The organism is Flavobacterium sp. (assembly GCF_043722275.1).
Lineage (GTDB): Bacteria > Bacteroidota > Bacteroidia > Flavobacteriales > Flavobacteriaceae > Flavobacterium.
The window spans coordinates 1-57,671 of record NZ_JAYSPC010000007.1 but is presented as its reverse complement, the minus strand read 5'-3'; the positions used below and the strand labels follow the sequence as shown (position 1 = coordinate 57,671).

General features: G+C 33.0%; 52 protein-coding genes and 1 tRNA gene. 28 read left to right on the top strand and 25 right to left on the bottom strand.

Annotation, left to right across the window (positions count from 1 at the left end; all coding sequences use genetic code 11):
- Positions 1–6 precede the first annotated feature (6 nt).
- From ACHZDT_RS00945 to ACHZDT_RS00935, 3 genes are all read right to left on the bottom strand, one after another.
- Positions 7–3,864 (bottom strand): glycine-rich protein, encoded by a 3,858-nt coding sequence (locus ACHZDT_RS00945; RefSeq protein ID WP_394772788.1) that lies wholly within the window; start codon positions 3,862–3,864, stop codon positions 7–9.
- A 520-nt stretch (positions 3,865–4,384) separates the two neighbouring features.
- Positions 4,385–5,446, bottom strand: a complete 1,062-nt coding sequence (locus tag ACHZDT_RS00940; protein ID WP_394772787.1) for a helix-turn-helix domain-containing protein — start codon at positions 5,444–5,446, stop codon at positions 4,385–4,387.
- A gap of 17 nt (positions 5,447–5,463) precedes the next feature.
- Positions 5,464–6,522 (bottom strand): helix-turn-helix domain-containing protein, encoded by a 1,059-nt coding sequence (locus ACHZDT_RS00935; protein ID WP_394772786.1) that lies wholly within the window; start codon positions 6,520–6,522, stop codon positions 5,464–5,466.
- A gap of 211 nt (positions 6,523–6,733) precedes the next feature.
- Between ACHZDT_RS00935 and ACHZDT_RS00930 the strand changes: the two genes are divergently transcribed.
- Together ACHZDT_RS00930 and purE are read left to right on the top strand one after the other, a co-directional pair.
- Positions 6,734–7,888, top strand: a complete 1,155-nt coding sequence (locus ACHZDT_RS00930; protein WP_394772785.1) for a 5-(carboxyamino)imidazole ribonucleotide synthase — start codon at positions 6,734–6,736, stop codon at positions 7,886–7,888.
- Between the two features lie 82 nt (positions 7,889–7,970).
- A complete protein-coding gene (gene purE, locus ACHZDT_RS00925; protein WP_132036326.1) occupies positions 7,971–8,453 on the top strand; it encodes a 5-(carboxyamino)imidazole ribonucleotide mutase in 483 nt (160 codons plus the stop codon).
- A gap of 59 nt (positions 8,454–8,512) precedes the next feature.
- Here purE and ACHZDT_RS00920 read toward each other — a convergent pair whose 3' ends face one another.
- Positions 8,513–9,181 (bottom strand): hypothetical protein, encoded by a 669-nt coding sequence (locus ACHZDT_RS00920; protein ID WP_394772784.1) that lies wholly within the window; start codon positions 9,179–9,181, stop codon positions 8,513–8,515.
- 228 nt (positions 9,182–9,409) lie between these two features.
- On the opposite strand from ACHZDT_RS00920, the gene ACHZDT_RS00915 reads away from it, so the two are divergent.
- Entirely contained in the window at positions 9,410–11,437 is a 2,028-nt protein-coding gene (locus ACHZDT_RS00915) for a M3 family metallopeptidase (protein WP_394772783.1), read from the top strand.
- A gap of 160 nt (positions 11,438–11,597) precedes the next feature.
- Entirely contained in the window at positions 11,598–12,257 is a 660-nt protein-coding gene (locus ACHZDT_RS00910; RefSeq protein WP_394772782.1) for a vancomycin high temperature exclusion protein, read from the top strand.
- A 43-nt stretch (positions 12,258–12,300) separates the two neighbouring features.
- On the opposite strand, the gene ACHZDT_RS00905 is transcribed toward ACHZDT_RS00910, so the two are convergent.
- The 5 genes from ACHZDT_RS00905 to ACHZDT_RS00885 all read right to left on the bottom strand — a co-directional run bounded on the left by ACHZDT_RS00905 (position 12,301) and on the right by ACHZDT_RS00885 (position 17,655).
- Positions 12,301–12,660 carry a putative quinol monooxygenase gene (locus tag ACHZDT_RS00905; protein WP_394772781.1) on the bottom strand — a complete coding sequence of 120 codons (360 nt, stop codon included), beginning with the start codon at positions 12,658–12,660 and terminating at the stop codon, positions 12,301–12,303.
- A 92-nt stretch (positions 12,661–12,752) separates the two neighbouring features.
- On the bottom strand, positions 12,753–13,673 hold the full coding sequence (locus ACHZDT_RS00900; RefSeq protein ID WP_394772780.1) for a cupin domain-containing protein: 921 nt from the start codon (positions 13,671–13,673) through the stop codon (positions 12,753–12,755).
- A 6-nt stretch (positions 13,674–13,679) separates the two neighbouring features.
- Positions 13,680–15,455, bottom strand: a complete 1,776-nt coding sequence (locus ACHZDT_RS00895; protein WP_394772779.1) for a GMC oxidoreductase — start codon at positions 15,453–15,455, stop codon at positions 13,680–13,682.
- A gap of 160 nt (positions 15,456–15,615) precedes the next feature.
- On the bottom strand, positions 15,616–17,097 hold the full coding sequence (locus tag ACHZDT_RS00890; RefSeq protein ID WP_394772778.1) for a hypothetical protein: 1,482 nt from the start codon (positions 17,095–17,097) through the stop codon (positions 15,616–15,618).
- Positions 17,098–17,241: 144 nt separating this feature from the next.
- The gene (locus tag ACHZDT_RS00885; protein WP_394772777.1) at positions 17,242–17,655 is read right to left on the bottom strand and encodes a DUF1842 domain-containing protein; all 414 of its coding nucleotides are present in this window, start codon (positions 17,653–17,655) and stop codon (positions 17,242–17,244) included.
- A gap of 359 nt (positions 17,656–18,014) precedes the next feature.
- On the opposite strand from ACHZDT_RS00885, the gene ACHZDT_RS00880 reads away from it, so the two are divergent.
- The 10 genes from ACHZDT_RS00880 to leuB all read left to right on the top strand — a co-directional run bounded on the left by ACHZDT_RS00880 (position 18,015) and on the right by leuB (position 28,216).
- Positions 18,015–18,518: a GbsR/MarR family transcriptional regulator gene (locus ACHZDT_RS00880; RefSeq protein WP_394772776.1), complete on the top strand. Its 504-nt coding sequence runs from the start codon at positions 18,015–18,017 to the stop codon at positions 18,516–18,518.
- 60 nt (positions 18,519–18,578) lie between these two features.
- On the top strand, positions 18,579–19,028 hold the full coding sequence (locus ACHZDT_RS00875) for a DUF2071 domain-containing protein (RefSeq protein WP_394772775.1): 450 nt from the start codon (positions 18,579–18,581) through the stop codon (positions 19,026–19,028).
- The gene (locus tag ACHZDT_RS00870) at positions 18,994–19,812 is read left to right on the top strand and encodes a hypothetical protein (protein WP_394772774.1); all 819 of its coding nucleotides are present in this window, start codon (positions 18,994–18,996) and stop codon (positions 19,810–19,812) included. The genes ACHZDT_RS00875 and ACHZDT_RS00870 overlap by 35 nt, the downstream gene beginning before the upstream one ends.
- Positions 19,813–19,997: 185 nt before the next feature.
- Positions 19,998–20,204: a DUF1731 domain-containing protein gene (locus ACHZDT_RS00865; protein WP_394772773.1), complete on the top strand. Its 207-nt coding sequence runs from the start codon at positions 19,998–20,000 to the stop codon at positions 20,202–20,204.
- Positions 20,205–20,799: 595 nt separating this feature from the next.
- Positions 20,800–21,603 (top strand): SDR family oxidoreductase, encoded by an 804-nt coding sequence (locus ACHZDT_RS00860; RefSeq protein WP_394772772.1) that lies wholly within the window; start codon positions 20,800–20,802, stop codon positions 21,601–21,603.
- Positions 21,604–21,679: 76 nt separating this feature from the next.
- The gene (locus tag ACHZDT_RS00855) at positions 21,680–22,600 is read left to right on the top strand and encodes a helix-turn-helix domain-containing protein (RefSeq protein ID WP_394772771.1); all 921 of its coding nucleotides are present in this window, start codon (positions 21,680–21,682) and stop codon (positions 22,598–22,600) included.
- Between the two features lie 521 nt (positions 22,601–23,121).
- Positions 23,122–24,516, top strand: a complete 1,395-nt coding sequence (leuC, locus tag ACHZDT_RS00850) for a 3-isopropylmalate dehydratase large subunit (RefSeq protein ID WP_394772770.1) — start codon at positions 23,122–23,124, stop codon at positions 24,514–24,516.
- A gap of 115 nt (positions 24,517–24,631) precedes the next feature.
- Positions 24,632–25,228, top strand: coding sequence for a 3-isopropylmalate dehydratase small subunit (gene leuD / locus ACHZDT_RS00845; RefSeq protein WP_394772769.1), 597 nt, complete (start codon positions 24,632–24,634; stop codon positions 25,226–25,228).
- Positions 25,229–25,450: 222 nt separating this feature from the next.
- Positions 25,451–26,974 carry an alpha-isopropylmalate synthase regulatory domain-containing protein gene (locus ACHZDT_RS00840; protein ID WP_394772768.1) on the top strand — a complete coding sequence of 508 codons (1,524 nt, stop codon included), beginning with the start codon at positions 25,451–25,453 and terminating at the stop codon, positions 26,972–26,974.
- A 180-nt stretch (positions 26,975–27,154) separates the two neighbouring features.
- Positions 27,155–28,216 carry a 3-isopropylmalate dehydrogenase gene (gene leuB, locus ACHZDT_RS00835; protein ID WP_394772767.1) on the top strand — a complete coding sequence of 354 codons (1,062 nt, stop codon included), beginning with the start codon at positions 27,155–27,157 and terminating at the stop codon, positions 28,214–28,216.
- A gap of 131 nt (positions 28,217–28,347) precedes the next feature.
- On the opposite strand, the gene ACHZDT_RS00830 is transcribed toward leuB, so the two are convergent.
- A complete protein-coding gene (locus tag ACHZDT_RS00830) occupies positions 28,348–28,707 on the bottom strand; it encodes an RNA-binding protein (protein ID WP_026982652.1) in 360 nt (119 codons plus the stop codon).
- A gap of 150 nt (positions 28,708–28,857) precedes the next feature.
- Positions 28,858–29,331 (bottom strand): DUF6252 family protein, encoded by a 474-nt coding sequence (locus ACHZDT_RS00825; RefSeq protein WP_394772766.1) that lies wholly within the window; start codon positions 29,329–29,331, stop codon positions 28,858–28,860.
- A 188-nt stretch (positions 29,332–29,519) separates the two neighbouring features.
- On the opposite strand from ACHZDT_RS00825, the gene ACHZDT_RS00820 reads away from it, so the two are divergent.
- From ACHZDT_RS00820 to ACHZDT_RS00805, 4 genes are all read left to right on the top strand, one after another.
- On the top strand, positions 29,520–30,086 hold the full coding sequence (locus tag ACHZDT_RS00820; protein ID WP_394772765.1) for a 30S ribosomal protein S16: 567 nt from the start codon (positions 29,520–29,522) through the stop codon (positions 30,084–30,086).
- 15 nt (positions 30,087–30,101) lie between these two features.
- A complete protein-coding gene (gene rimM, locus ACHZDT_RS00815; RefSeq protein ID WP_155076699.1) occupies positions 30,102–30,626 on the top strand; it encodes a ribosome maturation factor RimM in 525 nt (174 codons plus the stop codon).
- A 234-nt stretch (positions 30,627–30,860) separates the two neighbouring features.
- Positions 30,861–31,211, top strand: coding sequence for a four helix bundle protein (locus ACHZDT_RS00810; protein ID WP_394772764.1), 351 nt, complete (start codon positions 30,861–30,863; stop codon positions 31,209–31,211).
- A 132-nt stretch (positions 31,212–31,343) separates the two neighbouring features.
- Entirely contained in the window at positions 31,344–32,051 is a 708-nt protein-coding gene (locus ACHZDT_RS00805) for a tRNA1(Val) (adenine(37)-N6)-methyltransferase (RefSeq protein WP_394772763.1), read from the top strand.
- 42 nt (positions 32,052–32,093) lie between these two features.
- Here the strand turns inward: ACHZDT_RS00805 and ACHZDT_RS00800 are convergent, their stop codons facing one another.
- The 7 genes from ACHZDT_RS00800 to ACHZDT_RS00770 form a co-directional block, all read right to left on the bottom strand.
- Positions 32,094–33,746, bottom strand: coding sequence for a S41 family peptidase (locus ACHZDT_RS00800; protein ID WP_394772762.1), 1,653 nt, complete (start codon positions 33,744–33,746; stop codon positions 32,094–32,096).
- 46 nt (positions 33,747–33,792) lie between these two features.
- Positions 33,793–35,085: an HlyD family secretion protein gene (locus ACHZDT_RS00795; protein ID WP_394772761.1), complete on the bottom strand. Its 1,293-nt coding sequence runs from the start codon at positions 35,083–35,085 to the stop codon at positions 33,793–33,795.
- A 3-nt stretch (positions 35,086–35,088) separates the two neighbouring features.
- Positions 35,089–37,281, bottom strand: a complete 2,193-nt coding sequence (locus ACHZDT_RS00790; RefSeq protein WP_394772760.1) for a peptidase domain-containing ABC transporter — start codon at positions 37,279–37,281, stop codon at positions 35,089–35,091.
- Positions 37,282–37,595: 314 nt separating this feature from the next.
- Positions 37,596–37,787, bottom strand: a complete 192-nt coding sequence (locus ACHZDT_RS00785) for a hypothetical protein (RefSeq protein WP_394772759.1) — start codon at positions 37,785–37,787, stop codon at positions 37,596–37,598.
- A gap of 51 nt (positions 37,788–37,838) precedes the next feature.
- On the bottom strand, positions 37,839–38,051 hold the full coding sequence (locus ACHZDT_RS00780) for a hypothetical protein (protein ID WP_394772758.1): 213 nt from the start codon (positions 38,049–38,051) through the stop codon (positions 37,839–37,841).
- Between the two features lie 37 nt (positions 38,052–38,088).
- Positions 38,089–38,310, bottom strand: a complete 222-nt coding sequence (locus tag ACHZDT_RS00775) for a hypothetical protein (RefSeq protein ID WP_394772757.1) — start codon at positions 38,308–38,310, stop codon at positions 38,089–38,091.
- Between the two features lie 86 nt (positions 38,311–38,396).
- Positions 38,397–39,959, bottom strand: coding sequence for a vitamin K epoxide reductase family protein (locus ACHZDT_RS00770; RefSeq protein WP_394772756.1), 1,563 nt, complete (start codon positions 39,957–39,959; stop codon positions 38,397–38,399).
- A 259-nt stretch (positions 39,960–40,218) separates the two neighbouring features.
- On the opposite strand from ACHZDT_RS00770, the gene ACHZDT_RS00765 reads away from it, so the two are divergent.
- Positions 40,219–40,353 carry an rSAM-modified peptide gene (locus tag ACHZDT_RS00765; RefSeq protein WP_394772755.1) on the top strand — a complete coding sequence of 45 codons (135 nt, stop codon included), beginning with the start codon at positions 40,219–40,221 and terminating at the stop codon, positions 40,351–40,353.
- 255 nt (positions 40,354–40,608) lie between these two features.
- A complete protein-coding gene (locus ACHZDT_RS00760) occupies positions 40,609–40,752 on the top strand; it encodes an rSAM-modified peptide (protein WP_394772754.1) in 144 nt (47 codons plus the stop codon).
- Positions 40,753–40,777: 25 nt separating this feature from the next.
- On the opposite strand, the gene ACHZDT_RS00755 is transcribed toward ACHZDT_RS00760, so the two are convergent.
- The gene (locus ACHZDT_RS00755; protein WP_394772752.1) at positions 40,778–42,529 is read right to left on the bottom strand and encodes a helix-turn-helix domain-containing protein; all 1,752 of its coding nucleotides are present in this window, start codon (positions 42,527–42,529) and stop codon (positions 40,778–40,780) included.
- Positions 42,530–42,694: 165 nt separating this feature from the next.
- Between ACHZDT_RS00755 and ACHZDT_RS00750 the strand changes: the two genes are divergently transcribed.
- The 7 genes from ACHZDT_RS00750 to ACHZDT_RS00720 all read left to right on the top strand — a co-directional run bounded on the left by ACHZDT_RS00750 (position 42,695) and on the right by ACHZDT_RS00720 (position 50,183).
- Positions 42,695–43,873: an acyl-CoA dehydrogenase family protein gene (locus tag ACHZDT_RS00750; protein ID WP_394772751.1), complete on the top strand. Its 1,179-nt coding sequence runs from the start codon at positions 42,695–42,697 to the stop codon at positions 43,871–43,873.
- Between the two features lie 87 nt (positions 43,874–43,960).
- Positions 43,961–44,743 (top strand): DUF3050 domain-containing protein, encoded by a 783-nt coding sequence (locus ACHZDT_RS00745; RefSeq protein WP_394772750.1) that lies wholly within the window; start codon positions 43,961–43,963, stop codon positions 44,741–44,743.
- A 67-nt stretch (positions 44,744–44,810) separates the two neighbouring features.
- The gene (locus tag ACHZDT_RS00740; RefSeq protein WP_394772749.1) at positions 44,811–45,575 is read left to right on the top strand and encodes an SGNH/GDSL hydrolase family protein; all 765 of its coding nucleotides are present in this window, start codon (positions 44,811–44,813) and stop codon (positions 45,573–45,575) included.
- A gap of 27 nt (positions 45,576–45,602) precedes the next feature.
- Entirely contained in the window at positions 45,603–46,424 is an 822-nt protein-coding gene (locus tag ACHZDT_RS00735) for a helix-turn-helix domain-containing protein (protein WP_394772748.1), read from the top strand.
- A gap of 69 nt (positions 46,425–46,493) precedes the next feature.
- On the top strand, positions 46,494–47,453 hold the full coding sequence (locus ACHZDT_RS00730) for a nitrilase family protein (RefSeq protein ID WP_394772747.1): 960 nt from the start codon (positions 46,494–46,496) through the stop codon (positions 47,451–47,453).
- A gap of 79 nt (positions 47,454–47,532) precedes the next feature.
- A complete protein-coding gene (locus ACHZDT_RS00725) occupies positions 47,533–48,039 on the top strand; it encodes a GNAT family N-acetyltransferase (protein WP_394772746.1) in 507 nt (168 codons plus the stop codon).
- Between the two features lie 221 nt (positions 48,040–48,260).
- Positions 48,261–50,183 carry an ATP-binding protein gene (locus ACHZDT_RS00720; RefSeq protein WP_394772745.1) on the top strand — a complete coding sequence of 641 codons (1,923 nt, stop codon included), beginning with the start codon at positions 48,261–48,263 and terminating at the stop codon, positions 50,181–50,183.
- Between the two features lie 41 nt (positions 50,184–50,224).
- Here ACHZDT_RS00720 and ACHZDT_RS00715 read toward each other — a convergent pair whose 3' ends face one another.
- The 3 genes from ACHZDT_RS00715 to ACHZDT_RS00705 form a co-directional block, all read right to left on the bottom strand.
- A complete protein-coding gene (locus tag ACHZDT_RS00715) occupies positions 50,225–50,815 on the bottom strand; it encodes a hypothetical protein (protein ID WP_394772744.1) in 591 nt (196 codons plus the stop codon).
- Positions 50,816–50,890: 75 nt separating this feature from the next.
- Positions 50,891–50,977: transfer RNA gene (locus tag ACHZDT_RS00710), tRNA-Ser, on the bottom strand.
- Positions 50,978–51,171: 194 nt separating this feature from the next.
- Complete coding sequence (locus tag ACHZDT_RS00705; RefSeq protein WP_394772743.1) at positions 51,172–52,044, bottom strand: LysR substrate-binding domain-containing protein; 873 nt, start codon at positions 52,042–52,044, stop codon at positions 51,172–51,174.
- Between the two features lie 90 nt (positions 52,045–52,134).
- On the opposite strand from ACHZDT_RS00705, the gene ACHZDT_RS00700 reads away from it, so the two are divergent.
- Positions 52,135–53,379, top strand: a complete 1,245-nt coding sequence (locus ACHZDT_RS00700) for an MFS transporter (protein WP_394772742.1) — start codon at positions 52,135–52,137, stop codon at positions 53,377–53,379.
- Between the two features lie 697 nt (positions 53,380–54,076).
- On the opposite strand, the gene ACHZDT_RS00695 is transcribed toward ACHZDT_RS00700, so the two are convergent.
- The 3 genes from ACHZDT_RS00695 to ACHZDT_RS00685 all read right to left on the bottom strand — a co-directional run bounded on the left by ACHZDT_RS00695 (position 54,077) and on the right by ACHZDT_RS00685 (position 57,078).
- Positions 54,077–55,108 carry an asparaginase gene (locus ACHZDT_RS00695; protein WP_394772741.1) on the bottom strand — a complete coding sequence of 344 codons (1,032 nt, stop codon included), beginning with the start codon at positions 55,106–55,108 and terminating at the stop codon, positions 54,077–54,079.
- Positions 55,098–56,237, bottom strand: coding sequence for a 1-acyl-sn-glycerol-3-phosphate acyltransferase (locus ACHZDT_RS00690; protein ID WP_394772739.1), 1,140 nt, complete (start codon positions 56,235–56,237; stop codon positions 55,098–55,100). The genes ACHZDT_RS00695 and ACHZDT_RS00690 overlap by 11 nt, the downstream gene beginning before the upstream one ends.
- A gap of 61 nt (positions 56,238–56,298) precedes the next feature.
- The gene (locus ACHZDT_RS00685; protein WP_394772738.1) at positions 56,299–57,078 is read right to left on the bottom strand and encodes a TatD family hydrolase; all 780 of its coding nucleotides are present in this window, start codon (positions 57,076–57,078) and stop codon (positions 56,299–56,301) included.
- Positions 57,079–57,671: the final 593 nt, after the last annotated feature.

Below are 57,671 nucleotides of genomic sequence, written 5' to 3'. Positions count from 1 at the left end.
TTACAATTACCTGTTAATGTAGATCCAACCTTCTTTATCAATAGAACCATCACCATCTAAATCAATTTGATAGTAATATGAACTTGAATCCGGTAAAGAGCTGGAATTTCCTTTGTAATGTCCATCCCAATCATTTTGGTAATTTCTTGAAGTAAATACTTCTGCTCCCCAACGATTGAAAACACGTACAACTGAGTTAGGATGATTTTCGATATTCGAAATTACCCATGTGTCATTTATACCATCTCCGTTTGGAGTAAAAGCCTGAGAAATGTTCAATTGTTTAGAAGTGCATCCATCACCAGTATTATTATTACCTTTAACAGTAACTTTTGCATTAGCCGAAGCTTTATTTCCAGCTTTATCCGCTACAGTTAAAAGAACTGTATTGATTCCAATATTGGTACAATCAAAAGAAACTTTATCCAGCGTAACTATGTCAATACCACAATTATCTGAACTTCCATTATTAATTTGATCAGCTGTTATGGATGCATTTCCTGTATCATCAAGAGTAATTGTAATATCCTTAGTTAAGGCTATCGGAACGATATCTTCAAAAACAGTTACTATAGCTGTTTTTGTTGCTACTTCTCCGTTTGAAGATTTAACTGTAAGAGTTACCGTATTCGCCCCCATATTTGCACAAGTAAATGCAGTCTGAGAAATTGTCAGAACAGGTACTCCACCACAAACATTTATGGACCCATTATCAACATCTGAAGCCAAAATTTTAGCACTTCCTGACAAATCAAGTTTGACATTGATGTTTTTTGTTAAAACAATCGGCTTATTTTTATCTTCTATTGTTACTGTTGCTGTTTCCGAAGAAACGTTTCCATTTATATCTGTGGCCGTTAATGTTACTACATTAGCCCCAATACTTAAACAAGAGAATGTATTTGGCAAAACAGTTAAAGTTGAAATTCCACATGAATCTGTAGTTCCGTTATTAACATCAGAAGCTAAAATTGTAGCATTTCCTGTAACATCAAGTTGAATAGTTATATTTTTTGTAACCACTGTTGGTTTAACATTGTCTGTAACTATTATGGTTTGAATCACTGGGACAGCATCATTCCCATTTGCATCACTTACATTCCATGTGATTGTTGTAGTTCCTACCGGATAAACATCTGAAAGTTGTTTAGCATCACTTCTTACTCCTATTGGAGTTGCAATTGTGCAATTATCCGTAGCAGATGCCGAAACTGTAACACTTGCACCGCAAACATTTGCATCAACATTTACATTTTTATCACCGTTAGAAGTGACTACCGGAATTTGATTATCGGTTACTATAATTTTTTGTGTACATGTCGATGAATTCCCAGAACCATCAGTAGCTGTCCAAATCACTTCGGTAGTTCCTATAGGATATATTCCAGAGGCATCGTCTGTTCCGGTAATATTATTGGTTGTTCTAATGGAGCACTTATCTAAGGTAGATGTTCCGGCAACCCACAGAAGGGCATTCTTCATTAGTAAATTTCCGTCCGTAGTATTATCCCAAAAATCAGATCGTGAATCTGTAGAAGGAGGGAAAAAATTTAAATCTGCTCTGCGAACTTTTAATAAACCAACATTTTCTTTAATTATTACTAATGGCGATCCATCTGTCCAGTCAGCTATTCTAACGGCTCCGGTTGCTAATGTATTAGAATTGCTTCTAAAACTAGCGTCTCCTCCATTAAAACTTAGCACATTTTTCATAATTGGATGCGTTGCGTCATAAATCGTTCCTAATGACTCCATAGAACCATCTATTTGATTATCAGGCATTAGACAACGATACGCATCTGTATTAAAGGCTCCTAAGATTGGAGCACTTGCAATATCAAATGTCATTGATACAACACCTCCTCCATTATTAATATATTGTGCTAAATTATCTCCCATAAGTGTTGGGTCATTTACAGTATTATCTGTCCAAACTAACAAGGCTTGATAATTTGCTAAAAGCGCCATATCCGGTGTCCCATTATTCGCATCAAAAATATCAACTGAAGTAAAAGCTCCCGTTGCAATTAATTTATTTTGCACTTCTGTAGTCCAAGATTGCTCGTCAGCTGCAACCAGTAATACTTTAGGAGGATTAGTTCCGGTACCTTGTTTAGGAATTACAATATTTGCTGTACAAATTCCGGGATCATTATTAACTGTAATGTCTACCGGACAAACAATAATAGGGGCTGTAACATCTTGAACTGTTATTGTTGCATTTACTGTTGAAATATTTCCGTTATTATCAGTTACAAATAATACAACGTCATTAATCCCAATATCAGCACAAGTATAGTTTATCGAAGTCGCCTCAGAACCCACTACCGGACTATAGCTCGCTTCTACAGCTAATGTTTTACCCGTTCCGTTGCAAGGATCTCCAAAAAGAACATTGCTTGCTAAAATATTTACAGAGCTTTTTCCTATTATATAAGGAGAAACGATATTTACGCTATTAGCTTCATGACAAGACCCTATTGCAAAATTACCACAAGCTCCTGTTGGATTTCCATAGCTGGCAAATAAAACGTTATTAAAAATACTTTTAGCAGGTGCTTTAAGCTGTAAATTACCACCTTCTCCGATAGTCATACAAGCATTACCAACACTTCCGGATGCTAGTTTATAGCTGCTAATTCCGCAATTATCTGTACTGTTATCATTTAAGTCGGCAGCATTTACCGTTACATTACCATTAACATCTAATTGAACTGTAATATTTTTAGCTATGGCAGTTGGTTTTATATTATCAGTAGCTGCGATAGTAAATGAAGTTGTAGTCTCAAGATTATTTACATCAGTTACAGTTACACTATATGTGCCAACGCCAAGACCTGAAGCGGTATCGGTTGTACTAACGTTTGGAGACCAGGCATAAGTATAAGGAGCTGCTCCTCCATTTACCCCTACCGTAATTTCCCCTGTTGTATCAGTACTGCATACAACATCTATAGCTTGAGAAATAGTTGCTGAATATATTTGCGTTATAACAACAGCCCCATTGCCTGAACGCCCTGTCATATCTCCACCGGCAGGATCTGGCATTGTAGTATTTCCAGCTATAAGTTGCGTATTATCCATATAATAATCTGATCCGGGTGTATAACCTCCAGGCTTATAAGAAGTAGCTGTAAGTGCATAACCAGAACCACCGGAACCTGCTGGCCAGCTTTGAACGCCACCATACCAGCCACCACCAGCACCACCATGTGCCCAATTGTCACTTCCTCTTTCTCCACCATTCCATCCCCCTACAGAGCATGTATTTGATTCAACTCCAGGATTAGCGTATCCAAATGAACCAGGAACAACCGATGAACCATAAGTTGAAGATCCGCCTGAAGTCTGATCAGCTCCAGTCGCATTACTACCATACACAGTAAATGATGGTGCATTTTCACCACCTCCATCATTACCTAAATAAGTAGCATTTTCATAGTTTTTTCCGTGACGTCCTCCACCTCCACCGGCGACAATAATTCTTGAGTACAATCCAGCATTATCATTCCACGCTCCGCCTACAAGACGAATATCAGAGGATCCTCCTCCCCCAGTTGAATTCCAACTTGAGGCCGTACATCCTATACCCTGACCTCCAATATAAATGTATAATACCGTACCGGCTGTTAAGGTAAGTTCTCCTTTTGAATATCCACCTCTTCCTCCAAATACTGTAGTTGGATTTGCCGGGTCATTTCCACCCTGCGCACCCCATGTTTCTAATCTGTATGTAGAAGTTGCCGGAACCGTAAAAGTCTGTACATTTCCGGTATAGTTTAAACTTGTAACTACTTGTTGGGCAAAACTCGTAACCCATTGCAAGCAGACAATTATAATAATTAATAAAATCTTTTTTTTCATATCTAAATATGGTTTGTTATTGAATTTGGTTTTTGTAATCTCTGTATTTTTCATTTCGCAAACAGCAATAAATATCCTCTCCAAATTGTTGCTAACAATGGAGTTTTACTTGTCCTGAGACAAATTTTTGAAACTAAAAGGGAAATTTAAAAACTATTTGAAATAACAATTTGCATTGTTTTATGCAAATTCGAAATGCAACGTTTTTTGAAAATGGCGAAAACTTATTCGCCCTGCAGAGTATTGTTATATCATATTTGGCTGGTTTAAGATTATCGAACAAAATTATATCGAAATCTAAACGCCGAATAGCCCATTCGGACACATCGATAGCCCGAAACGACCAACAAAATTTACCGTATTAACAAGGCTGTTTAAAACTTAAAAATGATACATTTTAAAATACTGAAAATCAACAAACTAAAAACAAAAACAGGTATAAATACGGTGTTCATAAAGTCATTGAAAAAAATCAGCTTTAGGATTGAAAAAATCAAGAAAAGAAAGAATTTTATAGTGATTACGGCCGTATTTCAGAAGGCATTTTTCCAAAACGTTTTTTGAAATTCGCCGTAAACTTGCTGGAACTTTTATAACCCGTAGCCAAGGCAATACTTTTGATCTGCATATCAGTATTCTGGATCATCTGCATGGCTAGAAGTAATTTCTTATCTTTATGATATTGCATCATCGACACTCCATGAACAGATTTAAAAGTTAATTTGAGTTTAGTTGCAGACATCTCCACTTTTTCAGCAATATATTCTACTCCTAAAAAGGGAATTGCTATGGTATCTAAAATTAGTTTTTCGGCTTTTGCAATTTTTCGATAATCTGGAGTATCAATTGGCAAATAATTCCCTTCCCGCTGATCTAACAATGCATTTTTAAAAAAAGTTGAAACAAGCTGAAATGCCTGCGTTTTTAAAATTGATTTACTAAATAAATCACGTTTATTGTTTTCTAAATTAATCAAAATTTCCTTTGATAATTCTGCTGCATTAGGCACAATATTTTGATAGGTAATAAATCCATTATCTGAATTAAGGAATTTTTTAATATGATTGTCTTCGGGAAGTGTTTCAAAGCCAAAATTACGTTCTGCCCATTCTTTATTAAAAGCATATAAATAAAACTCACATTCAGAACCTTTATAAAAATAAGCACCAACTGGAGTTCCGGGCTTTTTAAATCCCCAATATTTGCTCGAAAAAGGAGTTTTATCTGCAAATGTATTCTGGAGTTTTACTTCACTTTCAAAAACCGAAAATGTAAGTGTATAATAATCGATAGGAAAATCTTCATCATAAATAGCTTTTAGCATCACGTTTTTCTTAAAAGTAATACTTGTCGCAATAATCCAAAAACCTTCTTCGATTTCACGATAACGCATTACTCCGTGAGAGAAAGGATTGTTTCTGTAAACCGCCTGTTCTTCGACATCATGCCTAATAGATGGAGAATTGACAATACTTTGTACAATAACCTGAGGAGAATTTGATAAATAGGGCAATTCAAAAAAACCATCTCTGTAAAAGTTGATATTATCTTTTATAAATTTAACCCACTTTACTACGTTCATATAATAATACTCAAATTTTAATTTTCCCTAAAAGCGGAAGGTAACATTTCAAATCTTTTCTTGAATGCTGACGTAAATTTACTGGCACTTTCATAACCTGTAATCGCAGAAATCATTTGAATTTCGACTTGAGAATTTTGAAGAAGCTGTTTAGCAAGAAGCATATTTTTTTCCTTGTGATATTGAAGCATTGAGAATCCAAATACAATTTTAAAATCGGCTTTTAATTTTGTTGGAGATGTATTCACTTCTGATGCTATTTTATCAATTCCCAAAAAATTAGATTGCAGATTGTGCAAAATAATTTTCTCGGCTTTAGCTACATTATAGTAATCTAAATTGCTCAGTGAAATATTATCTGCAATCCGACTATCTTCAAAAGAATTTTTAAAAAACTCTGTAATCAACTTCATACAAGATTTACGTAATTCCTGCGTATTTAGATTTATTTCATCTTCGGCTTCTAAGATTTTCGATATTTTTTTAGATAAAACATGTGCTTTTGGAGCAATATCTAACCATGTATAAAAACCTTTTTGGGTATTAAAAAAACTTTCCAAAACACCTTTTCCGCAAAATTTACCGGATTTAATATTTTGATCAACCCACTCTTTATTCATGGCAATATTAAAAAATTTGCCTTCGGTTCCTTTATAAAAATAAGTTGCAATTTCGGTTTCCGGTTTATAAAAAGTCCAACAAGTACTCAATAATATTATGTCTTCAGAATCTTTAAAAGGGAATTTATATTCGAAAACAGAAAACGATAAAATATAATAATCTTTTAGATGATCCTTTGTGTAGATGGCTTTCGCAAGTATATTTTCTTTCAAAGCAATATTGGTTTCTAAAATCCAGAAACCGTCTTCCATCTTTTGATAACGCATTTTACCTTTCCAGAAAGCATTATTTGTTGTGATTAATTGCGTTAAGGGATTATGCTTAATTATGGGCAGTTTTATAAGACTGTCTAACATCACCTGAGGAGAATTAGACAAGTACGGTAATTCGAAAAAGTCATCTTTTAAAAGAAAAAGAAATTTATGAATATGCTTTGCCCAATCGTTTGTAGTCATTTACTTTATTAAAATCTAAAGCCGTTAAAATCACGTCAAACCTAATGATTCAGTGATAAAAAACAAAATTTTTACTTCAGATATTCTTAAAATAATCATTGATTTCAACAATCATTTTTTTTAATACTATTAATATGAAAAAACAGCAATTCAACGTACAATAAATTGGCATTTCTATTTTATCAATTATCTTTGCAGAAACACAACTACAATGAATTATTTTTCTTCTGATTTTAAATTAGGAATATTAGGTGGCGGACAATTGGGCAAAATGCTATTGTTTGACACTCGAAAATTTGACATACAAACTTATGTTTTAGATCCAAGTGACGAAGCTCCAAGTAAAATTGCGTGCAATAAATTCTTCAAGGGCGATTTAATGGATTATGAAACGGTTTACAATTTTGGAAAACAGGTTGATGTTCTTACTTTCGAAATTGAACTTGTAAATCTTGAAGCTTTAACCCAACTTGAAAAAGAAGGTGTAAAAGTATATCCGTCTCCAAAAACCTTAAAAGGAATTCAGAATAAAGGAATCCAAAAAGATTTTTACATTAAAAACAATATTCCAACAGCAGCTTATTTAAGATTTGATAATCACCATCATTTGCAAAAATCTATTGGAAATAACGAAATCACAATTCCGTTTGTCTGGAAATGTAGCGAGTTTGGTTATGACGGAAATGGCGTAAAAGTTATTCGTCATATTTCTGACCTGGATGATTTACCAAATGTAGAATGTATTGCAGAAACTATGGTTCCGTTCAAGAATGAATTAGCGGTTATAGTTTGCAGAAATTCGTCAGGCGAAATTAAAACCTATCCTGTTGTTGAAATGGAGTTTCATCCTGAAGCAAATCAGGTAGAATATGTAATTTGCCCCGCCAGAATCGATGAAAAAATCGCCGAAAAAGCCAGAGCAATTGCTTTGAATGTTTCCGAAAAATTCAATCATGTTGGTCTTCTTGCCGTTGAAATGTTTCAAACTAACGAAGATGAAATCCTGGTAAACGAAGTCGCTCCACGCCCGCACAATTCCGGTCATTATTCTATCGAAGCCAGTTATACATCACAATTCGAAAATCATTTACGTGCTATTTTAGATCTTCCGTTAGGAAATACAGATAGTAAAGTTGCCGGAGTAATGGTAAATTTAGTTGGCGCCGAAGGATTTTCCGGAGATGTAATTTACGAAAACATCGAAACCATTTTAGGATGGAATGGCGTTACACCACACATTTACGGTAAAAAACAAACTCGCCCATTCAGAAAAATGGGACACGTAACAATCGTAAACGAAGACATGAGCGAAGCAAGAAAAATTGCTGAACAAGTTAAAAATACGATTAAGGTAATTAGTGAATAGTTTTCGGTTAACAGTTTCCAGTTCACAACTTGAAACCTGAAACTTTAAACAAAAACAAACAGTTTTCAAACAATAAAATCACATGAGCAAAGTAGCCATTATAATGGGAAGCATCTCAGACATGCCAGTCATGCAAGATGCCATCGACATACTAAAACAATTTAATATCGAAACAGAAGTTGATATCGTTTCGGCACACAGAACGCCGGAAAAATTATTTGACTTTAGTAAAAATGCACATACTCGCGGAATTTCGGTAATTATTGCCGGAGCCGGAGGAGCAGCTCATTTACCAGGAATGGTTGCTTCAATGTCGCCGCTTCCTGTAATTGGAGTTCCAGTAAAATCAAGTAATTCTATTGATGGTTGGGATTCGGTTTTATCAATTTTACAAATGCCAGGCGGAGTTCCTGTTGCAACTGTTGCGCTAAATGGAGCAAAAAATGCCGGAATTTTAGCTGCACAAATTATCGGGAGTCACGATAAAAAAGTGCTTGACACAATTATTTCATATAAAGAAGAATTAAAAGCTGCGGTTAATAAAGCCGCCGAAGGCTTGAAATAGTTTTCAGCTTTCAGTCGCAGTTTTCAGTATAAACTGCGACTGAAAACTGAAAACAAAAATTACGCTTCCTCTTCAATATCCTCAAGAACAGCTTCAAATTCAGAATCCGTTATATCATCTTTATTTATCCAATTCTCTGAAGTAACCAGATTATAATTTACATCATCTTTCGTTGTTAATTCCCAAACAATACCTTCGGCTTCTGGAAACGGAATATTTCCGGATATTTGAGTTTCAAACAATCTTTTAATAAGATTTCTATCAGACAAACCGCTGTTCAATAATTTCAACACATTTTCGGCTGTTAACTTTTGTCCTTCTCCATCTGTTGGGGTCATAGAAAAATGAACAACAGAAGCTTTTGCATTTGGAAATTTTCCGTTGTAGGCTTTAAAAAGCAATTGATTAACATGAAATAAAGTACCCTGCATACCAATTACCGGATATTCTTCACAAACTTTATCGATCAGCATATTGTGTGCTATTTGCTCAATTTGTCCGTCGTTTAACTCATCATTAAATTTATATTTCAAAACTATTTCCGCAGCTTCATTAGGCTCATAATCTGAGATTGCCATTTCTAATAATTCCGGCAAACTATTTTTATCCGCTGTTGCACCGTCCGGATAGTTGAATTTTTCTAATAATTGAACAAAATCTTCATCTGACCAATATCCTTCCACTTCATTTACAGTATCGATATTCTTTATTACAATTTGATAGTTCATCACTTTTTATTTTACAATTATTTTCTGATTAGCATTTTATAATTCTAATCTTTTTTTACAATTTAAGTTTTTTAAATCTCCTTCAGCAATAAATAACATATTTATAACATAATTTACTTCGGCTTTTTATGCCAAGAATCAATTTAGTTTAGGTGAATAGATTTTTATAAATTGCTATCTTTGGGATTCATAAATATCGACTTCAATTAATAAAATAATTATATAATAATGAATATTTTACTTTCAAAATTTACTAACAAACATAATACTGCGCCTTTTTCACAAATAAAAATCGAAGATTATTTCCCTGCTTTTCAGGAAGGAATTGCTTTGGCTAAAGCCGAAATTGATGCAATTGTAAACAATCCCGAAGCACCAACTTTTGAGAATACAGTTGTAGCAATGGATTTTTCAGGTGACATTCTAGATCGTCTTTCAAGTGTTTTCTTCAATTTAAATTCAGCAGAAACAAATGACGAAATGCAAAAAATCGCTCAGGAAGTTTCGCCTTTGTTATCTGAATTTGGAAATGACATTACGTTAAACGCTGCTTTATTTGCTAAAATAAAAGCAGTTTATGATCAAAAAGAAAGTCTGAATTTAAATCCGGAACAAACAACGCTTTTAGATAAAAAATATAAAAGCTTTTCCAGAAACGGAGCAAATTTAGCTGAAGATAAAAAAGACAAATTACGCAAAATCGATAAGGAATTATCGAAGGTAAGTTTACAATTTGGAGAAAATGTTTTGGCAGAAACCAATGCGTTCGAATTGCATTTGACTGATAAAAAAGATTTAGCCGGTTTACCCGAAGGAACTATTGAAGCTGCACAATTATTGGCAAAGAGCCAGGAAAAAGAAGGTTGGATTTTTACTTTAGATCATCCAAGTTATATTCCGTTTTTGACTTATGCAGACAATCGCGAATTACGTAAAAAAATGGCAATCGCTTTTGGAGCAAGATCTTTTCAGAATAATGAATTTGACAATCAGGAAAATGTTTTAAAAATTGCAAAATTGCGTTATGAAAGAGCAAATCTATTAGGTTACAAAACGCACGCACATTTTGTTCTGGAAGAAAGAATGGCTCAAAATCCTGAAAAAGTTTTCTCATTTTTGAATGATTTATTGGCAAAAGCAAAACCTGCAGCTCAAAAAGAATTTGCAGAATTAACGGCTTTCGCCAAAGAACTGGACGGAATCGACCAATTAGAAAAATGGGACGGCGCTTATTATTCTGAAAAATTAAAACAACAGCTTTTTAATTTAGATGATGAAAAACTAAAACCTTACTTTCAATTAGAAAAAGTATTGAATGGCGCTTTTACGGTTGCCAAAAAATTATACGGCTTAACGTTTACCGAGGTTTTCGATATCGATAAATACCATGAAGAAGTGACGACTTATGAAGTAACAGACGCTGAAAATAATTTAGTTTCGATTTTCTATGCTGATTTTTTCCCAAGAAAAGGAAAACGAAATGGCGCGTGGATGACTTCATACAAATCACAATATAAAAAAGACGGCGTAAACGAAAGACCGCATATTTCAAACGTTTGTAATTTTACTAAACCCACAGAAACTAAACCTTCGTTATTGACTTTTAACGAAGTAACAACTTTATTCCACGAATTTGGTCACGGTTTACACGGAATGTTGGCGAATACGGTTTACCCAAGTTTATCCGGAACATCTGTATTTTGGGATTTTGTAGAATTACCAAGTCAGATAATGGAAAACTGGTGTTACGAGCCGGAAGCTTTGGCTTTGTTTGCAAATCACTATGAAACCAGAGAAATTATTCCAATTGAATACGTTCAGAAAATCAAGGAAAGTGCCAGTTTTCAGGAAGGTTTAGCAACTTTACGTCAGTTAAGTTTTGGTTTACTTGATATGGCTTGGCACGGACAAGATCCAACTAATATTCACGATTTAAAAACTTTTGAAACTGAACAATTTGCTAATACGCAATTGTATCCGGATGTAAAAGAAAATGCGATGAGTACTGCTTTTTCTCATATTTTTCAAGGTGGATATTCTTCAGGATATTACAGTTATAAATGGGCTGAGGTGCTGGATGCAGATGCTTTTGAATACTTTCAGGAGAAAGGAATTTTTAATCATGAAGTGGCAACAAAATTCAAAGACAATGTACTTTCAAAAGGAGGAACAGAACACCCAATGATTTTGTACAAACGTTTTAGAGGTCAGGAACCAAAACCGGAAGCTTTGTTGAAAAGAGCGGGACTTTTATAGATTTGTAGATTATTTCCCGAAGTTTCGGGATAGTGATGTTAGATATTTTAAAACCGAAGTAGAAATATTTCGGTTTTTTTTGTTCAATTCTAGGTAAAACTCTAAAAAATAAAATTACTTATCTTCACCGCTTTATTTAACTTTTATCTACAATTATAAATTGAAAAAATATTTTAAAATTATCGTTTATCTCTTCATTCTAGGATTAATAGCGATTGTTGCTGTAAATGTATATGTAAAATCTTCAACGAAAAAACACATATCTTATTCACTAAAAACGTTTCCGAAAAATGATATCGGAATTATATTTGGTGCCGGAATTACTGGAAATCAACCAGGTAAATATTTAAAAGACAGACTTGACGCGGGAATCTTATTGTACAAATCAAATCGAATAAATAAAATTTTACTATCGGGTGATAATGGCCGTGAAGGATACGACGAATTAACTGTCATGAAAAATTACTGTTTTAATCATGGAGTTGACACATCAAAAATATTCATAGATTATGCAGGTTTCGATACTTATTCTACCATGTATAGAGCCAAACATATTTTTAAAATCAGGAAGGCGACTTTAATCACTCAGGAATATCATTTGAACCGAGCCATTTATATCGGACAAAAACTTGGAATAAAATCAGTTGGATATTCTGCAAACAATGGAGAATATCCTGGATATACATATGTTACCTGTAGAGAATATCTTTCTATTTTTAAATCCTTTTTTGATGTTTTAAGAAATCGGGAACCTCACTTTTTAGGGAATCCAATTGACACAAATGGTCCTTCAAATTATTCAAAAGAAGACAAACGATAAAGAAAACCGAAGCATTACTGTTTCGGTTTTTTTTATTTAGAATCTATTTTAAAAAATGTTCGGTTCTTATAAAACCTGCCTGATTTGTTAAAATTTCCAGAGTGACATAAGGTTTGCCATAATTATTTAAAAATAAATTTCCGTGTTGCTGAACAAAATCCAGAAAAACGTGACCTTCAACATGAGCTGTAAAAGCCTCTTTATTTTTATATATTTCAAAAAACACAACTTCACCAATAGCTGGAGTTGGCAAATTGATTTCTGAAAAATCAGGAGTATGAACTAAATAAGTCCAGGTATCCGGTTCATTCTCTTTTACTTTTACCGCCAAGTTTTTTAGAAGTTCTATAGCTTCTTTTTCTTTGCCAGACAAAATAGTCCATTTTGAAATTAGTGTATACATGTTGATGTGTTCTTGAAATTATTTTAGAAAGAATATTTTAGAAATATCTTAAAAATGGAGTTGTTCGATATCAAACAACTCCATTTTAATTCCTATTTAAGTTTATTGATGATTTCCAATTGTTCAGGAAACCTCTCTTTTAGCTTATCAATTTGTTTTGTATCAGGAAGAAAACTATCTCTTTTATCCCAGGCAGGAGCTAAACTACAACTCACCAAAGCATAGCCAGGACCTAACAACTCTGCACCAAACCATTGATTGTGAGGTGCAATTCCTTGCAAAAACTGTCCTTGATCGATATCACTTCCAAATGTTACAGTGGAATATACACCATCATCTGAAAAAACATGAAGTTTGATTGCACTTCCTTGATGAAAAAACCATTGTTCATCCTGATTCAACGCATGTATCCTGAGTACTTCTCCTTCTTTTAAAAGAAAATAATTAATTGAGTACGCTTTTCTATCTCCTGCAAAACGTTCCGGTAAAGATTCTTTTAAAAGTATCAAATCACTTTCCGGACCAGCTGCCAAATAACCTCCAATTCCTGTTGGGATCATTTTTAACTTTTGAATCAATTGATCTGCCTGATTGTTGGCATCAGGAAATCGTTTAGAAAAACATACTGTGATTCCAATAATTTCGTTTCCATCCTTTTTGCGCAAAAGTCCTTTTTGTGTCACAATTTCTAAATCAGCTAATGAACCATCAGGTTCTGTAACCTGAATCGTTTCATAAAAATTCAATAAAGCGACACCGCTTTCCATAACTTCCTTGTCATGTGCCACATGAGCTGAGCGATTGTCTCTTGTACCTATAATATCTTCTTGCTTTTGCCCTAATAAATCTGCAAAATCTTTATTTACCCATAAAAAAACCGAATCATGATTTTTTATACAAAAATATACGCCATCTGTTTTGTCTAAAACATCCGCCACTGTCATTAGCGGAATTGTATTTAATGGCGTATTATTTATATCAACAAGTAATTCGTTTAAAACTTGATTTTCCATAATTTCTTAATTTGAAACAAATGAATTAGAACCGATTTTAATTTTTGTAAGAGACTCATGCTGCAAATTATCGGCTAAATCCTGAGCCAAAGCAACCATTGTCATTGTTGGATTCCAGGATCCGCTTGCCGGCCAAAGTGCGCCACCTGTAACATATACATTTTCAACTCCATTTGGGCGATAATCCAGACCAACAACTCCTTCGCCGTCTTTACCAATCCAAAGACTCGATCCTTCGTGAACTAATCCTCCAACTCTGCGTTGTTTTACAGGTGGATGTTCGCTCATCCAAACTCCTTCGTCTGAACTTCCATGCCAGTATTCAACAGCTGAACTTCCTTTTGGCGACAAAGCATTTTCTAACATTTGAAAAGTACCGTGATCCATTGTATCCCAGGTTTGTAAATCTGTTTTACTGGCTAGCGCCTGAAGCGTAACATTTGTTGTAGGATCAGATTCTCCATTTGGGCGTAAATAATTGTCCGGATTTCTAAAATCCATTTCTCCTAAAACTGCACAAACAAATACTAAATAATCTTCAGAACTTGTAAGTTGTGCCATTGAAGCTGTAGCAACAACATCCGGCATATAACGAGCTGCTTTTTGAGCGTTTTTAATTGGATCTTTATCTGATAAAACCGAAAGCTGAACATGGTATTGCATGCCGCTTTCCGGATTTACTCCTGCCATATAAATTGCCGCCAATTCTAATTCGTTTAATTGATTTTGAAAATCATAATCCTTACGAGGAATACGTGCTACTATTGATGTAATAAAATGTGCTGTAAAACGTTCACCTGCTTTTTTGACCTGAGGAAAAGAATTTAAAATCAACGTTGCCGGAGGAAGTGTTCCCATCGCCAAGATTATTTTAGCATCGCCAACATTTACTATTCCTCTTGAAGTGTCTAAAGCAGTAGCAACTCCATCTTGCTGATGAATACGGTTTACAACACAATTGCCAACCATTTTTAATGGGCTTCCCTGTCCATTTTTACTTAAACCGGATTGTTTTATAGCAAGATCCAACATTACTGATGGAGTTGAAAATTTTGCAAAATCTAAACCTTCCTGCACGCCCGAACCTACTGCCAAAGGTGCTGCCATACTTCGGGTTGCTGATGTTACTTTGCTCAAATTAGAAGCCAGCATTTCCTGAAGTTCTGTTTGTAATAATCCGTAAACAGGACGTTGTAATGCAATGTGTTTTAATACCACAGGTTCTAAATCACTATCAATTTTGTCCGCGGGGACTACATTTAATAAAATCTCAGCAGATTTAAAATGTGCTCGTGCTGCATCTATCGTTTCTTGTGGCCAATATTGCATTTCGTCCTGAGTTGGTCTTGGACACCAGGCGCTCCACATAATGCTTCTTCCTCCAAAAAATGGAATCATTCCGTGTTGAAACTGGATATTTCCTGAGGGCTGTAATGCAGTTTTACTAGAAAGTGTCCACGGAAATGTCTCTGATAATCCTCCTAATACATGTTGATAAGGAATTGGCAAATTTTGAAAATGTTCCGGAAGGAAAAAAGGTCCACGCTCTATAATTAAAATTTTAGACATTGGATTTTGGGCTAAAGTTCTTTCGGCAAAAGCCAAAGAACAAAAACCACTGCCAATTATAATGAAATCAAAATGCTCTTGTTCTCTTGCTATTTTCCAATCAGTTTCTGAAAGAAAAAAAATGTGATCCAAAACTTTTTGTGATGTTGGATCTTGCGGTCCTGGTGTTGGGAAACCATTCGCGAAATTTGGACTTGATGAAAATGTACTCATAATAGTTGTTTTTGGTTTATCTGATTTGCGACTCATCAATACATCATTCGGCATTAAAGTTCTTTTCTCTAATGATATTAAAAAGTCTGTCTGGAATTTTATGCAGTATTACTCTTCATCAAAATTTCAATGAAGAGTAATTAAAACTTACAATATTTTTTTACTTATTCTCGCGAATAAACTCTTCTAACTGTTTAAGCTTAAGCACTTTTGTTTCTTCAATGCTTTTAATTTTAGCGTTAACGTTTTTATTCGATTGTAATAATTTAGGTTTCGTAGTGTATAAATAAGACTCAAAAACATGGCTTAAATACAAAGGAGATTTTCCTTTTCGGATAGTATCAAAATTATTAGATTGATGACACGTAAAGCAGTTTACTAAATTACCTGCATTAATAATATGGATATCTTTCTTGAAGGATTGCGTATAAGTTTCCATTGTAATATTGGCTAAATTTGAAGAACCTCTTGCCAATGAATCCGGTAAAACGCTGGATATTTTACTTTTTACAATTGTCTTTGCTTGCTGTAAAGGAGATAATCCATCGGTATTTAACCAAATAGAACCATTATAAAAATAATTTTTGAAAACATCTTTTAGTTTAGAAGCCACACATTTATTAATGTTATCTACATTATCAAAATTTGCTGGTTCAGCCTGGCTGGTTTTCATATAATCACTCGTAGTTAAAACTTTTGGCACGCCATATTCATATAAAACAAATGCTTTACTTTGAACAACTGGTTTACCTGTAGAACTATTCCTTGTAATGCCTTGCAATCCTGAAGTTTTACCTTTTTCATACAACAACGTTTCAGTTGCAGAATCAACATTATCATTTTTCAAATCATAAATTGGAGCCATATCTTTATGTTCGAAAGTTGCCCAAATAAATTCAGGATGATTTTTTACAACTCCTACAACATGCATTCCCAGCAATGCTACAGATTTGGATACATATTTTCCTTTACTATTTAAAACAGCAGCTTTGGTAACAAAATAATCTGCAATTTTTTCTTTCGGAATTGCATCTGTGGTAATCCACGAGACTTTTAGTTCAAATGAACCAACAGGAAATGTCTCTAAGTTAGTTGGAGGAACTTTTCCGCCATTAATTTGAGCTGCCGCTAAAACTGCTTTGTCATATAATATATTATTCATATGAATGGAATAATATACGGTATCACCTGCTTTTTTTCCGGGAACAAATTTTGGATTAGAAACTAAAACGCCTTCAAAACCAGCTTGATTAATAGAACTCAAAACTAATTTTAACCCTAATTGCGGACTTACCGGTGCCATCTCCGGAGTAACTATATGCAGGGAATCTAAAAACAAAGGATTTCCGTTTTCTAAAGGCTTCGTAAGCCATAAAAACTTTTGCCATGACCATTGATGGAATATACAATTTGTGCTGCTTTTTGTATCAAATGGACTTCCGTCACCTTCTTTTGGCGGTGGTGTTTGTTCGTGCGGAAACCAACTAGCCTCACAATTGCAGGAATCAGATGCTGCAGTTGCGTATGAAGTTGTAATTCCGTTCTTATATCCTCCGTTATTTTTATTAAAAAGAAATAACCAAACGCCAATTGCAATTAAAACAGCAATCAGCAGACTAATAATAATGTATTTTTTTTTCATTTTTCAGGTTTATTAATGATTTAGAAAACAGAATATTCAAAAAAAAAAGACCGCCTAAGTCAGGCGATCTTTAAATTCAAAACTCTAATTAGAGTCAGGAAATTTTTTATTATCCTGTTGAATTTGTTGGGGAGAATTTTAAATCTAAACCAATTCTTCTTTTAAGTTTTTCGCTGAAGCTACCGGTACTTTTTCAACTTGATGTTGATAGTATGAAAAACCTCCCTTTCCGTTCCAGGCGTCATTGATCGCCAAATGAGCATCAAAATCAGCTAAAAAAGCACCTATTGCCGGAGGAGGAACAGAATGAACATATTGACCTTGAAGACTCACTACTTTAGTAAATTCTCCAAATCCAGTTGAATGAATTTTACCTTTTACCTGAACTACAATATGACTATCAGGACCTTGTATTGCCTGAGTAATCACTACTGTACCAGCTACAGAATTTTGTGATGGTACAACTACCAAACTAAATGAAGCGATTGGAGCACCTGGTGTTCCTACATTTCCTATTGTGCCTTTTGCTAAATAAGCACCTGCTAATAAATCTGACATAACTTTTTTGATTTAGGTTTTCCTACTCATAAGGCTTTTCGGTGACGCCTCGTTTTTTTTAGTGGGTTCTGCTCCACATATTTTATTTTACAAATCGCATTGTTTCAAATAGTTAAAACATTTTTAAACAATACATTTATGGGTTTATTTCTATTCAAAACTATAGCAAATAAAAAGGCGTTTTTGATAAAATGCTACAGGATGGAATTAATTAGACATGAAACGAGATAAAGAATGGCACAGAAAAATTTGATGCGTATAAACACCTGATTTTGTATAAATCCGAAAAAAAATCACATCTCAGAAATTATGTTTCATTTATTATTGAAAGTTTAAAAACTTTTAGCTACATTTGTTTCATGGAATTCAAAGAAGCAAAAAATAAGTTCGTACAAACCTGGGGAGCATTAGGTTCTCAATGGGGAATTAATAAAACCATGGCACAAATTCATGCTTTATTAATGATCTCTAACGAACCTGTTTCAATGGAAGATATTATGGAGGAACTGCAAATTTCCAGAGGTAATACAAGCATGAATTTAAAAGCTTTAATGGATTGGGGAATTGTTTATAAAGAATATAAAGCCGGAGAAAGAAGAGAATTTTTTACTGCCGAAAAAGATTTAGACGAATTAGCCGTGAAAATTGCCAGAGAAAGAAGTAAAAGAGAAATCAAACCTGCGCTTAAAATTTTAAAGGAAGTATCTACAATTGATGCTAGTAATTCGGCGGAAGAAAAACACTTTGCAGATCAAACTTCTAAATTATATGACTTTGTTTTAAAAGCAGATAATATGTTAGATAAAATGACGGAATTCAATGAAAACTGGTTAGGACGTTTGGTTCTAAAAATCATGAAGTAAAAAAATTTAATTAAAACTTTCATTTTTTTCTGAAAGTTTAAAATATTAAAAAACAATATTATGAATTTCTTAAAAGCAGAATGGAAAAATTTAGCACTTTTCAATTATCAAGTTGATGCTAAAATATTAGAAAAATATGTTCCGGTTGGTACTGAAATAGATTCATGGAACAACAAATGTTACGTTAGCCTTGTAGGTTTTATGTTTAAAAACACCAAAGTTTTAGGAATCAAAGTTCCATTTCATATTGATTTTGAAGAAGTAAATCTTAGATTTTATGTAAAACGATTTGAAAATGGAGAATGGAAACGCGGTGTAGTTTTCATTAAAGAAATTGTCCCGAAAAAAGCCATCACTTTTATCGCCAACAATTTATATCAGGAACATTATGAAACTCAAAAAATGCGGCATGAAATCATTAAGAACAATACAACTAATATTTCGCATCAATTAAGAATCTATAAAACCAAAAATCATGAAAACTCTAGAAAACCAAACCTTGCTTTATGATGAAGATTGTCCGCTTTGCAGTTTATACACAACTGGCTTTGTAAAAAGCGGAATGTTAGATGAAAATGGTCGAAAATCATATTGTCAATTATCTGAAGAGGAGCAAAATTTTGTAGACTTAAAGCGTGCGCCAAATGAAATTGCTTTGATCGATAATAAAACAAAAACCGTAATCTACGGCATTGATAGTTTATTGAAAGTTGTGGGATTTTCATTTCCATGGATTGAAAAACTTGGAAAAACAAAGCCAGTTCATTTCATTTTAAGAAAATTATATTCTTTCGTTTCTTATAATCGAAAAGTAATCATTCCGGGAAATATAAACGAAGAAAACAAATTGCAATGTACTCCGGATTTTAATTATAAATACCGTTTTCTTTTTATTGGATTTGCCTTAACGATAACAAGTTTTGTATTGTTTGGATATTCTAATTTAATTCCGAATTTACCAAAATCAAGTATTTTTAGAGAATTTGTTTTAGCTTTTGGTCAAATTGTTTTTCAAAGTTTATTTCTTTTAAAAGCAGACAAAAAAACAATTATGAATTATGCAGGAAATTTAATGACCGTATCTTTAATGGGATCTTTGATTTTGATTCCAATTTTATTTCTTAATCAATTTATAAATATTCCTGAAATATTGGTTTTAGGTTGGTTTGCAATAACAGTTTTAATAATTTTTAAAGAGCATTTTAGAAGAATCAAACTTTTAAAACTTCCTCAATATCTTTGTTATACCTGGATTCTTTATCGAATTATTGCTTTGTTTTTAATTTTAAATTAATTATTAAAAATTTTGCCACGAATTACACGAATCATCACGAATTAATATTTAATAATCTGACACAAGAATTTGAGCAAATTCGTGCAATTCGTGGCTAAAAAACTCATCATGAAAAAACTTATTATAGCCGCCGGAACAGGATTTTAGGACAAGTATCTCCAAAACCAGTTCGTAATGTTGACTTTATGAAGAAACTTAGAAAATCTGTTGGTTTTCCTTTCGGAATTCCGATGAGCGCTTTTCTTCTTGAAATTGGATCTTTTTTCATTAGAACCGAAACTGAATTGGTTTTGAAAAGTAGAAATGTGAGTCCGAAACGACTTTTAGATAATGGTTTTCAATTTAAGTTTAGAGATATTGACGAAGCTTTTAAAAATTTATTAAATAAATGATTTAAAACTTGAAGTAAATATACCTACTGACAAATTGATTATTCTAAAAAAGCTCCAGCGGAGCGTCATTTTTGTTTCTATCATTCCAAAACATTACACCCCACTGGGTTAATGGTTAATTGTTTTTCATTTCTATAAATATGGCGTCCCTCTGGGCAATGTCATTAAGTTAAATTTAAAAAAATAAAATTATTGCAAATTAAATCCGTTTTTATCCGCGTTTTTACGAAGTAAATCGGTTTTATCCGCGTCAAAATTAGACGCTGATTTTACTGATTCGCTAAAGCGAAAACGCTGATAAAAACGGATTTTTCTAGTTACTTTCTTGATTAAACTGTTAAGTAATTTTATAGATTTCCCTTAACTTAATGACATTGCCCGATCCCGAAGCGTCGGGACGGGACGAGATTGTTTAAATAAGTGAAACGCCATTTTTAAGTACAAATCTATGTTTCTATGTGTTAAAAAGAATTAGCACAACGGATTTTGATTCTAAAACTTCGATTATTCATTTTGGACACTCATTGCACCAAAATGAGCACTTTTAAACTGCAGTCTATCCTGAACTTTGCCCCATCAATTTAAAACAATTATTATGAAAACTATTTTTATTACAGGTGCTTCTTCAGGATTAGGAAAAGCTACAGCAAAATTATTTCAGGCAAAAGGATGGAATGTAATCGCAACAATGAGAAATCCCGAAAAGGAAACAGAACTTTCTAATTTAAATAATGTAACTCTTTTACCATTAGATGTTACTGATTACAACCAAATACAAAGCACGGTTCAAAAAGCGTTGGAATTAAGCGATATTGATATCGTTTTTAACAATGCCGGTTATGGTTTAATTGGTCCTTTGGAAAGTTTTAATGATGACCAAATCACTAAACAGCTTAATACTAACTTGCTAGGAGTAATTCGTGTTACAAATGCTTTTATTCCGTATTTCAGAGAAAGAAAAGGCGGTTTATTTATCTCAACTACTTCTATTGGCGGACTGATTACTTTTCCTTTAGGATCTGTATATCACGCAACAAAATGGGGACTTGAAGGCTGGAGCGAAAGCATGGCGTTTGAATTGAATCCGTTTGGGATAAACATCAAAACGGTTTCTCCGGGCGGTATCAAAACAGAATTCCTGCACGGATCACTTGATTCAGGAACTAAACCTGAATATCAAGCTATGTCAAACAGCTTGTTTGCAAGTGTTGACACGATGTTTGAAATGGCATCAACGCCGGAACAAATTGCTGATGTCGTTTATGAAGCCGCTACAGACGGAAAAACCAAACTGAGATATATCGCCGGAGAAGATGCTAAGGCACTTTACAAACAAAGACTGGAGCAAGGAGACGAAGTTTTTCGCTTGGCACTTGGAAAACAATTTTTTGGAGAATAATTTATTCAAACTAAATACCGTTCAGGTTTTGATAATCTGAGCGGCTTTAGTCTTGAAATTTTTATACATTTATATCATGGAAAAGAAAAACAATAATCCCACAAAAATTTCCTCAATATCGCAATTTCACAATTTATTAAATCTGCCAAAACCGCTTCATCCCATGATAAGTTTGGTTGATAATACCAAACTATTTATAGATGCTGATTTAACTAATAACCATTTCCTACTCGATTTTTATAAAATATCTTATAAATATTCTACGAATGGAAAAATGGGTTACGGTCAGGGCTATTATGATTTTAATGAAGGCGGATTAATGTTTACTTCTCCTAATCAATTGATTTTTACCGATAATCAAGAAGGAATTGAATATTTTGGTTATACCTTACTTTTCCATCCGGACTTTATCAGAAATTATCCTTTAGGGAAAAACATCAAAAAATACGGCTTCTTCTCCTACGATACCAACGAAGCTTTGCACCTTTCTGATAGTGAAAAAACAACTATTACAGGATTATTAACAAGTATTGATAATGAGCTTCATACATCTATAGACGAAATGAGCCAGGATGTAATCGTTTCTTATATAGACGTTTTGCTCAATTATAGCAATCGTTTTTACAAACGCCAGTTCATTACACGAAAAACAATGAGTCATGATTTATTATTGAAAGTAGAAGAAACTCTTGATACTTATTTAAATAATGCCGAGACCCTAAAAAAAGGTTTACCTACAGTAGATTTTCTTGCTTCACAAATTAATGTTTCTACGCATTATTTAAGCGATATGCTTAGAAATTTGACCGGCCAAAATGCACAACAGCATATTCATTCAAAACTTATTGAAAAATCAAAGGATTTCCTGATCAGCACGAATCTTTCGGTAGCAGAAATAGCGTATCAATTGGGTTTTGAATATCCTCAGTCTTTCAGTAAACTATTCAAAAAGAAAACTAGTTTAACGCCATTAGAGTTTAAAAATTCATTGAATTAGTCTTTATAATTACCCCTATTTATAAACCTCTTTTTATTTTAAAATCATAAAATTTCATAAAAAACATTTACTTGGATGTCGTAGTATTTGAGGGAAATTTTAAATATAAAAAATCACTGAAAAATTGATTTTTTAAGCTTCAGAATCTCATTAAATGAAGCTTTTTACACACTTAAAAAAGAATTTTAAAATAACAATTATTACTATTTTTATTCATTTTGTTACATTTTTTTTAATTAAAACACACAATACGTGCTGATTTTACGATAAATTTGCCAACTATTAAAAATTATAGCAGTCAAATCAAAATTAACCAAAAAAGAAAAATAAAAGCAATTTATATTCATTCTACAACTAAATTCAATTACAAAAAAGCCAATCGCAATTTGTATTTTGGTTTGGGTATCGTATATAATGAAATATTGAAATTGATGACCTTATATCTTTTTCTAATTTTGTTTTTCTATTATAATGAGCAGGAAATTGCTGTGGTTAGAAATTACAATTAAAAAAAATAAAAAATGAGTAAGACATTATTTGACAAAGTATGGGATTCACATGTAGTGCGTAAAATTGAAGATGGACCAGATGTGTTTTTTATTGACCGTCATTTCATTCATGAGGTTACAAGTCCTGTTGCTTTTCTAGGATTAAAAGCCAGAGACGTTAAGGTTTTATATCCTGAACGTACTTTTGCAACTGCAGATCACAATACACCAACCATAAACCAACATTTACCAGTTGAAGATGCTTTATCTGCCAATCAGCTTAAAGCGCTTGAAGATAATGCCGCCGAATACGGAATTTCGCATTGGGGTTTAGGTCACATTAAAAATGGAATTGTACACGTAGTTGGTCCTGAAAACGGAATTACTTTGCCAGGTGCTACTATTGTTTGTGGCGATTCTCACACGTCTACTCACGGTGCTTTTGGAGCGATTGCTTTTGGTATCGGAACTTCTGAGGTTGAAATGGTGCTTTCTACGCAATGTATCATGCAGCCAAAACCAAAGAAAATGCGTATTAACGTAAATGGTGAATTAAGCAAAGGTGTTGGTCCAAAAGACGTTGCACTTTATATTATTGCGCAATTAACTACTTCCGGAGGAACGGGATATTTTGCCGAATACGCCGGAGATGTTTTTGAAAATATGTCTATGGAAGGTCGTATGACAGTTTGTAATCTAAGTATCGAAATGGGTGCTCGTGGTGGAATGATCGCCCCTGACCAAAAAACGTTTGATTTCCTTGAAGGAAGATTATACGCTCCAAAAGGCGAAGCTTGGGATAAAGCAGTTGCGTATTGGAAAACCTTAAAAACGGATGCTGATGCTGTTTTTGATGCTGAATTAAACATCAAAGCGTCAGATATTGAACCAATGATTACTTATGGTACTAACCCGGGAATGGGAATTGGTATCTCAAAACATATTCCGACTGCCAATCAGGTTGAAGGCGGTGCGGAAACTTATAAAAAATCTTTAGCTTATATGGGCTTTGAAGAAGACGATGTAATGATTGGAAAACCAATTGATTATGTTTTCTTGGGAAGTTGTACAAACGGACGTATTGAAGATTTTAGAGCTTTTACAGAAATTGTAAAAGGAAGAAAAAAAGCAGATAATGTTACCGCTTGGTTAGTTCCGGGTTCTCACGTTGTTGAAGCTCAAATTAAAGAAGAAGGTTTACTAGATATTTTAACCGAAGCTGGTTTTGTATTACGTCAGCCGGGTTGTTCAGCTTGTTTAGCCATGAACGATGATAAAGTTCCTGCAGGAAAATATGCGGTAAGTACATCAAACAGAAACTTTGAAGGCCGTCAGGGTCCTGGTTCAAGAACTTTATTAGCAAGCCCAATTATGGCTGCCGCTGCTGCTGTGACAGGAAAACTAACTGACCCGAGAGAGTTGTTCTAGTCAATGACAATTGCAATAACAATTTCAAAAATTCAATAAAATTGCTTTTAGATTTAAACATAGATTCTCATTTTCAGAAAATCTAAAATCTAAAATCCAAAAATCTAAAATTAAAATGGCATACGATAAATTTAATATACTTACCAGCAGCGCAGTACCGTTGCCAATTGAGAACGTAGATACAGATCAAATCATTCCGGCTCGTTTCCTGAAAGCTACAAAACGTGAAGGTTTTGGAGATAACCTTTTTAGAGACTGGAGATATAACGGAGACGATTCTCCAAAAGCCGACTTCGTTTTAAACGATTCAACTTATAGCGGAAAAATCCTTGTTGGAGGAAAAAACTTCGGTTCAGGATCTTCAAGAGAACACGCTGCTTGGGCTGTTTATGATTACGGTTTTAGAGCTGTCGTTTCAAGTTTCTTTGCAGATATCTTCAAAGGAAACTGTTTAAACATTGGAGTTTTACCGGTTCAGGTGAGCGCGGAATTTGCTGATACAATTTTCAAGGCAATAGAAGCTGATCCTTATACACAATTAGAAATCAACTTACCCAATCAAACCATTACATTATTAGCAACGGGTCAACATGAATCTTTTGATATTAATGGATACAAAAAGAACAATATGGTTAATGGCTTTGACGACATTGATTATTTGCAAAACATTAAAGAAGATATTGTGGCTTTCGCCGATAAACTTCCTTACTAAAAAATCTTGTTCAATCTATTTAGACCCGACAGGTTTTTGAAACTTGTCGGGTTTTTCTAAATTAAATTAGAAAACATAGAACGCAGATAAAACCAGATTTTATTTTTAGCTAAAGTAAAAATCAGCGGTAATCCGCGTCTTCGCAAAGCGAATCAGTAAAATCAGTGTCAAAATTAAAATAGGAATCAATAATATCCAGCCATTAGAAATTAGAATATCAATATGGAAAAAAGAAAAATTGAAATAATGGATACTACACTTCGTGATGGTGAACAAACCTCCGGAGTATCTTTTTCTGCTGCAGAAAAATTGACCATTGCACAATTATTGTTAGACGAATTAAATATTGATAGAATCGAAATTGCTTCGGCTCGTGTAAGCGAAGGAGAATTTCAAGCAGTAAAAGGCATCACATCCTGGGCAACCGAGAAAGGATATATTAATAGAATCGAAGTACTTACATTTGTAGATGGTGGCGTTTCAATTGATTGGATGATAAAAGCAGGTGCAAAAGTGCAGAATTTATTAACCAAAGGTTCAATGAATCACTTAACACATCAATTAAAAAAAACACCGGAACAGCACTTTTCTGAAATTGCGCAAATCATCGCTTTAGCGAAAGAAAATAATATTGAAACCAATGTTTATCTGGAAGACTGGAGCAACGGAATGCGAAATTCTCCTGAATATGTTTTTCAGTTTTTGGATTTTTTAGTTACTCAGCCAGTAAAAAGAATTTTACTTCCTGATACTTTGGGCGTTTTAATTCCGTCTTTGACTTTTGAATTTATATCTAAAATTAGAGCAAAATATCCTCAGATTCATTTTGATTTTCACGCACATAACGATTACGATTTAAGTATTGCCAATGTTATGGAAGCTGTAAAAGCTGGCATAAACGGGCTTCACGTTACTGTAAACGGAATGGGGGAACGTGCAGGAAATGCTCCTCTTGAAAGCACCGTTGCCGTGATAAATGATTATTTACCAGAGGTTAGCATCAACATAAAAGAAACTTCCTTATATACAGTAAGTAAATTAGTGGAGACTTTTACAGGATATAGAATTCCTGCCAACAAACCAATTGTGGGCGATAATGTTTTTACGCAAACTGCCGGAATTCACGCCGACGGAGATAATAAAAACAATTTATATTTTAATGATTTGCTTCCGGAACGCTTCGGGAGAAAACGAAAATATGCCTTAGGAAAAACTTCGGGCAAAGCCAATATCGAAAAAAATCTTCAGGAATTAGGTTTAAAATTAAACAACGAAGATTTGAAATTGGTTACCCAAAGAATCATTGAATTAGGCGACAAAAAAGAAACGGTTACTAAGGAAGATTTACCATACATTATTTCAGATGTTTTGGACAGCCACACTTATCAGGACAAAATTACAATCGAGTCCTATATATTAATTCATTCCAAAGGAACACGTCCATCAACAACATTAAGTTTAAATCTTGACGGAGAAATCATCGAAGAACACGCTCAGGGCGATGGACAATTTGACGCTTTCATGAATGCATTAACCAAAATCTATAAAAGCAAAAAAATGACTTTGCCAAAACTGATTGATTATGCCGTTAGAATCCCTCCAGGAAGTAGTTCAGATGCTTTATGCGAGACTATTATCACCTGGATAAATGATAGCGGGAAAGAATTTAAAACAAGAGGATTAGATTCTGACCAAACAGTTGCAGCGATTATTGCAACTCAAAAAATGTTGAATGTAGCTCAATAAAGCTTCTAAGTTGCTAAGCTTCTAAGTTACTAAGTAAAAAGACTTAGAAACTCAGTAGCTCAAATCTTAGAAACTAAAAGAATAAAGAACACCAATTTACTAAATCACTAAGTATGAAAAAACTTAGAAACTTAGCAACTCAGAGACTTAGAACCTTAAAAAATATAAATAACTAAAAAAATGAAATTTAACATAGCCCTTTTAGCAGGAGACGGAATTGGTCCTGAGGTAATAAATGAAGCAGTAAAAGTATCTGATGCTATTGCAAAAAAATTCAATCATGAAATAACATGGACACCAGCTTTAACAGGAGCTTGTGCAATTGATGCCGTTGGAGTTCCTTATCCTGATGAAACTCACGAGATTTGTATGGCTGCTGATGCTGTTTTATTTGGAGCAATTGGTCACCCAAAATATGATAACGATCCAAGCGCGCCAGTTCGTCCGGAGCAGGGATTATTATTAATGCGTAAAAAATTGGGGTTATTTGCAAACGTTCGTCCTACTTTTACTTTTCCATCCTTAATTGATAATTCTCCTTTAAAAAGAGAAAGAATCGAAGGAACTGATTTAGTTTTCTTAAGAGAATTAACGGGCGGAATTTACTTTGGAGAAAAAGGAAGAAGAGACGGCGGAGAAACTGCTTTTGATAATTGTGTTTATACAAGAGTCGAAGTTCAGCGTTTGGCTAAAAAAGGTTTTGAATTAGCGATGACTCGTAGTAAAAAATTATGTTGTGTTGATAAAGCTAACGTATTAGAAACTTCACGTTTATGGAGAGAAACAGTTCAGACAATGGAAAAAGATTATCCAGAAGTTACTGTTTCATACGAATTTGTTGATGCTGTTGCGATGCGTTTGGTACAATGGCCAAACTCTTATGACGTATTAATTACTGAGAATTTATTTGGAGATATATTAACGGATGAAGCTTCGGTAATTTCAGGTTCAATGGGATTAATGCCTTCTGCTTCTGTTGGAGAACATACTTCATTATACGAACCAATTCACGGATCTTACCCGCAGGCAACCGGTTTAAATATTGCTAATCCGTTAGCAACTATTTTATCTGCTGCAATGATGTTCGAAGATGCTTTTGGATTAAAAGACGAAGCTGAAGCAATTAGAGCAGTTGTAAACAAATCATTAGAACAAGGAATTATTACGGAGGATTTGGCTGCAAAAGGAACTAAAGCATACAAAACCAGCGAAGTTGGAGACTGGCTTGTAGCTAACTTATAGTATTTTGTTTCAGGTTTATTTTGTTTAAAGTTTCAGGTTGTTGAAACGTGAAACAAAATAAACTTGAAACTTGAAACAAAAAAAAAGGGATCAATTTACATTGATCCCTTTTATATATTTAGAAAAAAATATTAATATCCTCCTCTGTTACCACCACGGTCATTTCCACCACGGCTGTTTCCTCCACCATAACCTCCGCGTGAATCTCCACCGCGACTGTTATTGTTGAAGCTTCTTCTTTCACCTTCAGGTTTCGGCTCAGATTTATTAACCACAATTGCACGACCTTGAACAGTAGCTCCGTTCAATTCATCAATTGCTTTTTGAGCTTCTGCATCGTTTGGCATCTCTACGAAACCAAAACCTTTGCTTCTTCCTGTAAATTTATCAGTAATGATTTTAACTGAATCTACTGCTCCGTAAGCCTCGAAAGACTCTCTTAAATCTGCTTCCTCAATACTGAATGGAAGACTTCCAACAAAAATGTTCATATGTACTTATTTATAATAATGTAGCAAATGTAGTCTTATTTTTTCTGTAATCTACTATATATTAGTTTATTTATGTTTTTATTTGGATTTAAAAATATAAAAATCAATAAAATCAAACAATCGTAAATTCAAAACTTAATATTTAATACTCTAAAGTGGTGAAACAGTAATTTTATAAAAAACACCTTCTGTAAAATTTATTGTTGGTTTCTCGGTATCTTCATCATCCACATTTACTGCGTTTACTTTAAAGGTTCCTGAGATAGTTTTATTATCAATATTATATTCAGTAATGATAATTTGTCCATTTCCTCTATTTTCTCCAGTTGTAAATTCTGCCAATTGTGAAGCCAGGCTATTAGAATAGGTTGCAGTTGTAACATTATCAATTCCTAAAATATAAGTTTTTTGAGCTGGTGAAGGAATTTTAAAAGTTACTTTCTCAAAACCTAATAAACCTTCAACAATAAGACTTCCATTTGTTTCTATATGAGCAGTATAACTTTGAGCTCTCCAAAAAACATTATCTTTTAAAGTTTGAAATGCGGGATTGTTAAATTTTATATCCTCTGTGCATGACACTAATAGAAAAGCAGCCATTAATAAGAATAAGTATTTTTTCATAAAGCAATGGATTTGAGGCAAAGTACCGTATTTTAGCTAATAACTCCGACTATACAGCAGTCAAAAACGGCAAAAATGTACCTTGACAATTTTTAATATCTTTTGAAACGGATAATTCATAAAAAAATTATATCTTTGCGCCCTTAATTAACAGAGGTCGAGTACCTCAAAATTTTAATCATAAGATTATGTCAGTAAAAATTAGATTACAAAGACACGGTAAAAAACAAAAACCTTTTTACTGGGTTGTAGCTGCGGATGCACGCTCAAAAAGAGATGGTAAATACTTAGAGAAAATCGGTACTTACAATCCAAACACAAACCCTGCAACTATCGAATTAAACATTGATAGCGCTGTAAAATGGTTGCACAATGGTGCACAACCTACTGATACGGCTAGAGCAATTCTTTCTTATAAAGGTGCTTTATTGAAACACCACCTTGATGGAGGTATTCGTAAAGGTGCTTTAACTCAAGAGCAAGCTGATGCTAAATTATCTGCTTGGTTAGATGCTAAAGCTGGAAAAGTTGATGCTAAAAAAGACGGTTTAACAAAAGTGCAAGCTGATGCTAAATCTAAAGCTTTTAAAGCAGAACAAGAAGTTAATGCTAAACGTTTAGCTGCTGCAGCTCAAGCTGAAGCTGATGCTATCGCTGCTGCAAATCCTGCAGTTGAAGAAGAAGTTGCTGAAGTTGAAGAATCAACTGAAGAAGCTCCTGCTGCTGAAGAAAATAACGAAACAACTGAAGCATAATTATATTTAGCGGGAATGCGTAAAGAAGAATGTTTTTATTTAGGTAAGATCGCTAAAAAATTTAGTTTCAAAGGTGAAGTCCTGGCTTATTTAGACACGGATGAACCTGAGTTATACGAAAATCTGGAATCAGTGTTTGTTGAATGCAACAAACACCTGGTTCCTTTTTTTATTGAAAAAAGTTCTTTGCACAAAAACGATTTTCTTAGAATTCGTTTTGAAGACATGAACACCGAAGAAGATGCAGACGCCATTATGGGTAACGCTATTTATCTTCCTTTAAATATGTTGCCAAAACTTACAGGTAACAAATTTTATTTCCATGAAGTAATCGGTTTTGAAATCGAGGACCAGCGTTTAGGCGTTTTTGGAAAAATTGCTGCTGTAAACGATACAACTGCACAGCCACTTTTTGAAGTTTTAAATGGTGAAGTCGAAATGCTGATCCCAATGATCGATCATTTCCTTGTAAAAATTGATCGCGAGAACAAAAAAGTGATCATGAACTTACCTGAAGGACTTGTTGAGATGTACCTTTAGTTTTAAAATTCCAATATTTTAAATTCCAAATTCCAATCTAACAGAAGGAATTCCAATTTCCAACCAAATTAGAGAAATTCAAAAAAAGAAAATTCCAAATCCTATAATAGAATTGAACTTCAATTTTATGCATGATCTTTTTAGTAAAAAATAATTAGAAAGAAAAATCTTACTTAAAAATAAATTCCTATTTTTGAACTCCACTTATTGGAATTTAAAAAATGAAATTTTATCATGACCAAACCTTATGATTTAGAGGAAAGGACTTTCCTGTTTGCAAAAGAATGTAGAATTTATATCAGATCATTAGCAAAAACTACATCCAATATTGAAGATGGAAAACAATTAGTAAGATCTTCAGGCTCAGTTGGCGCTAATTATATTGAAGCGAATGAAAAGCTTGGAGATAAAGATTTAATATTTAGACTCAAAATTTCCAGAAAAGAAGCTAAAGAATCCAAATATTGGCTGAGATTACTTCACGAATTAAATCCTGATCATAAAATACTTTCAGATCCTTTATTATTCGAAATAGAAGAATTACGAAAAATTTTATCAGCGATAATCAACAAAACTTCAAAATAAATATTAAGATTTTAATCTTACTTTTGCAAATCAAAATTACTCCGTTTTACATTTGGAATTTGGAATTTCTTTGTTGGAATTTTATTTTTCGTGTTGGAATTTGGAATTTAAAAAAATTGGAATTTAATCTCTATGTTTACATTTAAACAATTTTCAGTTGCACAAGATAAAACTGCTATGAAAGTAGGAACTGACGGCGTTTTATTAGGTGCTTGGGCTCCTGTAAATCATAATCCGTTTAGTGTATTGGATATTGGTGCAGGAACTGGAATTATAGCTTTGATGCTGGCTCAGCGAACTTATGCTGAACAAATTGATGCTCTTGAAATTGACGAAGAAGCTTATGAACAAGCAGTTGATAATTTTGAAAATTCTCCTTGGGGAGATCGGCTCTTTTGTTTTCACGCAGGATTAGATGAATTTATTGAAGAGCCGGAAGATGAATATGACCTAATTGTTTCAAACCCTCCTTTTTATTCTGAAGATTATAAAACCGAAAATGAACAGCGTGATTTAGCACGTTTTCAAGATGCAATGCCTTTTGAAGAATTAGTCGAAGCAGCTGATCTGTTACTTTCTGAAAATGGAATATTTGCTATTATTCTTCCATTCAAGGAAGAAGAAAATTTTATCGCATTAGCAAAAGAATCCGAATTATATCCCTTGAAAATTACTCGCGTAAAAGGAACTCCAACCTCAGCAATAAAACGCAGTTTATTAGCTTTTAGCCGAAATGAAACTTCAGAAATTGAAATGGATGAGTTAACAATCGAAATCGGCAGACATGTCTATACGCCTGAATATATTGAGCTGACAAAGGATTTTTATTTGAAGATGTAAAAATCTTGCCAGAGTTTGAACTCTGACAAAGATTAAACTTTCCTATTTTCCGCTTTTTGCAAAAAGAACAGCACGATCTAAAACCTCATCTTTTCCTTGCTGAATACCTAAAATCGTTGGCTTTACTTCAATATCAGGAACAATCCCAATACGTTGAATTTCTTTTTTATTAGGATAAAAAACGCCATAACAGGTAAATGAAGAAGATAATCCTTTTATGATCGAAAATTTATAGTTTCCTCCATCTGCACCTCCGGTCTGGCTTCCTATTACAATTGTAGCTGGAACCGTTTGCAAAGCCATAGCCGCATGTTCTGCATGGCTTACCGCATTTTCATCAACTAAAACAATAACATTTCCTTTATAATAATCAGGATTAATTTTTCCCAAATTTTCAGTTCCTGATCTCCAAATATATCTTCCGGGAAAAGTGATGTCCGGATCAATATATTTTGCATATTCTGTCGATTTCGGATTAAGCCAGTCTGCCAGCGCATACATTACATCATGAGGTTTTCTTCTGTCATCAAAAATAATGGCTTTTGTATTTTTAAGTTGATTTATTAAATTAGGAACATCTTCAACATCTAAGGCATCAAAATTAACATACCCAATATTCCCTTCTAAAATGTTCCATTTTTCTTTTTTAGGATATTCAATTTTCAAATCTTGATATTTATATCTATTAATTGATTTTACAGCTGTTTTACCATCTCTTATAAATTCAATTTCAACTAATGCTGTTTTTCCATTAAAAATAATCCAGTATGCATTTTTCAAAACTGAAGGTTCATTTGATCCTTCAACATACTTTCTGTTTTCTTTTATAATTTCAGCAATTGTTTTTCCTTCCACTTTTGTAATAACATCACCAATTTTTACATCACTGACCTTCGCCAAAGAGTCATTTTTTAAACCAATAACTACAGCTTTTTCATCAATTATTTTAACATCAAACGGAATAAATTTGTCTCCGAAATAATCAAATAATTGAGACATTTGAGTTGAAGCATGTGTATCATTTAGTTTTATAGAAATTTCACGCATTGCTAACACAAAATCTTTTTCTGACTCCGGAGCGATAATTCTTGGTAGGAATTCCACCAAGGTTTTATCCCATTTTTGATCCATTTGATATTTATAGGGAAAGAAATATTCTATATAATTCCAATATCTGAAAAATGCCAGAAGACGAAGATTTTTATCTGTCCATTTAAAATCCGGATATTTAATTTCATTAGTAAATTGCAAAGGCACAGATCCACTGCCCAATTCATAATTAACATAATACTGTTTGGTCTGAATTCTATTTTCTTCAATAAATTTTAATTTTTTTGAAAGTGATTTAGAAAACACTTCATTTTTTGACAACCAGGATAAATCGAAGTTCTTGTCAAAATAATTGATTTTAGAAACAGGTTTAACAACTTTATATCCTTTTACTTCTCCTAAAGAACTAATCCAGTTTTCGATTATTAATGAAAATTCTTCGGCTGATTTTGCTTCCTCTACTTTTGGTAAAATCTTAAACAATTCTTCATCCCAGTTTTTGCTCCCGTCAGCCACATTTGGGTGATAATATTTTAGAAATCCCCATATTTTATTAGTTGCCGCTAACTTCTGAATTTCAGTTATTGGCTTTGAAAATGCAATTTGAAATAATAAAACAAGAATAATAAGTAAAGCTTTTTTCATTATATAAAAAATAGTTTTGGGTTATTTAAATGGTTTTTGGTTAATTCTAAACTTGCTCAAAAATACTTTTGAACTGATATAAAATACGTTCGATCAAACGTAAATCTTCGGTTACGATTTCAGCGCTTCCTTTCATTTCCTGCTGAAATACGATTTGTTTTTTATAAGAAGTCATTAATCCGTTTGGAAGGGCGACATCCAATAATAAATTTCCGTCTTTATCAGGAACCAAAGAAATATTACGAATCTTACCTTTTAATACACCAAACTCACGATCCGGAAAATTCGCCAATCTTATATTTACCGTTTGTCCGACTTTTATTTTTCCGGAATTTAACGCTGGTGCTTTTACTTTTCCGACAAATCCATTTTTAGTGTCCGGAATAATTGAAAAAACATTATCACCCACATTTATGGTTTGATTCTCAGTCCAGACCTGCAAAAAAGTAACTACTCCGCTAACGGATGATTTCAACGCATAAGCAAGTTCCCAATCTTTTATCACTTTTTTAAGCTGATAAAAAGATTGCGCCATGTTTCTTCCTAATGTAACTTCTTCCTTAGTGCCGCTTATTTGTGAATTCTGACTCAATTTTGAATTATCAATTAAAGACGACCTTAATTGCGAAATAGACGTTAAAAGGCTTTTATAGCTTTTTTGAGCCTGAAGATATCCTAATTTTTTAGCCTCCATTTCCTGAGCCGAAATAATTCCTTTATTGAATAACGTTTCAAAACGGGCAATTTCATTTTTTTGAAGTTGTAATTCGCTTTCGTTAATTACTTTTTGCTGTTGCAGAATTTCCAGTCTTTCCTTGATTTGAATTTTTTCTGAAACCTGCGCCCTGTTTTCTACTTCAAACGGCTGAAGATTTTTATTCAATTGTTCTGCCTGATAATCTTTTTGAAAAACAGCAAAAGCACTTTCTATTTCACCTAATTGTGCATTTTTCAGCAAAGCAAACGGGAAAGCTTTCTTTGGATTATTAATATTATATTCATCAACTATTTTTTTCAATGAAAAAACGTCTTTGTAATTTGCTGTGTTTTCGATAATAGCAAGTGTAGTATTTTTTGACACGATCGATTTATCTTTTACCAAAATAGCTTCAATTCGCCCGGAAGATTTTGAAACTATTTTCTCTGGCGGAATATTAGTGGTAATTACAATTTCGGTATTTACAACATCCGGATATTTGATAAACCAGGAAACGAAAAACAGCATAAAAATAATTACGAATATTAAAACTGTTCCCCAACGGATCATCCAATGCGGTACTTTAGTCAGAATGTCCTGGACTTCTTCACTTCTGAGTTCGAATGTAGTATCTTCAGCCATGATTTAATTTCCTAATTGTAATTGATTTTTAACCAGCTCAAAATAATTCCCTTTTTGCTCGACTAAAGCCGAATGATTTCCTATTTCGATGATTTTTCCTTTGTCTAAAACAACGATTTGATCCGCATTCATTACTGTGCTTAATCTATGTGCAATAACAATAACTGTCTTGTTTTTAAAAAAAATATCAAGTTTCTGCATAATTTCTTTCTCATTATTAGCATCCAAAGCTGATGTTGCTTCATCAAAAAATAATATCTCAGGGTTTTTATAAACTGCTCTGGCAATTAACAAACGCTGTTTTTGTCCGGTGCTCATTCCTGTTCCTTCTGCACCAATTTTAGTGTTATAACCAAGTGGCAAACCGCTAACATATTCTTTAATATTGGCTACGTCAGCAGCATAAACCAATCGTTCCTTATCCACTTTATCCACGCCAATTGCAATATTATTGGCAATAGTATCACTAAAAATAAAACCCTCCTGCATTACTGCTCCAATATTTGCTCGCCAGGCTTTTTGTGAAATATTCCTTAGTTGCGCATTACCAATGTTGATTTCTCCCTTTTCAGGTTCATAAAATTTAAGCAACAACTTCATTAAAGTCGTTTTTCCGCTTCCGCTGACACCTACAATTGCCGTTACTTTATTAGCTGGAATATTTAGGCTTAAATTATCCAATACAGGAATATCAGATCCCAAATATCGATATGAAAGATTTTTTATATCAATATCACAATCATACGGCACATCACTAGTTTGATGTTCTTCCTGCTGGGTTTCATCTTCCTTTTCATGAATTTCGGACAATCTCGCTAATGAAATTTTAGCATCCTGAAGTTCTCTCACAAATTCTATAAGTTGCGTAATTGGCCCATTTAAACTCCCTACAATTGAACTTATCGCCAGCATCATTCCTAACGTTATAGAACCATCAATTACTAATTTTGCAGAAAGAAATATGATAAAAATATTTTTCAACTCATTGATTACAGAAGAACCAATTGTTTGTGTTTGCTCTAAAACCAATCCTTTTATAGAAACCCTAAATAATCTTGCCTGAACATATTCCCAACCCCAACGTTTTTGTTTTTCGGCATTATGAAGTTTAATTTCCTGCATTCCGTTAATAAGTTCCATTACTTTGCTTTGTTCCTGAGAAACCTCGGCAAAACGCTTATAATCCAGAACTTCTCTTCTTTTTAAAAATAAAGTAATCCATCCAAAATAAAGTATGCTTCCGGCAAAAAACACAAAAAATATCTGCAGGTTGAAATAGGCCAAAACTCCTCCCATAACAAACATATTAATTACAGAAAACAGCACATTTAATGATGATGTTGTCAGGATTTTTTCGATTCTGCGATGATCATTTATGCGCTGCATGATATCTCCCGTCATTCTCACATCAAAAAACGAAATGGGAAGATTCATTAACTTAATGAAGAAATCAGAAATGAGCGAAATATTTATTCTTGTCGAAAGATGCAATAATATCCAGCTTCTTATGAGTTCTAAGCCTATTCTTCCGGCAAAAAGAAATAACTGGGCAAAAAGAATGAGATAAATAAAATGAATATTTTGGTTTTGTATTCCAACGTCAACAATACTTTGAGTTAAAAAGGGGAAAATTAGCTGAATCAAACTGCTTGCTAATAAACCTATACTAAGTTGTGTTAAAAATGATTTATACCGCAATACATATTGCGATAACAATTTAAAGCCTAATCCTTTATTTTCTTCTTTGTCAAATTCAGACTGAAAAAACTTTGGCGAAGCTTCCATCAATAAGGCGATTCCTTCCTGAGTTGCATCATCGGCATTATTGCCTATCCAGAATTTAAGAAAATCTTGTTTATTATATTCAATTAAACCAAAAGCCGGATCAGATATATAATACGTTCCCCTTTTAATCTTATAAAGTACGACGTAATGATTTTTATTCCAATGTAAAACACAAGGTAAAGGCGCTTCGTTTAATCTTTCAAGATTTAATTTCACTCCTAAAGTCCTGAAACCAATTTTTTCTGCAGCATCGCTTAAAAAAAGCAAATTACTTCCTTCACGAGTTGTTTCACTAATGTCTCGCAACTCCTGAATCTGGATTGTTTTGCCGTAATGCTTAGCAATTATTTTTAAACACGTTGGTCCACAATCTTTATAGTCAGCTTGTTTATAATTGGTGAATTTTTTCAACTTATATTTTTTTTCCAGAGCAATTTAAGATTAAATTTCATGATATGACATAAAAAAACAGAGAAGATTATTATCTTCTCTGTCAGGTATTTAAAGACCATATTTATTAGAAATACAATTTCTGTAGGACATGGCACTGGTTAACCCTAACCAATTAAAATCAACTCAGTGACCAATTTCCTAAGAATCCCTACACCAATCATCAATGTTGGGAAATTTGCTCAATGTTCCACGATCGAGCGCCTACAAATTAAAAAAAACATGACTAAATTCTAAAAAAGGCTATTTTGTACTTCTATTAAAACGGTTAAAAATTAACAACAAAGGCGACTTGTATCACAAATACCTGATAATGTATTTACAGGACAGGTTCCGCCTACGGGTATTAAAACACAACCAGCTTCTATTGCATGTATCCAACATTCAGGAATTCCTCCCTTTATTGTTTTTTGCTCATTTTTGCTAATATGCTGTGCATCTTCTAAACTCAAAATATTTTTTAACATTTTATAAATATTGTTATTCAAAATCAAATAATGCTTATAACATTTCAATAGTTAACACGGAGCCATTAATATCGAACATTGATTTGATCCTATGTAAACAGGTCGTAAATTACGTGGATACGCCAGACATTGAGCCTCACTAGCAGAGAACACCACAAACTCCCCACATTCTCCATCAGGTGGGACACTTCCTCCTTTAATGCTTTTTTGTTCACTTACTCCTAGTGCTTCTGCTCCTTTTAAGTTTAAAATTTTTTCTAACATGATTCTTTGTTTTAAGTTATTTTAAAAATCCAGAATATTATTCAAAAGGAAACTTACAATTTCCTGTACTTCCTTCGCTCAAACCGGGAATTGATCCGTCAGGGCAATATGTAAAACAAGATGCACTACTGGACACGTTTCCTCTAACACAAAAGCAATGACAGTTAGATGGTGGAATTGGCTGTCCTCCTTGTATAACTTTTTGCTCATGTGAACTTAACAAATGAGCTCCTTCAAGGTTTAAAATGTTTTTTATCATGATAATTAGTTTTTGATATTTTTTTCTGCTTCATCTAATCTTTTTCCCAAACAACACCACTGCTTACTCAATCTTATTTCCTGAAGCTATGCTGTTTTTTCAAGAACTTCGGTCTCTTTTTCTTCTATATAATCGTTAAGAAAATATTTTAATTCACTTAATTCATATTCTATAGGAAACAATCTTTCGTTTACAATTTTAACCGGTGTGTAATTAAAATTATTTTTAGAACACCATTCATATTGCTTTTGTATTTCCTGATTGATCATCATATTTACTGAATCAACATGCCATTTTTTTAACCATTTTTTGAGGCCTATTTTTTTAATATGCCAGTCAGATATCGCTTCAACTGTCTTTCCCGGTGTTGCTCTATTTATAGTTAAAAGTCTTTCGACAACTGCTTTATAAGGATTCTCTGCATTTTCAGGATTAACATTGAATAAAACGTTTAAAAAAATCTTATCCGGAAATCTTAATACCAGATCAAATGCTTCCTGAAATGTTTTATGGCAATGATCACAACTCGGACTTATAATTATAGAAAGCTTTACTGCTGCATTTCTGTTTCCAAAATTCAAACCTCTTAAATCTTCGAATCCACTTGTGTAAGGAACTTTTTTAGATAAGAAATTCAATAAAGAGTAGTTTCTTTTAAACTTTTTCATCTCTTTCAAAGAATTCTCGTTTCCTAAAATAGTTTTTATCATTGTTTTTAAAATGGACCAAATCGGGATCAGAAGAACTACAGATAATAAGAATGGAAAAACATTCTCAAAACTAAAACTCAACGTAAACAAATCTGATGCAAACCAAATGACACTTTGTGCAAAAATCAAAGCCGAAACAGCCAAACACATTACACACCATTTTTGAACTTCAAATTTTTGAATCCAAATTGAAGATACAATTACCGGTATTGCCAATAAACTTAAAAACCCAACAAAAATTGCCGACTCTAAAGGCTGAATTAAAATACCTATCAAACTTGATCCAAAGAAAATAAGTGGTAAATCTGAAAAATTTATCCATTTATCTCCTATTACTTCTTTACCGTTTATTACAGAACTGCAAGAAGAATTTGAACTTAGATTACAAAATCTTGAAATAATACTATTTTTAAAACCTAGTTTTTCCTGAACAATAAAAACACTTACTAAAAATCCTAAAATTGATGTTGCTAAAAAAACAACACTAAATAGGTTATAACTATTATAAAAAAAAGATAATCCAACTAATAATAAAAGCGGCAAAGTATATTTTAACCAGCTGAACTCAACTTTTAAATTATCTCTTGCAATTACATTATTAGGTTCTATTGCAACTATTACTCCATTCCAATCCAAAAGAAACTTTTCATAGGGCATTTTTACACTTCCCTTTTTTATTGTATTAATACGAACAAAATTTTTTGCCTTTTCTACTAATATAAGTTCCTCTTTAAAATATGCTAAAAAGTTCGAAGGCAAATCTACTATTTGTTCTTTCGAAACTCTTACCGCTGCATTCTCTACAGAAAGCAAATCCAAAGAATCTGTTATCGCAAATAAGCTTGGATAATTAGGATGAGAAAGAAACAAATCTTTAAACTCATTTTTAATTTCCGAGTACCTATTTATTTGTAGAAATTTTTGGACAAGTTTTAACATCTTTTCGGATCTTTAAAATCATAATTACAATGCAAATATTGGTGTTTTTATTGATAAAAAAGTGCTCTAAGCATACAATTTATTAATTATACTACATACAATTTATAAATTATATCAGTCTGAATAAAAACACAAACAATTGTTTTACAGCTAATTAAGTGATATTTTCATTGATCAAAGTACTCAAAACCATAATCTCGATTAAGGGTTTTGCTTTTTGTCTAGTTTTGATAAATCAATAAACCTAATTTGTAAAAACATGAAAAATACGACATTAAAATTCGAGAATTTTGAAGCTGAAAAATTATCAAGAAATCAACAAAAAACAGTTCAAGGAGGTGACGATCCTGTTGACCCAAGTAACCAAACTGGTAAAGGTGCTACTCACCCTTAAGTACTTTCACTGGTAAAAATCATGTTTCAAAACTTGAAAAGTTTCATAAAACAATCTGAAAACTGGTCAAAAAACCATATTAAATCACTGGAGATTTTCAAGTATTAAGCGTGTACTTTCAAATAATAAATTAACCGTCAGCGATTTTGAAACTGAAAAAGTTATAAAAAGATCAAGAAAAAAAGTTAGTAGAGTTGACACAGAGCCAACTATTGGGGAAGATAAAGGACTTAGTTAAACTATAAAATATAAAACATGAAAAATTATAAAATTAAATTAGAAGATTTTGGGGCTGAAACATTATCTAAAACTCAACAAAAAACAGTTCGCGGAGGCGATGGTGATCAACCTCAAGTAGATCCAACGATAAGAGATGGAAAAGGAGCTGGAGATCACTAATTGATTAAAAGTTGCTTTTTTTAATTTAAATATTATTCGCAAATTGAGCTGGAGATACTCCAGTTCTTTTGCGAAATGATTTAGCAAAAGATACCGCATTTTTAAATCCAACACTTTCTGCAATAGCCTGAGTAGAATATTTGCGATACATATGATTGGTAATCATTTCATTAATCACATAATTAATCTTAAGCTCATTAGAGTATTCTCCAAATGATTTACCAAATCGTTTATTCACAACATAAGATAAATAAGTAGTATTTGTTTTTATTTTTTTAGCCACATACGATAACGTAAAATCAGCATGTAAATATTCGTGTTTACTTTCAAGGGCAAGTAATTTTTCGACTATTTTATTCTCTTTAGCCTCATCGATACTTAAGTTGACATTTTCTTTTTTAAGCTGAATTTCTTCCTGTTCTTCTGCCTCAATCAAAACTTCTTGTGGTTCTATTTGACTTTTCTTCTCCAGATTGGCTTTGAATTCTTCAATTAGAGTGTTCATTTTTTTATGCGCTTTGTTTTTATCCCGAATGTTTTTAATTAACAAAAAGACAATTGCAACAAATAAAACAACGTAAAAAACTTTCAGGGCTTTATTCAAAAAAACCTCATATTTATATTTTTCCTGAATAGAAACCATCTCCTCAGTTAAATCACCTACACCCAGTTTGTAATTTACTTCTAAAATTTGGTCATTTAATTTTGTTTCGGATTTTTCATAATTATCCAAATAAATTTTAGAATGCTTATACGCTAAATCAGGTTCTTTAAGAATATTGTAAATCTTTGCCTGATAGTAATTTGACTTCAAATAATCTACTCCATTCGTTTTTGTTATAGCACCAATTGAGTCAGATTTTTTAAAAAAAACTAAGGCTTTATCATATTTTTTTGTGGCATAATATACATCTCCTAAATTGTAATTTGCAGAAGATAACATGTCTTGCATATTATTTTGATTCGCTAAAAATATAATATCATAATATGTTTTTTCAGCGTTGACATAATCTTTTTTCCAGCTATAGATATTACCAAGACTTAATTTGGCAACTATTTTATTATCTGTAAAATTTTTAGAATAACTAATTGTTCGTTTATAGAAATATTCTGAAGAATCCAGCAGGATTTTTTTGGTCAAGTTTTTTGCGTAATAATTCTCATACGAACCCGCTAAACTTAAGTTGATGTTACTCTTAGTATTTAAAAATTGTTCTCTTGTATAAAAACTTTCATTTTTATCAACAAAATCATTAATTTGTCTTAAATTTTTAATAGCTAATCGATAATTACCAACAGCATTATTTATTGAAGCTATATTATTTTTAAATTTTACGATTTGAATAACATCTCCAATTTGTGCAGAAAGCTTCATTCCTTCCTGATAATTTTCTAAAGCTTTACTAAAATCACTTCGTTTCCATTCACTCAATCCAGCATAATTATACAAATAAGTTTTAAGCTGTATTTTATCTCTGGAATCTGGCATTTTATCCAGATAATCAAGCGCCAATTTATATTTTTCTTTTGATTGAACAGTCTTTCCTCTTAACTGAAATAGATAAGACAACGCTCCGTTTGAAAAAGCCAAATGTTTATAATTATTGGAATTTGCCATTTTATTAGCATATACAAAAGCACTATCAACATTTACATTAATATTTAATCGAATCTTATCTTGTAATATTAAATACTCTTGCTCTGTTAAGGCACTTTTTTGTTGAGCAAATGCATTATTCAGAATAAAAAAGAGTAAAAAAGAGATGATCAGCCTCATTCATTTTGTTTTTGGAATCTCAAAAATAGCTTATAAATTTTCAATAAACTAAAATAAATTTGCATTTATACTATTTTTCTTCTTTCGTGCTTATCAAAATATAACATTTTAACATTGTTTTGTTATATTTTTATTCCGTAAATTTGTTTTGTAAAACTATCAAAAATGAAACCAGACCTATTTCAAGCTCCAGATTACTATAACCTAGACGATTTATTGACAGACGAACACAAATTAGTTCGCGAATCTGCACGTGCGTGGGTAAAAAGAGAAGTTTCTCCTATTATAGAAGAATATGCCCAAAAAGCAGAATTTCCTAAACAAATTATTAAAGGACTTGGAGAAATTGGTGGTTTCGGACCATATATTCCTGTTGAATATGGAGGTGCCGGTTTAGACCAAATTTCATACGGTTTAATTATGCAGGAAATCGAACGCGGAGATTCTGGCGTAAGATCAACTTCATCTGTTCAGTCTTCCTTAGTAATGTATCCTATATGGAAATACGGAAACGAAGAACAACGAATGAAATATTTACCAAAATTAGCAACGGGAGAATTCATGGGATGTTTCGGTTTAACCGAACCAGATCACGGTTCTGACCCGGGAAGTATGATTACCAATTTTAAAGACAAAGGAGATCACTATCTTTTAAATGGTGCTAAAATGTGGATTTCAAATGCGCCTTTTGCAGATATTGCTGTTGTTTGGGCAAAGGATGAATCAGGAAGAATTCACGGATTAATTGTAGAACGCGGCATGGAAGGTTTTACAACTCCTGAAACTCATAATAAATGGTCGCTTCGTGCATCATCAACCGGAGAATTGATATTTGACAATGTAAAAGTGCCTAAAGAAAATCTTTTACCTAACAAATCAGGTTTGGGAGCGCCACTTGGCTGTTTAGATTCTGCTCGTTACGGAATTGCATGGGGAGCAATTGGTGCAGCGATGGATTGTTATGATACGGCTTTAAGATATGCTAAAGAAAGAATTCAGTTTGGGAAACCAATTGGAGGAACTCAATTACAACAGAAAAAACTGGCAGAAATGATCACCGAAATCACAAAAGCACAATTATTAACCTGGCGTTTAGGAGTTTTGCGTAACGAAGGAAAAGCAACAACGGCTCAAATTTCAATGGCAAAACGTAATAATGTTGATATGGCAATTCATATCGCACGTGAAGCCAGACAAATGTTAGGCGGAATGGGGATTACAGGCGAATATTCGATTATGCGACACATGATGAATCTTGAAAGTGTTATAACTTATGAAGGAACTCATGACATACATTTACTGATTACCGGAATGGATGTAACTGGAATTGCAGCATTTAAATAACAAACAACTATTAAAATATATACAAATTCAATATGAAAAGCTTCTTGTTATCAAGAAGCTTTTTATCTTTGCAAAAAAATTACGCAAATGAATATTGAAACTATACACAATAGCATTCAACCTCAAAAAGATCAACTTTTACAACATTCCTTATATAATAAAATACAAAGCATTGATGATTTGCATCGTTTTTTAGAAAGTCATGTTTTTGCAGTTTGGGATTTTATGTCATTATTAAAAGCTTTACAAGCCAAACTTACTTGTACAACAACACCTTGGTTTGCCACTAAAAATCCTGAAACAAGATACTTAATCAACGAAATTGTTCTTGCCGAAGAAACAGATTTAACTATTGACGGAAGAAGACAAAGTCATTATGAAATGTATCTTGAAGCAATGGAAGATTGTGGTGCTGATACAAACGGAATCAACAATTTTTTATCTGAAGTAAATTCACTTCATAATATTTTTGTTGCTATAAAACAAAGTTCATTACACGCAGATATAAAAGGCTTTTTAGATTTTACTTTTAGAGTAATCGAACAAGGGAAACCTCATGAAATTGCCGCAGCATTTACTTTTGGAAGAGAAGATTTGATTCCGAGCATGTTCACTGCGATTTTGAAAAACTTTCAAAAAAATCTTCCTGATACAGATTTACGCAAATTACTTTATTATTTTGAAAGACATATTGAATTAGATGCTGATGAACATGGCCCAATGGCAATGCAAATGATCACTGATTTATGTGAAGATGATGCGCAAAAATGGAAAGAAGTTGAAGAAATTTCTATTCTTGCATTAGAAAAACGAATCGGACTTTGGAATGCCATTGAAGAACAAATTCTAATGAAAACAGAAATGGTATAAAAACCGAAATAAGTTATTTAACGTAACTATTTGTTTAGAATGAACCGAAACTTAATTTACTTAAATTATGAACCCACATTTCAAACAAATAGTTATTGTTATTCTTTCCATATTCCTTTTGAGTTGCAGCTCTGATGAAACAAAGTCAGAAAGTGCGGTTACTCCAGATCCCATTATTCCTCCTGTAACACAAGTTCCTACTAACACGATTTCAAAAACCATCAATTATTTAGCTTTAGGAGATAGTTATACAATAGGTCAAAGCGTGTGCGAAACGTGTCGTTATCCTGAACAATTAAAAGCAAGTCTAAAAGCAATTTATCCTCAAACTAGCTTTTCATTAAAAGTAATTGCAACTACAGGATGGACAACGACTAATTTAATTTCGGCAATAAATAATCAGAATTTAGATGCTAACTATGATTTAGTTACCCTTTTAATTGGCGTAAACAATCAATATCAGGGAAAGGATTTTTCTATTTATGAAAATGAGTTTCCACAATTAGTAAACAAAGCAATTACTCTGGCAAAAGGCGACAAAAAAAATGTAATCGTTATTTCAATTCCAGATTATGCTTATACGCCTTTTGGAACAATTCAAATGCAGGGTCAGGGAACAAGAATTTCAACCGAAATTAGCCAATATAATATGTTTGCCGAAAATTATTGCAAAGCAAATGGAGTAGTTTTTGTTTCAATTACTGATATTACACAAAAAGGAATTGAAAATCCGGGTTTAGTCGCAGGTGATGGTTTGCATCCATCGGCAGCAGCTTATACTTTGTTTACAGATCGTATTTTACCAAAAGTAAAAATTGCTATACAGGATTAAGATTTTATAGAAATAAGGAATTAAATCATGCAAGTTTCACCACCAAAGGAATTATCATCTTACATTAAACATTATCTTTTTTTAGATAATGCGGCAACTGATATCCAGAAACTTCGGTTATTTTCTGATGGTAATACCGGCGTTGTATTTTCTTTAAAAAGTAAACTTATTTCAGATATCAACGATTATAAAGTAAAAAATTATTTACCAAGTTCGTTTTTATACGGACAACTTAATGGCTTCAAAGACATTTATTCTGATAATGAAATTGCTTTAGTAATTGTTGTTTTTCAGCCAAATGGAATACACCAACTATTAGGAATTCCCGCCAATGAATTTCAGGATTCTATTATTAATATTGATGAAATATTTGGTCAGAAAGGCATTTTGCTTCAGGAACAATTATCTGAAAATAATAATTACGGGAAAATTGAAGTATTGAATCATTTCTTTAGAAAGATTGTAAACGAAAAATCGATTCCAAATCAGTTATTAATAAACAGTTCGCTGGATTTTATTATTGCGAATAAAGGACTTTTCTCTGTAAAACAACTGGTTGAATATACCGGCTACACTGAAAGGCATCTTGAGCGAAAATTTAAAGAATGCATCGGATTAAATCCGAAGAAATTTGGCAACGTTATAAGGCTGCATTATTTTCTAAAATTATTAAAAGATAAATCTGATGAAACTAATTTGACCACAATTTCATATGATGCAGGATTTTCAGATCAATCTCATTTGATAAAAGAATTCAGGAAACATACCGGAATATCTCCAAGAGAATATTTATACAGTACAGGAAAATTGGCCAATAATTTGATCAAAACATTTCCTGATACATTTTAAAATGTCGGTTTTATACAATTTATAGAATATTTCGAACGCTATTTTTGACCTAAATTAATAGCTTAAAATATGAAAAATCTAAAAATAGCCACTTCTCAGTTCGAAAATAAAAGTGGCGATAAAATCTATAATTTATCTGTAATAGAAAAGCTTTCGCAAAAAGCATCAAGCGAAGGCTGCGACGTAATTTCGTTTCATGAATGTTCAACTATCGGATATACATTTGCCAGAAATTTATCGAAAGAACAAATGTTAGATTTAGCAGAAATAATTCCGACAGGAAAAAGCATTTTAAAACTTATTGAAATTGCTAAAACCAATGATATTATCATATTAGCAGGTCTTTTTGAAAAAGATGAAAATGATAATTTATTTAAAGCTTATGTTTGTGTAGACAAAAATGGATTGGTTGCAAAATACAGAAAGCTTCATCCGTTTATAAATCCATATTTAACGCCTGGAGATCGCTATTGTCTTTTTGAAATCAAAGGCTGGAAATGCGGAATTTTAATTTGCTACGACAATAATATTATTGAAAATGTCAGAGCTACAAAACTTTTGGGAGCTGATATTATTTTCATGCCACATGTAACAATGTGTACGCCTTCGACCCGACCTGGGGCTGGTTTTGTTGCGCCTCAACTTTGGGAAAACCGCGAAACTGACCCAACTTCTTTACGACTGGAATTTGACGGAATGAAAGGCCGCGACTGGCTTATGAAATGGTTGCCCGCAAGAGCTTATGATAATGCAATTTATGCGATATTTTCAAACCCAATTGGTATGGATGATGATCAATTAAAAAATGGCTGTTCTATGATTGTTGATCCTTTTGGAGATATTATAGCCGAATGCCGTTCTTTCGACGACTCTTTTGCAACAGCAATAATTAATCCCGAAAAAAATATTCAGGCTGGAGGAAATCGCTACATAAAAGCAAGAAGACCAGAATTGTATCGCGATATTATTGGTCAAAATCACGAATCTGAACAAAATGTAGTTTGGTTAGATTCTGATAAAAAAAGTTAAAACCAAGAATTTTTATGACTTTAAGCCAATGAAAATTTATCTTTACATAATTGATTAATCTACAGAATACAACCCAATAATGGAATTTTTTAAAACTACAAATGAGGATATCGATGCTGTTTTCGATATTTATAACGAAGCTACATCTTATCAAAAAACAGTCAATAACAAAAGCTGGAGAGGTTTTGAAAGAGAACTTATAGAAAAAGAAATCGCAGAAAACCGTCATTTTATAATCAAAGAAGGAAATGAAGTTGCGTGCACCTTTGTACTTACTTTTGATGATTTAATTATCTGGAAAGAAGCAAGTAAAGACCCGTCGATATATCTTCATAGAATTGCTACAAATCCAAAATTTCGAGGACAATCCTATGTCAAAAAAATCGTTGAATGGGCTAAAACTTACGCCAAAGAAAATGGTAAAGAATACATTAGACTTGATACACATAGCGGAAACGAAAGAATAAACAAATACTATACAAGTTGTGGTTTTGACTATAAAGGAATCAGCACTATTGAGTGGACAAGCGAATTACCGGAACATTACAAAGAAGGTTCTTTTAGTTTGTTTGAGATTAAAATTTAGTTATAATTTCAATCTAAAAAAATAATAAACCCTTTGTGTAAATTTTATCACAAAGGGTTTTCTTTATTTAAAACCAAAATAAAATATAAGAAAAAACTTAATTAATTTGTTATTAAACTTTGAGCATTTCCGTTATTTTATAATTATAAATTCAGTTATTATATTTAAAATTTAGACATTCGATTCAGTTAGTTTATATTTGGATAAATGCGTGCGAAAACATGAGTGAAAAAAAGATTATTCCGCTTGATTCAAATACTTTTCCTGAACGGAATAAAGCAAATCATAACGATGAATTGCTACTTGTTAATAAAAGACTTGCAGAGCAAATTGAAGTCCGAAAAAAACGTGCTGCAGAACTAATTATTGCTAATAAGGAGCTTGCTTTTCAAAATAAAGAAAAGGAAAAACGTGCTGCCGAATTAGTTGTTGCAAATACAGAACTTGCATATCAAAATCAGGAAAAAGAAGATCGTGCCGCTGAACTTGTTATTGCGAATCACGAACTTGCTTTTCAAAACAAGGAAAAAGAAAAACGTGCCGACGAATTAAGCGTTGCAAATTCTGAACTTATTTTTCAAAATAAAGAAAAAGAAAAACGTGCTGCCGAATTGGTTGTCGCAAATACAGAATTGGCGTATCAAAATCAGGAGAAAGAAGATCGTGCCGTTGAACTTGTTATTGCGAATCACGAACTTGCTTTTCAAAACAAGGAAAAAGAAAAACGTGCCGACGAATTAAGTATTGCGAATTCTGAACTTATCTTTCAAAATAAAGAAAAAGAAAAACGTGCTGCCGAACTGGTTGTCGCAAATACAGAATTGGCGTACCAAAATCAGGAAAAAGAAGATCGTGCATCTGAACTTGTTATTGCCAACAAAGAACTGACTTTTCAGAATAAAGAAAAAGAAAAACGCGCTGCCGAATTGGTAATCGCAAATACAGAACTTGCATATCAGAATCAGGAAAAGGAAGATCGTGCATCTGAACTTGTTATTGCCAACAAAGAACTGACTTTTCAAAATAAAGAAAAAGAAAAACGCGCTGCCGAATTGGTTATCGCTAATATGGAGCTGGAATATCAAAATAATGAAAAAGAAGATCGTGCGGCGGAACTTTTGATAGCAAATGCTGAACTTACTTTTCAAAATAATGAAAAAGAAAAACGTGCTGCCGAATTGGTGATTGCAAATACAGAACTGGCATATCAAAATCAGGAAAAGGAAGATCGAGCCTCAGAACTTGTTATTGCGAATAAAGAACTGACTTTTCAGAATAAGGAAAAAGAAAAACGCGCTGCCGAACTGGTTATCGCTAATATGGAGCTGGAATATCAAAATAATGAAAAAGAAGATCGTGCTGCTGAACTTCTTATCGCAAACACTGAACTTACTTTTCAGAACAATGAAAAAGAAAAACGTGCTGCCGAATTAATTCTCGCAAACAATGAACTTGAAGCTTTTACTTATATTTCAAGTCACCATCTTCAGGAACCTTTACGGAAAATACAGGTTTTTTCAGACCGAATATTAACAGATGAACATCATAATTTAACCGAAAAAGGAAAATATTATTTTGAACGTGTAGAAGTTTCGGCTTCACATATGCAGGCACTTATAAATGATTTATTGAATTATTCCAGAACAAGTGTAACAGAAAAGAAATTTGAAAACGTAAGCCTTAATGAGATTATTATTAATGTATTAGACAATTTAAAGGAAGAAATAAAATTAAGAAATGCAATTATCGAAATTTCCGGAGATTGCAAAGCTTATGTAATTTCGTCACAGTTTGAGCAACTTGTCCATAATTTATTAAGCAATTCTTTAAAGTTTTCAAAAAAAGGCGAAAGTCCGCGCATTGCTATAAAAAGCATTTATACTAAACCTAAAACAAAAAACCTTCCGTCATCCGCAGATTATTGTCATCTTACAATTAGTGATAATGGTATTGGATTTGATGCTCAATTTGAAAGTCGGGTTTTTGAAATGTTTCAGCAACTTAACAATAAAGCTGATTATAAGGGAACAGGAATTGGTCTGGCGATTGTGAAAAAAATTGTAGAAAACCACAACGGAATTATTAAAGCAACCGGCAAACTTGGTCAGGGAGCTAAATTTGATATTTATATTCCGGTCGTATAAAATAAAAAAGCCTTTTGTGAATTTTACAAAAGGCTTGTTTTCTAAAAAGTATATCCCATTCTAATATGGAAATAAGGTGTATATTGATTTCTATTTGTAGAGTTACCGTCTGCATTATGATAATTCCCATTATAATAATTTGGTTTCAGATATACTATTCTGTAACCAAAACCTGCGCCTCCTTCATAGGTAAAATGATTTCCAATCTGGCGTTTAAATCCCCAAGTAGGAATAATAGACAAATCAGCTGTTTTAGTGATATCATCATCCAAATTCAACACAAACCAATCCGGATGATAACTTGTTTTTAATGAAACATAATTTCCACTATTATTCGTTATTTTTTTTCCGTTTTGACTACGTTTATTTAAATTGTAGTAAAATTTAGGTTCTAATGTCAAAACCGGCTGAAAAATAAATCCCGCTCCTTCATATTGATCCCCAACAGTAATATCATGTTCGATTCCAATCTCGCTTCTTAAGGCTAAACTATTTGCAAGTCTGCTCTCATTGTTTATCCACAAACCAATAAATCCGGTTTGTACACTAAAAATAGATTTTTCAACACTTGCGTTTTGGGCATTCATATTTAAACTTAATACTAAGATTACTAACAAAACAGCTTTTTTCATTTACAATTGTATTTTTTTAATTAGCATAAAAAAACCCGTAAAACGAATTACAGGTTTCATAATGAATATTTTTTGCAGAGAGGATGGGATTCGAACCCACGATACAGTTACCCATATACTAGCTTTCCAGGCTAGCTCCTTCAACCACTCGGACACCTCTCTAAATTGGGTTTGCAAATAACATAAAAAAAACTGACTTAGAAAAACAAATCAGGCATTACTTTAGAAGAGTTTTGATTGTATTGGTAAATTTTATTTTTCGCCACGAATTCCACTAATTTTCATTAATTTTTTATGAACAGCAACAGATTAATATTTATTCGTGGAAATTCGGGAAATTCGTGGCAAACTTTTATTTACATGCTTTTTCTAAATTCTTCCATAAATAGTTTTACTGCTTTTTTTTGATAGGCTCCTTCGATCGTTAACATAAACGATTCTCTTTGCGTGGGAACTCCGGTAATTGCGATTGCTTTTAAATTATCCCAGCCTTTTAGTGCTTTCTCGGTTACAATTGTAACCCAATTACTTTCTTCTACCAATTGTAAAAGGGCATGAACCGCATTTAATTCAATTGAAACTTTAGGTTTCATGTTATTTTTTAAAAACAATTCATCAAGAAATTCTCTGGAACTAAATCCTCTTACGGGTAATATGAGCGGATAATCTCCTATTTTTTTAAACGAAATTTTATCCAAAACAGCTAAAGGATGTGTTTTTGAAACTGCCATAACCAGATTTGAAGTAAATAACGGTATCTTCTGAATGGTTTCTTTTATCTCTTTGGATGAAATTACCAAAACCAAATCTAATTCGTTATTCAATAATTTAGTTTCCAGAGGTTCTGTTGAACCATATTCTACAACAATTCTCAAATTTGGATATGTTTTAGCAAACATGTTTACAATTGGCAATACCAAAAGTCCGAAAATATAGGTTACTCCTATTCGCAATTCACCGCCAATCATTTCGTTCAAATCGTCGATTGCCTGTTTGCCACTTTGTACATTTTCGATGATTTGTTTGGCGTGAATGAGGAAAACAGATCCGGCTTCGGTAAGTTGCACTTTCTTTCCAATCTTTATAAATAAAGGCATTCCGAGTTCTTCTTCCAGCTTTTTCATTTGTTGCGATAAGCCGGATTGCGTTACAAAACACAATTCGGCAGCTTTAGTAAAATGAAGTACCTCAGCAGTTTTAATAAAATATTGTAATTGATAAATTTCCATATTGATTAGTTTAACTACTTATAATCAGTAAAATTATTAATTTTTCTAATGAAATCATAATTCCGAACTTTGTAAAAAATATTAGGAATCATGTTTAAAGCGTTAAGATCAAAAAACTTCAAATTATTTTTTTACGGACAATCTGTTTCTGTAGTTGGAACCTGGCTTCAAAAAACAGCCGTAAGTTGGATGGTATATAGCGTGACTGGTTCGGTTTTTTTATTGGGATTAACCACTTTTTTAAGTATGATTCCGTCACTTTTTCTTGCGCCTTTGGCAGGAAGTATTATTGGGCGTTATGATAAACACCGCGCCATGATTTTATTACAATCATTGGCAATGCTTCAGGCTGGTGCTTTGGCTTTGCTGATTTACTTAAAAATATACAATATCAATTTTATTTTGGCTTTAAGCCTTATTCAGGGAGTTATCAATTCATTTGATATGACGTGTCGTCAAACCATGATGATTGATATTGTGGATAATAAAGAAGATTTACCAAACGCCGTAGCTTTAAACTCAACTCTAAACAATTTTGCCCGAATTGCCGGTCCCGCTCTTGCCGGAATTATTCTGCACAATTACGGTGAAGACATTTGTTTTATCGGGAATTTTTTAAGCTACATTCCGGTTTTAGTTTCTTTGTTGATGATGAAAATTACGCCACATATTAAAACAACTGATAAATTTAAAATGTTAGAAGATTTTATCGAAGGTTTAGATTACGTTAAAAAAGAAACCGAAATGGCAAAAATGCTTTTAATGTTAATGTGCAGTAGTTTATTCGTGATTTCATTTAATACTCTCATGCCCGTTTTTGCGAAAGATATTTTTAGCGGAAATGCCCAGACTTTCAGTTGGTTTGAAAGTGCTGCCGGAATTGGTTCTATTTTGTCGGCTATTTATCTGGCGAATCTTAAAAAATCTGATAATATGGGTAAAATAATGATCGCTGCCAGCTTATTATTAGGTTTTAGCATCATTATACTTGCTTACTCAAATAGCTTAACCGTTGCGCTTATTTGCATGGCTTTGAGCGGTGTGGGAATGATGGCGCAAACATCATCAATCAATATTTACGTTCAAACGCAAAGTATTGTGAATATGCGATCCAGAAGTATTAGTTATTATTTAATGGCATATCAGGGAATGATTCCTGTGGGAAGTTTGATTATTGGGTACGTTTCTCATATTATAGGAACCAGAAATACGGTTGCAATTCAGGGAGTTATTTGTATAATTTCGGTAATTGTTTATGTGTATTATAAAAGCCATAAAGTTGTTGAACAAGATTTAGAAACTTGTGAAGTTACTTATAGAAACTCTAAAATTTAAAGTTTAAATCAGGTAAGTTATATAAGAAATTATAAGCGGAAAGTTTAAAAAGTTCGGGGTTAAGTCTCATTTTATTCGCAAGCTTGTCATTTCGACGCAAGGAGAAATCACACAAGAAACTCCGTTCCTAAAAGTATCAATCTTTGTCGAATTTCGTGTGTGATTTCTCCTTGCGTCGAAATGACAAAACTATGAATGATGGATTAAAATCAATCTTCACAATATGATTTGTTCCTCTGGAACTCTATGTAATTGCCGAGAAATAGTTTGTTTAAATAAAAAAGCTTTCCTTTTTTCGCATGCTTTGTCATTTCGAGGAACGAGAAATCACACTAGAAACTCCGTTCCTAAAAGCATCAATCTTTGTCGGATTTCTAGTGTGATTTCTCCTTGCGTCGAAATGACAAAATTAGGAATGATGGATTAAAATCCATCTCTACAATATGATTTGTTCCGCTGGAACTCTTTGTAAAATATTGGGGATTGAATTGCCTCCAGCTTTAGCTGGATGTTTGTATTTATAGCGATAACATTGGCTTTAGCCAAACTGCATTTCGGTTAAAGCCAATCATCTTTCTTTTCTCAATTTCCTCCAGCTAAAGCAGGAGACAATTCAGAAAAAGCTTGAAAATTCACTTTTAATTAAAATGAACTTATATCACTTATATGGTAAAAAAACCACTTATATGATGAAAATCTAAAGGGAAATTTCCCCGCGTAAAGCTGTTTCAAAGATAGTTTTGAAATCCTCTTTTGGGATATTATGGCCTAATAAGTACATTAGTTTTGTAATGGCGGCTTCGGTAGTAATGTCTTTTCCTGAGATAACGCCAAGAGATTTTAATGCCGTACTTGTTTCGTATTGTCCCATATTTACGCTTCCTGCTGAACATTGCGTTACGTTGACAATGTGTAATCCGGATTGAATTGCTTTTTGAATCAAATTCAAAAACCACTCTTCGGTTGGTGCATTTCCTGATCCGTAAGTTTCAAGAACAATTCCTTTTAAATCTTTAATTGCCAAAATCGAAGACAAAACAATTTCGCTCATTCCCGGAAACATTTTTATAATCGCCACATGATTGTCTAAGTTTTTATGGACAATCAGTTTTGCATCTTTATTTACAGGAAGAAATAAATGTGAATTTAATTTAAGATGAACGCCGGATTCTACCAATTCAGGATAATTTGGCGCTGTAAATGCTTTAAAATGTTCTGCATTTACTTTCGAAGTTCTATTTCCGCGGTATAATTTATATTCAAAATACAGACAAACTTCGGTGATTACCGGTTTTCCGTTTTCTTGTAACGAAGCAATCTGAATTGCTGTAATAAGATTTTCTTTAGCATCGGTACGTAAATCACCTATTGGCAATTGTGATCCTGTAAACACAACCGGTTTTGCTAAATTTTCCAGCATAAAACTCAATGCTGAAGCCGAATATGACATTGTATCTGAACCGTGAAGTACTACAAATCCGTCAAAAGAAGCATAATTTTCCTCGATGATTTCTGCAATTTTTGTCCATTCTGCGGGATTCATATTTGAGGAATCTATAGGATCTTCAAATGAAACTGTTTCAATCTCACAATCTAATTGTTTGATTTCAGGAATATTTTGCAATAATTTTCCAAAATTGAATGCTTTAAGCGCACCTGTTGCAAAATCCTTACTCATACCAATGGTTCCACCAGTATAAATCAGTAATATTTTAGCTTTAGACGACATCCTGGTATTTTAATTTATTGACTACAGGATTCGCGTACATTGCTAAAAATCCTTGTCTTGCAATCGGGTTTTCGGTACTGCCAATACGCATTTCTAAACGACGCTCAAATAATGATTTTTCATTTTCCTTATATAAATGAGCAAATTTATCTGTTCCGTTTATAATATCGTAAGCAATAAAATTAGTTGGCCATAAATGATAATTCTTCAAAATAGAATCGTCAATTACTTGTGCCAAAGCCTGAATTTGTTTGTTTGTGTTGTCATTTTCAGCCACAATCTGATCAATTTCAGTATCAAGAACATCTCCTACAGAAATGTGTATTCTTTTTTTAGTTCCCATAATACCACTTAAAATGGTCATGAAATCTTCGTTTTTTTCCTTAATATAAACTTCGTTGTTTGCTTCGGCCATTAATTGTGGCATTTTCAAAACATCTGTAGGATCGTATTCGTATGAAATAGAAACCGGAACAACTTTTAATTTCTTAAAATAATCCATCAAATTGGCTTCGTCAGAACCCATTCCTATCATTTTTAAAACTCCGGGATTGGTTTCGTCGTTTCCGTCTTTTGTACGTCCTTCTCTTTGTGCGATCCAAACCGAACGATTTTCGCGAAGCAATAATTGTCCTATATATTCTGATAATAATTTAGAACTCTGCAACATTTCACGAGGCGTTAAACCTCTCAAAACCAAAAAGTTTCTGTTTAGTTTTGCCAAAGTACTCAAGAATGCTTTCTGAACCAGATTATCTCCAATTGCCGATGCTGTCATGACTAAACCATGTTCAAAAAGGCAAACATTTAATAAGGTTGTATCTAAAAGAATGTCTCTGTGATTAGAAACAAATAAATAAGAAGTGTTTTTTTCCAGTTTCTCAAAACCTGAAGTTGTAAGTCCTTCAGAGCTTTTATCGAGTACTTTTTGAATAGTATTATAGATGAAATTACATTGAAAATCACGAATAGAATGTGTTTTTTTCAATTGATCTTTCCAAGCATCATCTTCTAATTCTGGAAAAGTAAAATTCATCATGGCTTTCATCATCGGATGATTGACAACACCATGAAGTGCTTCATTTATTTCGGAATCATAAAACGGTCGAATGGCATCAAATTTCTGCATTAAATATCTATTTTAGTGGGCAAAAGAACAAAAAAAAAATCAAACTATTGTAAGGTACGGGTTAAATCCCAAAAACGTCTTTAGAATTCTGAGTCGTTTTTGCTGCTATTTCTTCTTCAGAAACATCATAAATATCAGCTAATTTACTAATAACATTTACTAAATAGCTGCTTTCATTGCGTTTTCCGCGATACGGAATTGGCGCTAAATAAGGTGAATCGGTTTCTAAAACAATATTTTCAAGATCTATCTGATTTAAAAACTGATCGATTTTTCCGTTTTTAAACGTTACAACTCCGCCAATTCCTAACTTCATATTGTAGGAAATCGCCTGAAGCGCTTGTTCATGTGTTCCGGAAAAACAATGAAAGATTCCGAATAATTCCGGAGATTTTTCTTCTTCGAGAATTTCAAAAATTTCATCAAAAGCTTCACGACAATGAATTACGATTGGTAATTTATATTGTTTTGCTAACTGAATTTGTCTTCTAAAAGCAATTTGCTGTTCTTTAAGATGTGTTTTATCCCAATACAAATCGATCCCGATTTCGCCTACGGCATAAAACTTTCTTTTTGCCAGTTCGGTTTCAACGTGTTTTAGTTCTTCTTCATAATTATCTTTTACATAAGTGGGATGCAAACCCATCATCAGGAATACATTATCCGGATAATTTTGTTCCAGATTATACATTGATTGCGTTGCAGCGGCATCAATTGCGGGAATAAAAAAACGGGTTACTCCGGCATTTATGGCTCGCTGTATCATTTCGTCGCGATCCTGATCAAATTCTTCAGAATATAAATGTGTGTGTGTATCGGTAATTATGGTTGTTGGATTCAATTTTATAATTTTTAAAGGTTCAAAATTACGATATTATTAAAAACTTTCCCAATTGAATGTTGTTGTGGTGAATGGCACGCGGATGACACGGATTCACTTTGTGAAAACGCGGATTAAAAACGGATTTTTCTTCTTGTTTGGTTTGTTGTGGTTTGTGTTTTAAATGTTGTTGTGGTGAATGGCACGCGGATGACACGGATTCACTTCGTGAAAACGCGGATTAAAAAACGGATTTTTTTTCTTGTTTGGATTTGGGGTTTACTTTTGCGTTTTAAATGTTATTGTGGTGAAATGATACGCGGATGACACGGATTCACTTCGTGAAAACGCGGATTAAAACAGATTTTTTTCTTGTTTGGGTTTGTTTTGGTTTGTTTTGTTTTGTTTTGGTTTGTTTTGGTTTGGTTTGTGTTTTTGGTTTGCTTTAGTTTGTCAGGCTGAGCGGAGTCGAAGCCCACGCAAAGTAATCAATCCTACTTTACGTTTGTAAACCTGACAGGTTTTTAAAACATAAGTGTTCGGAAGAGTTAAATTGATTTACATATATTAGTATTAAAGTCTAATTGTATGGAAAAGAAAGTCACAGTAGGTTC

Coding starts and splice junctions, on each gene's coding strand:
- ACHZDT_RS00795 (WP_394772761.1), bottom strand. CDS start 35,085: ATGGCTGAAGATACTACATTCGAACTCAGAAGTGAAGAAGTCCAGGAC.
- rimM (WP_155076699.1), top strand. CDS start 30,102: ATGCGTAAAGAAGAATGTTTTTATTTAGGTAAGATCGCTAAAAAATTT.
- ACHZDT_RS00895 (WP_394772779.1), bottom strand. CDS start 15,455: ATGAGTACATTTTCATCAAGTCCAAATTTCGCGAATGGTTTCCCAACA.
- ACHZDT_RS00915 (WP_394772783.1), top strand. CDS start 9,410: ATGAATATTTTACTTTCAAAATTTACTAACAAACATAATACTGCGCCT.
- ACHZDT_RS00700 (WP_394772742.1), top strand. CDS start 52,135: ATGTTTAAAGCGTTAAGATCAAAAAACTTCAAATTATTTTTTTACGGA.
- leuD (WP_394772769.1), top strand. CDS start 24,632: ATGGCATACGATAAATTTAATATACTTACCAGCAGCGCAGTACCGTTG.
- leuC (WP_394772770.1), top strand. CDS start 23,122: ATGAGTAAGACATTATTTGACAAAGTATGGGATTCACATGTAGTGCGT.
- ACHZDT_RS00885 (WP_394772777.1), bottom strand. CDS start 17,655: ATGTCAGATTTATTAGCAGGTGCTTATTTAGCAAAAGGCACAATAGGA.
- ACHZDT_RS00865 (WP_394772773.1), top strand. CDS start 19,998: ATGAAGAAACTTAGAAAATCTGTTGGTTTTCCTTTCGGAATTCCGATG.
- ACHZDT_RS00780 (WP_394772758.1), bottom strand. CDS start 38,051: ATGTTAGAAAAAATTTTAAACTTAAAAGGAGCAGAAGCACTAGGAGTA.
- ACHZDT_RS00860 (WP_394772772.1), top strand. CDS start 20,800: ATGAAAACTATTTTTATTACAGGTGCTTCTTCAGGATTAGGAAAAGCT.
- ACHZDT_RS00900 (WP_394772780.1), bottom strand. CDS start 13,673: ATGGAAAATCAAGTTTTAAACGAATTACTTGTTGATATAAATAATACG.
- ACHZDT_RS00770 (WP_394772756.1), bottom strand. CDS start 39,959: ATGTTAAAACTTGTCCAAAAATTTCTACAAATAAATAGGTACTCGGAA.
- ACHZDT_RS00755 (WP_394772752.1), bottom strand. CDS start 42,529: ATGAGGCTGATCATCTCTTTTTTACTCTTTTTTATTCTGAATAATGCA.
- ACHZDT_RS00935 (WP_394772786.1), bottom strand. CDS start 6,522: ATGACTACAAACGATTGGGCAAAGCATATTCATAAATTTCTTTTTCTT.
- ACHZDT_RS00830 (WP_026982652.1), bottom strand. CDS start 28,707: ATGAACATTTTTGTTGGAAGTCTTCCATTCAGTATTGAGGAAGCAGAT.
- ACHZDT_RS00725 (WP_394772746.1), top strand. CDS start 47,533: ATGGAATTTTTTAAAACTACAAATGAGGATATCGATGCTGTTTTCGAT.
- ACHZDT_RS00905 (WP_394772781.1), bottom strand. CDS start 12,660: ATGTATACACTAATTTCAAAATGGACTATTTTGTCTGGCAAAGAAAAA.
- ACHZDT_RS00750 (WP_394772751.1), top strand. CDS start 42,695: ATGAAACCAGACCTATTTCAAGCTCCAGATTACTATAACCTAGACGAT.
- ACHZDT_RS00870 (WP_394772774.1), top strand. CDS start 18,994: ATGAAAACTCTAGAAAACCAAACCTTGCTTTATGATGAAGATTGTCCG.
- ACHZDT_RS00785 (WP_394772759.1), bottom strand. CDS start 37,787: ATGTTAAAAAATATTTTGAGTTTAGAAGATGCACAGCATATTAGCAAA.
- ACHZDT_RS00855 (WP_394772771.1), top strand. CDS start 21,680: ATGGAAAAGAAAAACAATAATCCCACAAAAATTTCCTCAATATCGCAA.
- ACHZDT_RS00820 (WP_394772765.1), top strand. CDS start 29,520: ATGTCAGTAAAAATTAGATTACAAAGACACGGTAAAAAACAAAAACCT.
- purE (WP_132036326.1), top strand. CDS start 7,971: ATGAGCAAAGTAGCCATTATAATGGGAAGCATCTCAGACATGCCAGTC.
- ACHZDT_RS00735 (WP_394772748.1), top strand. CDS start 45,603: ATGCAAGTTTCACCACCAAAGGAATTATCATCTTACATTAAACATTAT.
- leuB (WP_394772767.1), top strand. CDS start 27,155: ATGAAATTTAACATAGCCCTTTTAGCAGGAGACGGAATTGGTCCTGAG.
- ACHZDT_RS00775 (WP_394772757.1), bottom strand. CDS start 38,310: ATGATAAAAAACATTTTAAACCTTGAAGGAGCTCATTTGTTAAGTTCA.
- ACHZDT_RS00705 (WP_394772743.1), bottom strand. CDS start 52,044: ATGGAAATTTATCAATTACAATATTTTATTAAAACTGCTGAGGTACTT.
- ACHZDT_RS00695 (WP_394772741.1), bottom strand. CDS start 55,108: ATGTCGTCTAAAGCTAAAATATTACTGATTTATACTGGTGGAACCATT.
- ACHZDT_RS00690 (WP_394772739.1), bottom strand. CDS start 56,237: ATGCAGAAATTTGATGCCATTCGACCGTTTTATGATTCCGAAATAAAT.
- ACHZDT_RS00810 (WP_394772764.1), top strand. CDS start 30,861: ATGACCAAACCTTATGATTTAGAGGAAAGGACTTTCCTGTTTGCAAAA.
- ACHZDT_RS00940 (WP_394772787.1), bottom strand. CDS start 5,446: ATGAACGTAGTAAAGTGGGTTAAATTTATAAAAGATAATATCAACTTT.
- ACHZDT_RS00930 (WP_394772785.1), top strand. CDS start 6,734: ATGAATTATTTTTCTTCTGATTTTAAATTAGGAATATTAGGTGGCGGA.
- ACHZDT_RS00740 (WP_394772749.1), top strand. CDS start 44,811: ATGAACCCACATTTCAAACAAATAGTTATTGTTATTCTTTCCATATTC.
- ACHZDT_RS00760 (WP_394772754.1), top strand. CDS start 40,609: ATGAAAAATTATAAAATTAAATTAGAAGATTTTGGGGCTGAAACATTA.
- ACHZDT_RS00840 (WP_394772768.1), top strand. CDS start 25,451: ATGGAAAAAAGAAAAATTGAAATAATGGATACTACACTTCGTGATGGT.
- ACHZDT_RS00825 (WP_394772766.1), bottom strand. CDS start 29,331: ATGAAAAAATACTTATTCTTATTAATGGCTGCTTTTCTATTAGTGTCA.
- ACHZDT_RS00875 (WP_394772775.1), top strand. CDS start 18,579: ATGAATTTCTTAAAAGCAGAATGGAAAAATTTAGCACTTTTCAATTAT.
- ACHZDT_RS00730 (WP_394772747.1), top strand. CDS start 46,494: ATGAAAAATCTAAAAATAGCCACTTCTCAGTTCGAAAATAAAAGTGGC.
- ACHZDT_RS00800 (WP_394772762.1), bottom strand. CDS start 33,746: ATGAAAAAAGCTTTACTTATTATTCTTGTTTTATTATTTCAAATTGCA.
- ACHZDT_RS00920 (WP_394772784.1), bottom strand. CDS start 9,181: ATGAACTATCAAATTGTAATAAAGAATATCGATACTGTAAATGAAGTG.
- ACHZDT_RS00945 (WP_394772788.1), bottom strand. CDS start 3,864: ATGAAAAAAAAGATTTTATTAATTATTATAATTGTCTGCTTGCAATGG.
- ACHZDT_RS00880 (WP_394772776.1), top strand. CDS start 18,015: ATGGAATTCAAAGAAGCAAAAAATAAGTTCGTACAAACCTGGGGAGCA.
- ACHZDT_RS00805 (WP_394772763.1), top strand. CDS start 31,344: ATGTTTACATTTAAACAATTTTCAGTTGCACAAGATAAAACTGCTATG.
- ACHZDT_RS00715 (WP_394772744.1), bottom strand. CDS start 50,815: ATGAAAAAAGCTGTTTTGTTAGTAATCTTAGTATTAAGTTTAAATATG.
- ACHZDT_RS00720 (WP_394772745.1), top strand. CDS start 48,261: ATGAGTGAAAAAAAGATTATTCCGCTTGATTCAAATACTTTTCCTGAA.
- ACHZDT_RS00890 (WP_394772778.1), bottom strand. CDS start 17,097: ATGAAAAAAAAATACATTATTATTAGTCTGCTGATTGCTGTTTTAATT.
- ACHZDT_RS00745 (WP_394772750.1), top strand. CDS start 43,961: ATGAATATTGAAACTATACACAATAGCATTCAACCTCAAAAAGATCAA.
- ACHZDT_RS00765 (WP_394772755.1), top strand. CDS start 40,219: ATGAAAAATACGACATTAAAATTCGAGAATTTTGAAGCTGAAAAATTA.